This is a genomic window from Bradyrhizobium acaciae, from assembly GCF_020889785.1.
Classification (GTDB): Bacteria; Pseudomonadota; Alphaproteobacteria; order Rhizobiales; family Xanthobacteraceae; genus Bradyrhizobium; species Bradyrhizobium acaciae.
On sequence record NZ_JACMYK010000055.1, the window covers coordinates 1 to 45,487 of the forward strand.

Genomic DNA, 45,487 nt, shown 5'->3' on the forward strand with positions numbered 1-45,487 from the left:
CAGCAGCGCCGGCGGGGTCCGCCGCCCGGCGCGCTGCAGCGCGGCCAGCACCTCGATCACTTCGGAGCGGCGTGAATCGAGCGAGCTGCGGATCTCGCGCTCGCGGCCATCGAGCGGCAGCAAGCGCGCCTCGGCATCCGCGATCCTTGTCTCGACGCCGCGTACCTGGCCGGCAATGTCGATCAGCTGCTGATTGAGCTTGCTGCGGTCCTGGCCCATCGCCGCGATGTCGGCCTTCAGCTTCTCCTGCAGCTCGGTCGCCTTGCGCTGCTGCTCGCGTGCGGCCTCGAGCTCCTGCTCGCGCTGCTTGATGGCGTCGGGCGATGTCTCCGCGGTTGCGGCCTGCAGTGCCGGCGGAGCGGATTGTTGCGTCGATGGTGCCGCTTGCGCATGCGCCGCGGGCTGTGGCTGTGCGGCGAGCATGGCGATCGACAGGGGCAGCGACGCCAGCAGCCCGCGGCGGCGCGCGGTGCCGAAATACGAAGCTGTGTCCCGCTTGTGCTGCATTCGCGTAGGTTCAGCGCTTTCGACTGTCCGTCACCGCGGCTCAAGCGCGATGATAGGGGTGGCCGGCCAAAATGGTTGCGGCCCGATAAATCTGTTCCAGAAGCATGACGCGGACCATTTGGTGCGGCCAGGTCGCGGAGCCGAATGCAATACGCAACGAAGCCTTGCGCTGCAATTCCGGCGAAAGTCCGTCCGCGCCGCCGATCACGAAGGCCGTATGCGCCAAACCCTCGTCGCGCCAGCGGCCGAGCTGCTGCGCGAAGCTCGCGCTGTCGATGCTCTTGCCGCGTTCGTCGAGGGCCACCAGCGCGTATTTGTCGGGCAGCAGCGCGGCGATCGCTGCTGCTTCTTCGGCAATGCGTGCGGCGGTGTCGCGCGCGCGGCTTTCCGCGATCTCGTGGATCTCGAGGCCGCGAAATCCGAGCTTGCGGCCGATATCCTCGAAGCGCTCGCGGTAGCGCTCGGCGAGCTGCCGTTCAGGGCCCTGTTTCAGACGGCCGATGCAGATGACGACAAGGCGCATCAACGCAGACTAGCTGCGCTGCAGCCGATTCGCATCGGCTTCGATACGCCTTAGACCGCCGCGACCGCCGGGTTCTGAGTCCACAATCGCTCGAGATTGTAGAACTCGCGTACCTCAGGCCTGAACACGTGCACGATTACCTCGCCGGAATCGATCAGCACCCAGTCGCAATTGGGCAAGCCCTCGACATGGATGTTCTTGACCCCGTTTTCCTTGAGGCTCTTCGTCACATTTTCCGCGATCGCGCCAACGTGCCGGTTAACCCGGCCGGTGGTGACGATCATGTAGTCGGAATATGCGGATTTGCCGCGAAGGTCGATGGTGACCGTTTCTTCCGCCTTCATGTCATCGAGGCGGGAGAGGATCAGGCTCAGCGTCTTGGTGGCATCCGGTTTGTCGGCGTCCGGTTGCGCCTGCAAGGCCGCAGTTTTCGTCGATGTTTTACGCGCAGTCTTTGGAACCTTGGGTAAAACAGACTTTGACAATACAGATGTGGCCAGGGACCATTCCTTTCACTGTATCGCGGGGGCCGAATCCTCGGCGCCCACGGACCATACTACGCATGTGGGGTTAATGGTTTCAATATTCCAGTAACCCTTTTGCGGCTTCACGCCGTTCTCCAGCTCCCGTCCGGGTTCCGGAGTCCGGTCGAAGACAGATTGGATTTCATTCCTGTCAGGAAGACCCAGGCGGGCGCCTGCTGGTCGGCCAGCCGTGTCGCCTGATTTTCGGGCATGCGATAGCGCGAGAGCGCCTGCGCCGCCGGTGCGGCAAGGGCGCGGAAGCTTTGGGGCGGTCGGTCGATCACGGCAATCGGCACATCGGACGCGATGCGCCGCCAATCTTTCCAGCGATGAAATTGCGCGAGATTGTCAGCGCCCATGATCCAGACGAAGTGCACGCCGGAGACACGGCGGCGCAAGTGGATGATCGTGTCTACTGTATAGCGCGTGCCAATGACAGCTTCGAGACAGCTGATGTCGATGCGCGGATCGTCGGCAACGCGGCGCGCGGCGGCGGCGCGCTCGTTGAGCGCGTGCAGGCCGTCATGGTTCTTCAGCGGATTGCCCGGCGTCAGCAGCCACCACACGCGATCGAGCTGCAATCGCTTGAGCGCGAACTGGCTGATGGCGCGATGCGCGGCGTGCGGCGGATTGAACGAGCCGCCGAGCAGCCCGATACGCATGCCGTTGGTGTAGAACGGCAGGGCCTGGGCTGCGGACAACGACACGCGTGAGGCTTGCTGCAATGGTTTACCGTGCGCGTGCGATCGTGATCACGGCCGTGTCTGCCCGGTGCCGTGGACGCGATACTTGAAGCTCGTCAGCTGCTCGGCGCCGACCGGCCCGCGGGCGTGGAATTTGCCGGTGGCAATTCCGATCTCCGCGCCGAAGCCGAACTCGCCGCCGTCGGCGAACTGGGTCGAGGCGTTGTGCAGCACGATCGCCGAATCGACCTCGTTGAGGAATCTTTGCGCGGCAGTCGTGTCTTCCGTCACGATCGCATCGGTGTGATGCGAGCCGTGATTTTGAATATGCGCAATCGCTTCATCGAGGCCGTCGACGATTTTCGCGGAGATGATCGCGTCCTCGTATTCGGTGTCCCAGTCCTCGTCGGACGCAGGCTTCACCCTGGCATCGGCGCCTTGCACGGTGTCGTCACCGCGCACCTCGCAACCGGCATCGATCAACAACGCGACCAGCGGTTTCAGCTTCGTCGCGGCAGCGTCGCGATCGATCAGCAGGGTCTCGACGGCACCACAGACGCCGGGACGGCGCATCTTGGCGTTGAGCACGACCGACTTCGCCATATCGAGCTTTGCACTGGCATCGACATAGATGTGGTTGACGCCCTCGAGATGCGCGAACACCGGAACGCGTGCCTCCGCCTCGACGCGCGCGACCAGGTTCTTGCCGCCGCGCGGCACGATCACGTCGATGCCGCCGTTCAATCCGGTCAGCATCAGGCCGACGGCCGCGCGATCACGGGTCGGCACCAAAGTGATGGCGGCCTCGGGCAGGCCGGCTTCGCGCAGGCCCTGCACCAGGCATTCATGGATCGCGCGGCAGGAGCGGAAACTATCGGAGCCGCCGCGCAGGATCACCGCGTTGCCGGCCTTCAGGCACAGCACGCCGGCATCGGCCGCGACATTGGGGCGGCTCTCGAAGATCACGCCGATGACGCCGAGCGGCACCCGCACGCGCTCGATGGTCATGCCGTTCGGACGCTGCCAGCTCTCGGTGACGGCGCCGACCGGATCGACAATCTCGCGCACGGTCGCAACACCGTCGGCCATTCCGTCGATGCGTCCCTGCGTCAGTGTCAGGCGGTCAACGAAGGCGGAGGTCATGCCGCCCGCGCGCGCCTCGGCAACGTCCTCGGCATTGGCAGCGAGGATCGCCGGCGCATTGGCGCGGATCGCGCGTTCGATTGCCGCGAGCGCCCGGTTCTTCTGCTCCGGCGGCGCCAGTGCCAGCACGCGCGCGGCGGCGCGCGCCTTGGCGGCGAGGTCGGTCATCAGGGCGGCGAGATCGGCGTTGCCGTCGATCGCCTTCAGAGGGGCACTCATGGAAGTCCCAGTCCTTGTTTGAGCATGATCTCTTCGGAAAACCGGTGTCCACTTTTCCGGATCATGCTCTAAGGCTATGTTCTAGCATAGCAATTGCGGGGTGGCGAGGCGCGGAACCGGCATGGCAGGTGGGCGGCAGGCCGGCTGTCGGCCCGGTGGGCGATTTGGGCTTATTTGGCCGGGATCGCCCCGGCCGGGCCGATCACGAGATCGTCGCGATGGATCATCTCGGACCGGCCGCTGATGCCCAGAATGGTCATCACGTCTGGCGAGGAGCGGCCCTTGATCTTCTCGGCGTTCTCGGCGTCATAGGCCACCAGGCCGCGGCCGATTTCATGGGTGTCGGGGCCGCGCACCACCACGGCGTCGCCGCGGGCGAACTGGCCGTCGACCCGGATCACGCCGGCCGGCAGCAGGCTCTTGCCGGCGCGCAGCGCCGCCACCGCACCGGCGTCGATGGTCAGCGTGCCCTTCGGCTCGAGCGAGCCCGCGATCCAGCGCTTGCGCGCGGTGACAGGATTGGCCGGGGTCAGGAACCAGGTGCAGCGGCCGCCGTCGGCGATCGCCTGCAAGGGATGCTCGATCTTGCCGGAGGCGATCAGCATGTGGGTGCCGGCGGTGGTCGCGATCTTCGCGGCCTCGATCTTGGTGGTCATGCCGCCGCGCGACAGTTCGGAGCCGGCCGAACCTGCCATCCCCTCGATTTCCGAGGTGATGCTTTCGACCACCGGGATCAGCTTGGCGTCGGGATCGACCGCGGGCGGCGCGGTGTACAGGCCGTCGATGTCGGAGAGCAGGATCAGCAGGTCCGCGCTCGCCATGGTGGCGACGCGGGCGGCGAGGCGATCATTGTCGCCGTAGCGGATCTCTGTCGTCGCGACCGTGTCGTTCTCGTTGATCACAGGCACCGCGCCCCATTCGAGCAGCTTTGCGATGGTCGAGCGCGCATTGAGATAGCGGCGGCGCTCCTCGGTGTCCTGCAGCGTCACCAGGATCTGCCCGGCGCCGATGCCGTGATGGCCGAGCACCTCCGACCAGATCCGCGCCAGCGCGATCTGGCCGACGGCTGCGGCAGCCTGGCTCTCCTCGAGCTTCAGCGGACCGCGCGGCAGCTTCAGGCGGCTACGGCCGAGCGCGATCGAGCCCGACGACACCACCATGACCTCGCAGCCTCGCTCGTGGAGCTTCGCGATGTCCTCGACCAATGCGGCCAGCCACGATGCGCGCACCTCGCCGGCCTGCGAGTCGACCAGCAGTGATGAGCCGACCTTGACGACGATGCGGCGAAAGTTCTTGAGCGCGGGGCGTTTCATGGGTTCGGTCTGGCAGGAAGGTGGAAGCAAGTGGCGCCACAATGTGGCTTGGGAAGTCTGGTTGCCGCTCAGCCCTGCGGCAGCGGCGTTGCCCACGGCTCGGCCTGGCCGCCCTTGGCCTTGTTGGACACCGGTGCCTCGCCGATCACCTCGACCAGTGCACGCAGCGCATCCTGCACGCCTTCGCCGGTCGCGCCTGAGAGCAGCAGCGGCGTCTTCTTCGCCGCCCGCTTGAGGCGGTCCTTCTGCTTCTTCAACTCGTCGGGTGCGACGGCGTCGATCTTGTTGAGCGCGACGATCTCGATCTTGTCGGCAAGCTGGCCTTCATAGGCTTCAAGCTCGGTGCGCACGGTCTTGTAGGCCTTGCCGGCATGCTCGCAAGTCGCGTCGACCAGATGCAGCAGCACGCGGCAGCGCTCGACATGGCCGAGGAAGCGGTCGCCGAGGCCTGCGCCTTCATGCGCGCCTTCGATCAGGCCGGGGATGTCGGCGAGCACGAATTCGCGGCCGCCGTAATTCACGACGCCGAGCTGCGGATGCAGCGTGGTGAACGGATAGTCGGCGATCTTCGGCCGCGCCGCGCTGACCACCGAGAGGAAGGTCGATTTGCCGGCATTGGGCAGCCCGACCAGGCCGGCGTCGGCGATCAGCTTCAGCCGCAGCCAGATCCAGCGCTCTTCGCCCGGCGCGCCGGGATTGGCGTTGCGCGGCGCGCGGTTGGTGGAGGATTTGAAATGCGCGTTGCCGAAGCCGCCATTGCCGCCTTCAGCCAGCACGAATTTCTCGCCGAGCTCGGTGAAGTCGTGCAGCAGGGTCTCGCGGTCCTCGTCGAACACCTGAGTGCCGACCGGCACCTTCAGCACGATCGGCTTGCCGTTGGCGCCATGGCGGTCCTTGCCCATGCCATTGGTGCCCTTCTGCGCCTTGAAGTGCTGCTGGTAGCGGTAGTCGATCAGCGTGTTCAGTCCGTCGACGGACTCGATGATGACGTCGCCGCCGCGGCCGCCATTGCCGCCGGAGGGCCCGCCGAACTCGATGAACTTCTCGCGTCGGAACGCGACGCAGCCATTGCCGCCGTCGCCCGAGCGAATATAGACCTTGGCTTCATCGAGGAATTTCATGATTTTCACTAGTTAGGGCAGGGGGGCCGCGGCGGCAACCCGGAAAGGCCCTGACTTCAGCGAAAAGCCTTAATTTTCGGGCCTTTTTACGGCCCAAGCTCCTTGTTTGAGCATGTCTTATCGGAAAACCGCTTCACACTTTTCCGGACCATGGCTCTAAGTGGGTCGCCTCCGGACCAGGAATTTCTGCAACCCCTCCAGCACCAGCTCGCGGCGCTGGTTGTGCACGGTCGAGCGCAAGGTCACGACGCCGGTGGTCTTGCCCGGTGACAGCTCGATCACCTGCAGCGCGGGGTAGATGGTATCGCCGGCATAGACCGGCTTCAGGAACTTGCTCGACTGTTCCAGGAAGCCGACCAGCGACTCCTCGACGACATAGGGAAACAAGCCTGCACCGGGCGCAGTGTGCACCAGGGTCTGGAAGCCGTGCGCGAGCAGGTCGGGCATGCCGCGGGTCCGGCAATATTCGACGTCGTAATGAATCGGATGGGTGTCGCCGCTCGCGGTCTGGAACGCGGCGAACACCGCCGAGGTCTGGGTTCGGCTCGGAATCACGAAGCGCTCGCCGAGCACGAAATCCTCGAACCAGCGCTGCGCCGGGACCATGCGATGCTGGGTGGGGTCGAAGTCGCTCATGCGGCGTTTCCTGCTCCGTTTTTTGAAGTGGCCCAGCCGTAGCGCAGCTGCGGCACTGCGACAATTGGTTCGATATGCCCGCGCCGGGGTTGTCCTGCTCGGCCACCTCGGTAAAACCGGCGTCCGGACCTGCCCGACTCAGAGGCGGCGATAACAAGACAACAATGAGCCTGTTCGCAAAACTGTCCTCCTACGACGATCGATCGGCGCGGCTCGCCGGCATCGGCTTGATGCTGCTGTCGATCTTCATGTTCTCGTTCGGCGACGCGATGGGCAAATTCATCGTCGCCACCTATTCGGTCGGGCAATTGCTGTGGCTGCGCGCCTGCGCGGCGCTGCTCGTGCTGCTGCCGATCGTGTGGAAGCGGCGTGCGGATTTCCTGCATCTGGAGCGTCCGTGGCTGCAATTGCTGCGCGTCACGCTCTCGACGCTGGAGGTTGCGGCCTTCTTCCTCGCGACCGTCTATCTGCCGCTCGCCGACGTCATCACCTACTATCTCGCGGGGCCGATCTTCGTCACCGCGATGTCGGGCCTCGTGCTCGGCGAGCATATCGGCTGGCGGCGCTGGACCGCGATCCTGGTCGGCTTCTGCGGGGTGCTGATCGCGCTCAAGCCATCCGCGCAGACCATCAGCTGGCCGGCGATGATCGCGCTCGGCGGCAGCCTGTCGTTTGCGGTGCTGATGCTGATCACCCGATCGCTGCGCGCGACACCCGATATCGTGCTGGCGACATCGCAATTCGGCGGCACGTTCATCCTCGGCCTCGTGCTCTCGCCGATCGGCTGGGTGACGCCGACCCCCGGCAGTCTCGTACTGTTCTTCACCGCCGGCATCATCTCGGTCGCGGCGCTGCTCTGCGTGAACCGCTCGCTGAAGCTCGCGCCGGCGAGCGTGGTGGTGCCGTATCAATATTCGATGATCGTCTGGGCGGTGATCTTCGGCTTCGTGGTGTTCGGCGACGTGCCGTCCTGGGCCACGATCATCGGCGCCGCGATCATCATCGCGGCCGGCCTCTATATCTTCGTGCGCGAGCAGCAGCTCGGGCGCACGGACTCCGCGGTGAATCCACCGGCGTGACCATCGCTGTCGTCCCGGCGCAGGCCGGGACCGATTACCCCAGCTGGTCGTTGTTCTAGCGAGGTGTCTGCCAGATTGCCTTATTGAGATGCCACGGCGTATGGGTCCCGGCCTTCGCCGGGACGACACCGTTAGACCAGCTAGCTCTCCCGCCGGACCGAGTTATTCCAGCTCTTCAGCGAGGTCCAGACGCTGCGCGACAGCCGGAAGCAGTCGACCGGGCTCGACGAGCCCAGCGCGTCGAAGCGATGCAGCTCGACGCCGCCCCACTGGAAGCCGCACTTCTCCAGGATGTTGCGCGACGACGGATTGACGACCCGGGCGCCCGAGATCAGCTGGTCGAGATCGAATTCCTCGAAGAAATAATCGATCACCGCCCGCGCGGCCTCGGTACCGAAGCCCTGGCCCCAATGGTCGACGCCGAGCCAGTAGCCGAGCTCGGCGCTGTTTTCCTCGCGCCAGTCGATGCCGACCATGCCGATCGGCGTGTGATTGTTCTCGATCAGGAAAACGGTTTCGCGGCCGCCGGCGCCGAGCGCGCGCACGAAGTCGATGGCGTCATCCTGGGTATAGGGATGCGGCAGGCGGCGGGTGTTCTCTGCGATGCGGCGGTCATTGGCGAGGCGTGCGATTGCTTTTACGTCCGCGAGCGTCGGCTTGCGCAATGTCAGCCGTTCGGTCTCGAGGACGCAAGCTCTTGCCTCGCGCAAGGTCGGCGTCGGGATGTCCTGCAACATGTCGAGCTCCTGTGATGCGACAATCGGTACGCAACGCTTGGAACGTCACGCGCGGTCGAACCGGATCGCGCGCAACAAAAAGGGGAGGCCGGTTATCCCGCCTCCCCTTGGAGCCCTTTGCGACTCCGCCGGTTCAACAGGACCCGGCGGACTCATGTGTGTCCACCGTCTATTCGGCCGCCTGCGCCATCGGAATAACCGATACGAATGTGCGGCCATTGGCTTTGGCACGGAACTCGACATGACCCTCGACCTTGGAGAAGAGAGTATGATCGGTGCCCATGCCGACATTAAGGCCAGGATGCCAGGTGGTGCCGCGCTGACGCGCGATGATGTTTCCGGGGATCACGCGCTCGCCACCGAACGCCTTGATGCCAAGGCGCTTGCCCTTGGAATCACGTCCGTTGCGCGATGAACCGCCTGCTTTTTTATGAGCCATAGCTCGTCTCCGACTTCGCTTTGATCTCTAGATCAATTCCTTGACGGAATCATTTCACGTTTTGTCACGCTTCAAATCCGAAAGCGCGACGATCACTTCTTCTTAAGCCTTGGCCGCGGCCTTCTTGGCCGGAGCCTTTTTCGCGGCCGGCGCCTTTGCGGGCGCCTTCTTCTTGGCCGCCTTCGGTGCTGCGTCCTCGCCATCATCGGCGGGCGCTGCGACCTTTTCCTTCTTCGGCCGCGGACCGATGGTCGGCTTGGCGTTATCGGCGAGGATCTCGGTGATGCGAAGCACCGTGAGCTCGTCGCGATAGCCGCGCTTGCGGCGTGAATTCTTGCGGCGACGCTTCTTGAACGCGATCACCTTGGCGCCGCGCTTGTGCTGCAGCACTTCGGCTGCAACGGTCGCGCCTGCGACGGTGGGCGTCCCCAGCACCGGCGTCTCACCGCCAAGCACCAGAACTTCGCCAAGCTGCACGATCGTGCCGACATCGCCGGCGATCTTGCCTATCTCGAGTACATCATTCGGAACGACACGGTATTGCCGGCCGCCGGTTTTGATGACTGCGAACATCGTTTGATTCCTTCGTGTTCGGTTCCGGCCTCGGACCGATGGTCCGGGTCGGCTTTTTGTTCAGTCGCTATGGGTTATGTGTTTCGCGCGAAGGGAATGAATTCCCAAATAGTTCGCACAAAAACAATCGGCGCGAGAAATCCCCGCGCCGGATGGGCGGACTTATAGCCGCAAACGACGGGGAGTCAAGGTAAAGCAGGGCAAAAACCGGCCAAAGATGAAGGGTTTGGCGCGATTTTGGCCCGGATCGGCGGTTCAAGCCGCGGTCTGCGCCGCGGCCCGGGCGTGGCGGCGGATGGCCTGCGGCGGCTGCCCCAGCACCCGCAGGAACGCCCGCCGCATCCGTTCGCGGTCGGCAAAGCCGGTCTCGCCGGCAATTTCGTCCATCGAATGGCGGCCGTCGCCGATCAGTTCGCGGGCGGCCTCGACCCGGAGCTGCTCGATCGCCTTGGCGGGCGACTGGCCGGTGTCGGCGCGGAAGGCGCGGCTGAACTGGCGCGGACTGAGCCGTGCCACCTCGGCCAATTCCTCCACCGACAGCTCGTTGCGCAGATGCGCCTTGGCGTAGTTGAGCGCGTTCTGGACGCGGTCGGATTTCGGGGCGAGTTCGAGCAGCGCGGAAAACTGCGACTGGCCGCCGGTGCGGCGGTGATAGACCACGAGCTTGCGCGCCACCGACCGTGCCACCTCGACGCCGAGATCATGCTCGACCATCGCCAGCGCAAGGTCGATCGTCGCGGTCATGCCGGCCGAGGTCCAGATCGGTCCGTCGATGATGTAGATGCGGTCCTGCTCGACCTTGAGCCCGGGAAATCGGGCCTGCAATTCGGCGGCGAATTGCCAGTGCGTCGACACGCGCCGGCCGTCGAGCAGGCCGGCTTCAGCCAGCGAGAAGGCACCGATGCAGGGCGCGGCGATCCGCTGCGATGCCGTCATGGCGCGGCGGATATAGCCGATCAACTTCGGCGACGCCGGATGCAGTTCGTGGCCGGCGCCGATGAACAGCGTGTCGAAGCTGCGCTCGCCGAAGGCTTCGGTTTCGACATTGAAGCCAGCGGATGACCGCACCGCCCCGCCATTCTCCGACAGCAGCGTGACCTCGTAGAACGGCGTGCCCGCAATCAGATTGGCGACCTCGAAGGCGGTGATGGCGGTGAAGCCCATCACCTGGAAATCCGGGAAAATGACGAAGCCGATTTCCTTCATGGAACCCTCCGGCGGTAATCTGTGTCCTAAAAAGGCGTATATATGACATTTGAGACATGCAAGGGGGCCTGTAGAACCTGACCAGCGGCCAAAACCGGCCGTTCGGGTCAAACAGGAGACCAACATGACCAAGTCAGCCAAAGGAACGGCGCTCGTGACCGGTGCGTCGTCCGGAATCGGTGCCATCTATGCGGACCGGCTCGCGCGGCGTGGCTACGATCTGATCCTCGTCGCACGCAACCGCGAGCGCCTCGATGGGCTCGCCAAGCGTTTGTCGGCGGAGACGGGCCGATCGATCGAGATCGTCGCCGCCGACCTCACCAAGCGCGCCGACGTTTCGCGGATCGAGTCCATTCTGCGCAGCAATACCAATATCAACGTGCTGGTGAACAACGCCGGCGTCGGTGCGACGGCACCGCTGCTCGCATCCGATGTCGACAAGATGAGCGACATGATTGCGCTCAATGTCGACGCGCTGATGCGCCTGACCTATGCGGCGGTGCCGGGATTGGTCGCGCGCGGCGGCGGCACCATCATCAACATCGCCTCGGTCGTCGGCGTCCAGCCAGAGCTGCTCAACGGCGTCTACGGCGGCAGCAAGGCCTTCGTGCTGGCGTTGACCCACTCGCTGCAGCACGAGTTGAAGGACAAGAACATCCGGGTCCAGGCCGTGTTGCCCGGCGCCACCGCCACCGAGTTCTGGGGCATCGCAGGTACGCCGGTCGAGCATCTGCCGGGCGAGATCGTGATGAAGGCCGACGACATGGTCGATGCCGCGCTCGCCGGCTTCGACCAGGGCGAAATCTTCACCGTGCCGTCGCTGCCGGAGGCCGCCGATTGGCAGGCCTATGAGGCGGCCCGCCAGAAGCTGATGCCGAACCTGTCGCGCAGCGCGCCTGCGGCGCGTTACGGGGTGAAGGCCGCCTGACCATTCCGAGGTCTTTGCAAAATTGCGTCCCGCGCCGGCCGAAGGGCCGTAGCGCGGGACGCAACCATTTGAGTTCCGCTTCGTTAATGCTGGGAACCTCAAGCGGGCAGGCACGGGCGAATGGCTGAAGACGCTGCACTGACCACGGGCATCGCGCACCACGGTGCCGCGCGGCTGCCGTCGGTCGATATCGACAGCTTCAACATCGAGCTGAAGGACGACGAGGGCTTTCTCGGCGATCGCGCCTCCAAGGGCGCCTTCCGCAAGATCTTCGACCGCTGGCGCAAGCCGCTGCGCAAATCCGGCGAGGATCCGTTCGGCGACGAGCCGTCCGACAAGATCAGCAAGAAGAAGCTCGATGAGATGCTGATCGGCGACGACACCGAGGCCTCCGCGGTGGTGCACAGCGCGATCGAGGAGTTCGCCCAGGAGCTCGCCTATGTGACGCGGCGCTTCCTCAACACCAAGGCCTGGGCCAAAACCGAGCGCATCGTGGTCGGCGGCGGCTTTCGCGACTCCAGGCTCGGCGAGCTCGCGATCGCGCGCACCGACATCATCCTGAAGTCGGAGGATTTCAAGGTCGACATGGTGCCGATCCGATTTCATCCCGATGATGCCGGGCTGATCGGCACGCTGCATCTGGCGCCGTCGTGGATCTTCGAGGCTCATGACGGCGTGCTGGCGGTCGATATCGGCGGCACCAATATCCGCTGCGGCGTCGTCGAGACGCGCTGGAAGAAGGCGCCCGATCTTTCCAAGGCGACGGTCTGGAAATCGGAGCTGTGGCGCCATGCCGACGACGAGCCGACCCGCGAGGGCGCGGTGAAGCGGCTGGTGAAGATGCTGAAGGATCTGATCGCCGCTGCAGAGGACGAGAATCTCAAGCTTGCGCCGTTCATCGGCATCGCCTGTCCCGGCGTCATCAAGGAGGACGGCGGGATTGAAAAGGGCGCGCAGAACCTGCCCGGCAATTGGGAGAGCAGCAAATTCAACCTGCCGGCGAGCCTGGTCGAGGCGATCCCGCAGATCGGCGATCATGACACCGCGATCGTGATGCACAATGACGGCGTGGCGCAGGGGCTGGCCGAGGTCCCGTTCATGCAGGATGTCGCGCGCTGGGGTGTGCTGACCATCGGAACCGGGCTCGGCAATGCCCGCTACACCAATCGCAAGAAAGACAACGGCAAGGACGAGAAGGCCGAGAAGGCCGAGAAGAAGGACAGGGACGACGACGGCGACAAGAACGGGAAAAAGGCCAGGAAAGCCAGGAAGGCCGACGCCTGAGCGGTCGGGATTCGGCGATCGCGCGGTAAGGTTGACCGGTTAGGTTAAGATCGGCTTCGCGTTGCCGTTTCGGCATCGGCCGCTACCGTGGACCGTGTCGCTCCCGCCGACCGGCGAAGCCGCACTTCCCGGCCAGCAATACTGAAAAGCGGCACGGGACCGCCAGTTTTTGTCGCGTCCTGGCGGTCCCACCACTTTCTACTTCCAATTGATCCGCTCGAAGAAGCCTCTGATCTCAGCGGCTGCACGGTCGGGGTCCTCGCGATGCGGGAAGTGCCCGACATCGGGAAACATCTTCAGATCCAGATTGGAGAAGGTCTCGCCCAGCCGGTCGGTCCATGAGTAAGGAAACAGTGGGTCGTGCTCGGCCCAGCGGATGCAGGCCGACACGGTAATCGGCGGCAGCGCGGGCGCCTCGCCCTGCATCATCTTCACGCGTCCGGCATGTGATGCGCGGTAATGCGCGAAGCCGCCGGCGAGGTTGCCGGGCTTGAAGAAATTGTCGGCGAAATCCTCGATGACGTCGTCGAACGCGGCCTTGCGGTGGGTCCAGTTGTGCAGGAAATGGCCGATGTAGGTGCGGCAGCTGTCCCTGTTGGCGCCGACCAGTGCGGGCGCCATCTCCATCTGGTGGAACGACTGGTACCAGATGTGGTTGAGCCGGTCCGGCGCGGCCATCCGCGCCCCGATGCCGGGATAGACGAAATCGAAGAAAAACAGTCCGGCGATTCGCGCGGGCGCCTTGCGGGCGAGCGGCTGCATCACCGCGCCGCCGACGTCATGGCCGACCACGCCGGCCTTGTCGATGCCGAGTGCGTCCAGTAGCGCCAGCATGTCGTCGGTATGCTGGTCGGGCCCAAATGCGCCTCGCGGCTTGTCGCTGTCGCCGAAGCCGCGCAGGTCGGGCGCGATCAGGGTGTAGCGGTCGGCGAGGCGCGCCATCACCGGCTCCCAGGTCAGCCAGAATTCCGGCCAGCCATGCAACAGCAGCAGCGGCCTGCCGCTCCCGGTCCGGGCGACGTGGAACGCCGCACCGTTGGCTCGAATCGTCACATGCTCCATGGTCCGCTCCTGCTGTCTCTGGATCGCCCGCGCGCCGATCGAACCAGAGCCTTCCCGCTAGCGCTTTGTTTCCGCGCGCTTTCTTGCGCCGTGCCGGTGCTTCGGCGGCGCGCGGCGCCGGTGACGGAAATATTATTGCAGCGCCTTGTCTGGCCCGCCATCCTCGCCTAGAACACGCTCGACCGCGGGTGGTGCAAATCACCTGGGCCGCTGGAGAGGTGGCAGAGTGGTTGATTGTACCGCACTCGAAATGCGGCATAGGTGCAAGCCTATCGGGGGTTCGAATCCCCCCCTCTCCGCCATCCTTCGCGCTGCCGGGCTTCAGGTGGCAGGTCACGCTTTCAAACCAGGGCGAAGGGTGTCTTCCGAAGCTTCGTAGAAGCGTAGGTATGACCGGCACGAAGGACACGGCTACGCCACCGAGGCCGCGCGTGCCTTGCTGGGCCTTCGCGACGCTGAAGCTGCCAACGCTGGTCAGCTACATATCGCCCGACAATGCGATGTCTGCCGCAGTGGCGAGGCGATTGGTGGTGTGCTCGATCCGTCTGCGCTTCGGGAAGATCCCGACGATCTGGTTTATCGCTATCGGCTGCGCTGAGCGAAGATGAGTAAGGCGTTCACGCGGCTCGGGCAGAGTTACGGTGATGCCTGCCTCGTGACAGGTCAGGATCTCCAGGCCTCTGAAGCAGCCGCGATCAGCCGTGGCCTCAGCGTCTCGGTGTTTCGAACAGTCTTGGCGAGAGAACTATTGATCCGAAGCGGCCAGCTGCGCCGTTTGGCGTCCGCCGTTGATCTCTCTCAACTGGTTCACGTATTCCTCGGGCTTCAACAAGTGGAATGGAGCCTTCAGACCCATGAAGTTGGCGATGCGACCGATAAAGGCCGTGCAGTTGGTCGTTTCCGCATTCCAGACAGGCGAGGTCGCCTGGAGGTGCTTGATATATGCGAAAACCTTCTTCGCGTCGGCCTCGCTCAAGTACACGCGATAGCTGGCCGTCAGATACTGCTCGTCAAGGTCGCCGTAGCTCGCTCCGGTCTCGGAGGGCACCCAGGTAAGGTGTCCCAGCACATAGGGCAGGACATCGCCCGCCGGGTGCAGCCCCGCAACTTCGACCTGCTTCTCGCTTGTCTTGCCGTACCAGATAAACGCATGCCCATAAGACGCCGCCGTGCGGGCACGAAAGTCGACGTAGTACGGCCCTTTGACCGAAGACCTTCGAACCGGCTTCGCGGCTGCTTCGGAAGCGGGACCGTTTGGACCAGCCACGGCCGCTGCCACAGCCTGTCTCGTCGACGGTTTGCGCGGTTTGTCCTGCTGCAACGGGGCCTGATCCGTTTGCGCAGCCATTTGCTGCGCATGACCGATCCCGGCTCCCAAAGTCGCGGAAGCCACAACGACACCAATTCTGGCGAGCAGCCGCAGGCCGCTCCGTTTCCGATTGGATTCTGGCACGTTCAAGCCCTCACAAGGGTAGTCAGCCCCAGGCAGCACCCTTCAGCAAAACTGAAGGGTGCGCTGCCTGAGCGATCCGCGAGCTAACCCTTCGTCACGATCGGAGCAGGAGCTTTTCCGACCGGGTACTTGCCGACGGGGTACTTGCCAACCGGATACTTACCGATCGGCATCTTGCCAACCGGAGCCGTAGCAGTAACCGGCTGCGGATGGGGAAGGTCTGCCGCGCTGGCGGCAGCCACAAAACCGAACGTCGCAACTCCAGCAACCAGGAACTTCAACATCGTGATCTCCGAGATGGATAGCGTGAACATGAACAGCCTACCCTCTAACGGCGATGGCGTAATTAACGCTGTAGCGAAACTGGCGGTTGCGCGGTCGTTTCCTTGCCGAGTGTGGCAAAAACGGCACGGGATTATTGCTTTGCGTGAGTGTCCGGACGCGAGCGGAGTCTTGGGGCCGGTAGCCGGTTCAGAACAGCCTCGGTAAAATGCGTCCGGTCCGGGCCATATACTCGCGATATTCGTCGCCGAAGGTTTCCAGCATCATCTGCTCTTCCTTGGCAATCCGCCCGAAAAACAAGGTCCCAAATCCGATCAGGCCAGCGAATCCAGCCACCCAGTTCGGCAGGAGCAATGCCTGAGCAACAGCCCAAAGCCAGAATGCGGTATACATCGGATGACGAACGCTCCGATAAATACCGTCGGTGATCAGACGATGATTTTCCCGCACGTCGAGACTGACGGACCAATTCCGACCAAGCGCTCGATGGGTCAGCCGGAACATGACCAGAGCCGCAACCGCGACGAAACCACCGAGCCAGGCTTGAGCCGGCCGGAAGGCGTATGATGCGAAATGAGGCATGGCCGTTGCGATGTAGATGAGCGGCACAATGCCGAGACCCGTGAGCGATATCAGCAGCAGGGTGTTTTCGCGCGTACCTCGGGCGCTCCTTGCGACCTTTTCACGGCGAGAACGACGCGCGTATCTGTAGCGGATGAGATACCAGCCGACCGCCATCATCACGAACACGATCTTGGCAATACCGGGCGTCATCGTGGACCACGCGCTTGTTTCGCTGGCGCGCCATCTTTGCCGATCATCGAAAGGGTACCATCCTTGGCGAGCGTCTGAGATCCGACAAAAACAGGTCCACAAACCGGCATGAAGTAATCATACAGGGCTTGCGGGTCGTTTCCACCGATTAGTTGGCGGCCCGACAGGTGGATCCACGGCGGATGCGTTGTCGGGTCCGCTCTTTCGAGACGGATAGCACAACGCGGTCGAGCGTTATGATCGCATTCAGCTGTCTCAAATGGCCGCCGTTGAGAAAGGCATCTACGAAGACATTCTTCCGCGTTCCCGTGGTCCAGCCGGCCGACGGGATTGCCAACGCCAGACCGGTCGGCATGGCAAGGCTTTTTCTATCGCGCGCGCGGCGAAGCCGCGGTGGCTCTCCGCTCTATCTCCAACACTCGCGGGAGCAACTGCGAGGCAATGAAAGCATGCCCGGCGTCCGTGAGGTGAATGAGGTCGAAAGCGTAATACTGCGCAGGTATCTCTTCGTCGTACAAAATGACCTTGATGGCGCGCTCACGGAGCCGCCGCTCCATCGCCGCGATGTTGGCCGCCCGCTGCTCCTTCGAGACAAGGAAGCGCCTGTCGTTGCCTCCAGGCTGCAAGATCACGATGTCGGTTCCCTTTGGCACATCGCTGTCGATGCGCTTGAGCATCCCGGCGGTAGTGTCAAAGGGAACTCCGGCATTGGCGACGGTCGCGTTGACGCCCTTGTCTCTCAGCAGGGCTTCCAGCTTGGCCGGGTAGGCGCCTTGCTTCCCGACGTACCAGCCCTGGGTGTTGCTTGCGCCGACTGCCACGATATGAATCGGCTTCGTGAAGGCTGCACACACGGTCGCCACGCAACACATGGCGATGGCGACTGAGAGTTTTCCAAATGGCCTCACCGACTGCCTCTCCCGGCTTGAAGTGCTAGGGAAAACAACACCGACACCGGGCTCCTGCAGGGGGCTGACCTAAAGCCTCACATCTTGCGTCAACACCAACTTCAAACGGTCTTTTGGGCGGTATGCTAGGAGTTGGTCGAAGGTTGGGCTGCGGGTGAAACCAGGTTCGAAGGACCCTGATTTCTTCGTGGGCGCGCGACAGCCGATCCGATTGCCCTGATCTTTCGTATGACCATGCTATGCAACGCCGCGTCTTTATCGATGTTGAAGTGAGTGACGTTTACATCACGAACATAATAGTTCGTCAGCTCGCCGCGGAAGCCGGGTCCGCGACCGATTCGAACGCTTTCACTCTTGTACAGATTCAGAACGCGCCCGACATTGGCCGATGCCAAATGCGACGATGTTCCGTCGAATGGAACAACCAGCGCAACGGGCACGCCCATTTGGCCAAGGTACTCTGCCATCGACATCACGGCATCCGCACCAAGAGAGTGCCCCACCAGAATGATAGGCCCGCGTTGACCTGCCCTATATCTCACGATGATGTCGTCGGCGACGCTTCGCCATTGGGTGTGATTTGCCACAACCGCGGCAACGCCAGCCGCTTGCAGCTGGGCGGCAAGGCTGTCCATGCCCAACGAAAAGACGTTCAACAGTCCGCGGAATAGATAAGCATGTGCCGCAGAAGACTGCAGGCGAGCGGGCGAATTTGTCGATCTAAGCGCCACCGCCGTTCCGGGCTTCGCCTGAGCCCCATTGTTCAAAAGCAAACTGCTTGCAAAAAAAATCGTCAAGCCGGCGCAAATCAGCGCCATGCTGTAACGCAATCTCGTCATCGTTGGAATCCTTCGCCACCTTAAGTCGAGCCGCATTAAATCAGACTTACGAATCGTGACAATCATGAACGGCTTCGAAAACCGCGTTGAGGCGCGCAATTGGCTCACTGTCGCGGATTTGCCACACGAAGAAAGCGATCGTGTCGCGACCGTCAGGGTCCTCCACGGCCAATGACTCCCGGCACCCTGCACTTTTTTGCTCAAAGCCAAACTCAACGAGTGTCACCCCGCGGACGAAGTGGTAATTTTACAGGCCGAGATCCGCATCATCCATGTCAGGCTCACCAGGGACTGCGGTCAACGAGGAGCGCCGCCAAAGTGTCCAAGTATTTCCGTTTTACAGAATGAGTGCCGATCAATATCCTTGCAGAATTCGAGTTGCTGGATGATTCGACGGCGGCACGTTTTCCACATTGGTGGTTACGATCCAATCACCCCCGAAGCGCAGGTCGAACGCTTGCGGCGCTCGCTCTCGAGCTTCCAAAAGGTTTGGGGCGCTTCTTCACGGCTGTCGGAAATAACGAACACGTCTGCAATCAGTGCTTCATACAGCCTGGAAGCATGGGGGCCGAACTGGAAAACTCACGCCACCTTCGAAATGCTCCGCTGGGATGATCTCATCCGGTGCGATTCGAAAGTCGGCTTCGTGCCTCGGCTCGTTCAATCCTTGAAAGCACTGTTCGATTTCATCGTTACGGGAACGATATTCCGATATGCGATCGCAAGCTGGAAGTACGCTCTCTTTTTCATCTTTCCATATTGCTGTTTGCTATTGATCGCATTTTGCAGCGTTGGGCTGTCATACCTGCTGATCAGGCTCATACACGCTCCATTTTGGATGGAATTGCTGCTTGGGCTTTTCTTGTCGCTTGCCATCTTCGTCGGCGCGATGCTCTGGATCGGACCAAAGCGCAGGATAAATCACATTCTCGATGATGCCATTTTCTCCCACCGATTTCTTTACGGGCAGAAAAGCGAACTTGATGAGCGGCTCGACGCTTTTGCGAACCTGATATCAAGAACGGTTCGGGCCGCAGAAGTTGATGAAGTTCTGATTGTTGGCCACTCCCTTGGTGCGGCGCTCACAATTGCGGCGGTGGCGCGCGCGCTGAAATCGGATCCTCCACTCGAAACGAGTGGGCCCAAGCTATGCATTCTCACGGTGGGCGCCACTATTCCTAAATTCTCGTTGCATCCGATGGGCGGCCAAATACGGGAAGCGGCGCAACTCGTGGCCGCAACGCCGGCGATAGATTGGGTCGAATACCAGGCGCGAGATGACGCAATCAGCTTCTATCGCTTCGACCCCGTCACCCTGAAACGTGTCAGTCGAGACCATTCAGGTGACCACCCGAGGATTCAGCGCGTCCAAATACATTCAATGGTAAGTCCAGCCCGCTTCAAACGTCATCGCTTCAACTTCATGCAGATCCATTATCAGTTTCTGATGGGAAACGATCAGCGCTCGGTTTACGACTATTGCATGATTACCTGCGGGCCGTTCGACTTCGACGTCGCGACGTCACCGTCTGGAGCGGTTGGGCTGTTCGAGGCGGACGGTTCGGTGACGACGACCGAAGTTGATGATCGGCTGGATCCGTCATGTCGAGAATAGCGTAGCCGGTAGCCGGTAGCCGGTAGCCGGTTGGCGGTTGCCTCTGCCGGCACCAGGTTGTTGAGCCGGAGCCTGAGCTCCCTGCGAAATGCGGTCTCGCAAGGCGCGCTCAGTTGCGCCATCCCGTCACATCAGGGACGTTGTGCAGCTTGTCGGGATTGCGGGTCACGTAGACTGCGACGACCCGTTCGCTTTCGATATGCAAGGCTGTCGTTTGAACGAGGTCGTCCTCGATCGTGATGAAGCCCGGCAATCCGTTGATGATTGCGTAGCGGATCAAGCGGGAGGGGTGCACGGCGAAGAGGTGGGCGAGTCCCGCGAAGCGCTCCATCGCGGCGTCCAGCCCGATCAGGGGGTGCGTCGGCGCGGGGACCTGGCCACCGCCATCGGCATAGACCACGACATCTTCGGCCAGCATCGCGCGCAACACGGCGAGGTCGCCGGTGCGTGTGGCCGTGAAGAAGGCGTTTGCGAGCCGCAGGCCTTCTTCATTGCCGACGACGAACCGCGGCCTGGCATCGTGGATATGCGCGCGGGCTCGGCTGGCAAGCTTGCGGCAGGTGGCAGCTTCGCGGCCGATCGTCTCGGAGACGGCATCGAAGCCCAGTCCGAACACGTCATGCAGCAGAAAGGCCGCGCGTTCCAACGGCGACAGGCGTTCCAGGTCGGCGTGCCGAAGATCAGGGCTTCCGCACCTATCAGCCGATCCCAGTTCTGGTCCACGCTCTCGACAGGCACCAGCAGCGCCTCCGCGCCATCGACATCCCCAATGCCGGACCTGACGGCCTCAGCCTGACGCCGGGTGTGGCCGTAGGTGCTATGATAGACGATCGCGATCAGGGTGTTAGCGCCGCCGGTTCCGATATTTTGCATGATGTCCTCTGCCGCTGCCATTGCAGAAGCTAAGACAAGGCAGCGCGTCGAAACGTGACATGCGTTCCGATCTTTCGTCGGGGGGATATTGTTCCAATTGGCTGCCACTCAGGCCGGAGCTGCGGCCGCTGGCTCCTTTGCATGGGGTTGTTTTCGATATTTTGGGGGAGCCGCGGCCGCGCCGGTAACCTTAATTTTTCGTTTCGATTGTCGGTAGAATTTTATCGATTATCCTTGTGACCATTGAGCGGCGTGACGAACCGCACGATGAGAGGCAACAGCCGATTGGCTGCACAACCTCTCTGAAATCGAAGGGTGCGCAGAGCGCAGTGCCAGCCACCTTTCGGGCTGTCCGGCGGCGGCCGGCGGGGCAAATCAATTTTGAAATGCATTGGATTGCCAGGTTGCGGCGCATATCGCGTCGCATGATGCTGCTCAATTGGGATGTTCCAAGATGACGTTCGCGTATTTCTTGATCGCGGTCGGCGGCGGCTTTTTGCTGCTGGCAAGCTTCGTCGCATTTGCCCTTTGGCGAAATGCACTCCATTCGACGGCGCGGATTTAGCAACAGGCGTGTTTGAACTCGACGGCTTTGCTCAGGGGGACGAGCGAGGCCGGCGGGGGATGGCCGCACCGCCGCGCGGCCAGACAGCCGGGCACCGCGCCTTACAACCTGCCCCAAGGCGTCGCGTGCTCGGCTGTTCATTCCCCGACCCATCTTCGGCGTTCGAGACGTCGATCGAAGGCAATTCATCCGGCTCTCCGCATCACCTCCACGAACCGAGCTCGAACCTGCGTGTGATCGCAATGGCCTCGAGGAAGATTTCATCGTGGCTGGCGACCAGCAGCGCGCCGTCATAGGCACGCAACCCGGCCTCGACCGCTTCCATCGACTCGATATCCAGATGGTTGGTCGGCTCGTCGAGGATCAGCAGGGGTGGCGGCCTCACGCCACCCAGAACGCAGGCGAGGCCGGCGCGAAGCAACTGGCCGCCGCTGAGGCTCGCGACGGTTTGCAGGGCTGCATCGGCGCGAAACATGAAGCGCGCCAGCGCCGCGCGGCAGGCGTTCTCGCCGGCATCCGGATTGATGCGGCGGAAATTATCCAGGATCGAGGCTGACGCATCGAGCAGGCTGACCGCCTGATCGAACATCGCAAAGCGGGTCATCACCTCGACGCTGCCGCGCGCCGCGGTCAAGCCGCCGCTGACGAGCTTGAGCAGTGTCGTCTTGCCGGCGCCATTGGGGCCCGTGATCGCAACACGCTCCGGGCCCGAAATGGAGAAGGTGAGATCACGCAGGATCGGCGCGTCCGCGGTGTAGCCGACATCGGCGGCCTCGATCCGCAGCACGATCCTGCTCGCCGGCAGATGTATCGCCGGCAATTGCACCGAGAGCGGTTGCAGCACCTCGATGCGCTGGCGCGCAGCGGTGGCCAATTCGAGCGCCTGGGTCCGCCGCCGCTCGGCGAGCCGGGCCTTCTCGCCGCCGGTGTCCTCGCTGCGATCCCTGCGCAGCCCGGCGGCGATGCGCGGCATGTCGCCCTTGGCGCTTTTCTTCGCGCCGGCGCCATCCTTGCGCGCTTGCCGTTCGGTCGTTTGCCTTGCCTTGCGGTCGATCTCGGCGACGCGCTTCTCGGCATCGGCCAGATCGCGGCGTGCCGCCGAAAGCTCGATGGCCTTGCGCGCACGGTAGTGGCTCCAATTGCCGCCGTAGCGCCGGGCTTCCAGCGAGGTCAGTTCGACGATCGCATCCATGGTCTCGAGCAGCTCGCGGTCGTGGCTGACGATGATCGCGCCATGCCGCCAGTCCGCGAGCAATTCGATCACCGCCTTGCGTCCGGCGCGGTCGAGATTGTTGGTGGGCTCGTCCAGCAGCAGAAAATCAGGCTGAGCGAAGGTGAGGGCCGCAAGGCGCGCCCGGGTGGCCTGTCCGCCCGACAGCATCGCCAGCGGCGCCTCGAGCACGTCGTTCAGTCCGACGCGCGCGAGCGCGGACGCGATGCGCGTATCGAGCGTCCAGTCGACATCCGCAAGCTCCGCAGTGGCCGCAAGGCCCTGTTCGGCACGGCGCAACGCGGCCAACGCGTGGCGCGCATCGAACAGGTCGATGACGCATTCGTCCGGCGCCACCTGAACCGTCTGATGCAGCATCCCGATCCGTCCCTGAACCGAGACCGCGCCGGATTGCGGCGTGCGCCGGCCTGCAATCAGGTCGAGCAGCGTCGTCTTGCCGACGCCGTTCCTGCCGACAAGGCCGGTGCGTTCGGGTGCGAAATTGAGGTCGATATTGGAAAGGAGAACCCGACCGTCAGGCGCGGACAGGGTCAGATTGGAGAGCGTGATCGATGCTGGCATGGATATCCCCGTGGGCAAGGCTGATGGGCATTGCTGTCAGGGTGAAATCCACGGTCGTCGGCATCCTCAGGCGTTGATGATTGAATCGATGTAATCGCCTAATGCGCCGGGATCAAGGCGCGAAGCCAAACGTCAGGCCGCTTCGGCGAAGGTCCAGCGGTCGGGATCGGCCGTGTGGCCGATCAGAGCGAGACCGTAGGCGATCGATTCGAACTGATCCGCCGAGGTCAGCCGGCTCTCGCCGAAGCGCTCGGCGAACAGGCGTTGCACCGCCGGCACGAACGAGGTGCCGCCGGTCAAGAACACCTTCTCCACGTCGCTCGCGGTGATGCCGGATTTAGCCAGCGCCTCGTCGACGGTCGCGCCCAGCCGCTCGATGTCGTCGGCGATCCAGGATTCGAAATCGTCGCGCGTCACGGTCGCACCGATATCGATGCCTTGGCGGGCAAAGCGGAACTCGACGCGATCGTTGCTCGACAGTGCGACCTTGGTGTCGGACACGGCGCGGTAGAGCGCGAAGCCGAGATCATGGTCGACGATGGTGATGAAATCGTTCAGCGGTGCCGGGTCAATCGCGGTGCGCGCGAGCTGCTGCAATTCGCGCAGGTCGCCATTGCCCCGCATCATCGCGAGCTGATGCCAGCGGGCAAGGCTCGAATAATAGTGATTGGGGATCGGCAGCACCTTGTCGAACGAGCGGTAATTGGTGCCCTTGCCGAGCCGCGGCGAGACGATGCGGTCGACGATGCGGTAGTCGAAGGTGTCGCCGGCGATGCCGATGCCGGCATGTCCCAGCGGCTCGGCGCGCAGCACACCGCCCTTGCGCGAGAAGCGCATCACGGAGAAGTCGCTGGTACCGCCGCCGAAATCGGCGACCAGCACGGTGGCGTCGTGGTCGAGGCTGCGCGCAAAGGAGAACGCCGCGCCGACCGGCTCATAGACATAGCGCGCATGGCCGGCGCCGAGCCGCTCGAACGCGGCCCGGTAGCGCTGCATCGCGAGCTCGTCATTCGGATTGCCGCCGGCAAACTTCACCGGGCGACCGACCATGATGGTCGGTGCGCCCAAATCGAAGCCTTCGCCGGCATGGCGCGTCAGCGTGCGCAGGAACGCCGCGAGCAGATCCTCGAACTTGTAGCGCTGCCGGAAGATCTGGGTGGTGTTGAAGGCCGAACTCGCTGCAAACGTCTTGAACGACTGGATGAAGCGATGGATCGTCCGCCCTTCGAGGAACTGCTCGATCGCCCACGGACCACCCTCGGCGTGCGGATGCAGGCCGGCGCCGGGCCGCTCCTCCCAGAAGCACAGCGCAGACACATAGACGCTATGCGTGCGGCCGCCATGGTCGAAGCGGATCGCCTCGACGCGGCCGTCGCCGTCGGACAGCGCGACAACGGTGTTGCTGGTGCCAAAATCGACGCCAATCGAGACGGCGGGCGGGGCGCTCGACATGTCATGCTCGGAATATGATGTGAAAGGGGGCGGACCTTTAGCGGCTTTGGCCGGGCTTGCCAACCCTCACCGAGGTCGCGGAACCCATTTCCCGCACGATGTCTCATCACCACCGCGTCATCCGGAATGCGACGCTTGCCGCATTCCGGATCGGCTTAGTCCTTCAATGCGTAGGCGATGACGTAGTCGCCGCGTTTGGTGCCGAACGAGCCGTGGCCGCCGGCCGCGGTGACGACATATTGCTTGCCATCGACCTCGTAGCTCATCGGTGTCGATTGGGCGCCGGCGGGCAGGCGGTCTTCCCAGAGCACCCTGCCGTCGCGCACGTCATAGGCGCGGATCGTGTACTCATAGGTCCCGGTATAGAACGCGACGCCGCCGGCGGTGGTGATCGGCCCGCCCAGCATCGGCACGCCCATCTTGAACGGCAGCGGCAGCGGCGTGGTGTCCCGGATCGTGCCGTTGGGATGCTGCCAGACGATCTTCATCGTCCTGAGATCGATTGCGGCCATCGAGCCCCATGGCGGCCGGTAGCACGGCACGGAGAGCGGCGAGAGGAAGCTCGAAATATCCACGCCGAACGGCGTGCCGTACATCGGCTGCGTCCCGACCTCGCTGCCGACCGGCTTCTCGGCGGTCGGCGCGGGAGGATTCTGCGGGCCGCGCGGAATGAGCCTGGAGGCGAACGGCAGCGACATCGGGTTGGCGATGGCGATCTGCCTGACCGGATCGATGGCGATGCCGCCCCACTCGAACATGCCGAGATTGCCGGGGAAGACCAGCGTGCCCTGCAACGAAGGCGGCGTGAACGTGCCCTCGTAGCGCAGTCGGTGGAACATGATCCGGCACAGCAGTTGGTCGAAGATCGTGCCGCCCCACATGTCGGCGCCGGTCAGCTTCGCCTCGGGCCGGAATGTCAGTTCGGAGAACGGCTGCGTCGGCGCGCTCCGGTCGCCGGGCGCCGGTCCTTGCGGCACCGGACGTTCCGGCGCCGGCACGATCAATTCGCCGGTCCTGCGGTCGAGCACGAAGATGTTGCCGACCTTGGTCGGCTGGATGATCGCTGGAACGATACCCTTGGCCGTCGTGACATCGACCAGGCTCGGCTGCGAGGGAACGTCCATGTCCCAGAGATCATGATGCACGGTCTGGTACGACCAGGCACGCTTGCCGGTGTCGACGTCCAGCGCGACGATCGAGCTGGAATAGCGCTCGACCAGCGCATCGCGATTGCCGCCCCAGATGTCCGGTCCGTTGTTGCCGGTCGGGATGTAGACCAGATTCAATTTCGGATCGAACGAGGCGGTGATCCAGGAGTTCGGCGAGCCGTTGGTGTAGTGCCGTGTCGGTGACGGCAGTGCGTTCTCGTCCGCAGCAGCGGAGTCCCAGGCCCAGATCAGTTTGCCGGTGTAGACATCGAAGCCGCGGATCACGCCGGACGGCACCTCGACCGCATAATTGTCGATCACGGCAGCCGCAACGACCAGGATCTTGTCACTGACGACCGGCGGCGACGTCGGCTCGAAGAAGCCCGCCGTCTTGATGCCCATCCCTTTTTGCAGGTCGAGCACGCCGTGATCGGCAAAGCCTTCGCACGGCTTGCCGCTGTCGGCATCGAGGGCGATCATGCGGCCGTCATTGACCGGCAGGAAGATCCGCCGGGGGCATTCGGCCGGCGCCGGATTGCCGCCAAAGTCGACGGCGCCTGATGTGGTCTCGTGATAGGAGACCCCGCGGCAGGTCATGTGCTGGAACGTCTTGTTGTGCACGAGCTTGGGGTCGTAGCGCCAGCGCTCGGTGCCGGTCTTGGCGTCGAGCGCAAACAGCACCTGATGCTGCGAACATAGATAGAGGGTGTCGCGCACCTTGATCGGGGTAACCTCGAACGTGGTCTCGCCGGAATCCTCCGGTGTCTTCACGTCGCCGGTGCGGAAGGTCCAGGCGACCTTGAGCTTGCCGACATTGTCGGGCGTGATCTGTTTCAGCGGCGAATAGCGCTGTCCGAACTGCGTGCGACCGTACGCGCGCCAATCGCCATCCGGCTGCGGGTCGGCTTCGCTTTGCTGCACGGCCGCGCCGGTGTCGGCAATCGTGCCATTGATGTCGTGATAGCTCGACAGCAGACCGGCCATGAGGACGACTGCAGCCGCCACCACGCCGATCCAAAGCGGCGCCGTCGCGCGCGCGTAGGATACCGGCGCGTCTCGCACCAGGCCGCGAACGATCACCGGCGTCAACAGCCAGAGCGCCATCGGGAAGATGACGTCGCCACGCGCCGCGAGCGGCCACCAGTCGAATTTCACTTCGTAGACGGCCCATGCCAGCGTGCCGACCAGCACGATCGCAAACAGCCAGAGCGCCTGACGGCGCTGCGCCAGCAACAGCGCAGCCGTGGCGAGAATGCCGATGCCGATGACAATGTAGATGATCGATCCACCCAGCGCGGCGAGCCAGATGCCGCCGCCTGCGAGGATCAGGCCGATCAAGGCGTAGACAATACCCGTGACGAAGACGGCGCTGGATCGCTGCATGGCTGCACCAGTGCGGAAGGGGCACCGGGCTTGTCCCGCGCAAGCGCAACAGACCGCGTCCGCTTTCAAGAACTGTGGTTCAATCAACAGTAACTTGCAACCGGGAACTGCGACGTTGATACAACATAGGCGTGTAAAGTTGCGATATTGGTTCCTGCCGAAGCAAGGTCATTCAAGGTGCGCGCACTTTGTTCACAAGGAGCAACGCGGCACTGACGCAAAGGTGACGGGTCTTCATCGCATTTTGAATCGACGCGCTCTTCCAGTTCTGTGCAGGCGCTGCTCTATAGCGTTCGACAGGTCTCATCGGCGGAAGCCGGTTGGCAGGAGCAGCAACCATGACACTGAATCCGACGGCCCGGAATTATAGCGTCGCTGTCGCCGCCTACGAGGCGGGCCGACCCAGCTACCCCGCGGAGATCGTCGCCGCGCTGCCGCTGCAAGCCGCGCGCTGCGTCGTCGATCTCGGGGCGGGAACAGGCAAGTTCACCCGCCTGCTGCTTCAGCATCTCCCCACCACCGCGCGCCTGGTCGCGGTCGAGCCGGTTGCGGAGATGTCGGCCAAGCTGGCCAGGGAAGCGAGGGTGGAGGTGATCAACACGCGCGCCGATGCGATCGAGCTCGAGACCGGCAGCGTCGATCTCATCACCTGCGCCCAGGCGTTCCACTGGTTCGACAATGAGGCGTCGGTCGCTGAGATCGCGCGGCTGCTGCAGCCCGGCGGGACGCTCGCGCTGGTCTGGAACAACAGGGACGACCGCGCGCCGTGGGTCGACGCGTTGTCCGTCATGATCGAAGGCTACGCCGGAGATACGCCCCGGCAACGCTCGGGGCACTGGCGCTGGATCCTGAAGGACCCCCGCTTCGCGCTCGCGCAGGAAATCGTGCAGGATCATCCACACCGGATGGCACGACAGGATGTCTTCGAGCGCGTCGCATCGACGAGCTATGTCGCCAATCTTCCCGATGCGGAGAAGGCGGTCCTTCGCCAGAAGACCGATGACATCCTGCGCGAGGCCGGTCTCGGCGATGCCGACGAGGTGGTGTTTCCCTATGTCACGCAGCTGTTCTTGCTGAAGCGGATCTAGACCAAGCTATTGCGCGATGCGTCCTTGCTCGACGACCTGCTTGAGCCGTGGCAGCGTCATGCGCCAGTAGAACGCGACATGCTTTGCGCCGGAGTCCGCGCCGATCTCCCATCCGTTGCCGCGGCGGATCGGTGACGGCGGCACCTGCTGGGTGACGGTCAGCACCGTCTCGTCGCCGTCGGCCGCGAGCGTCAGCGTGATCGTCGCATAGGACTGCGGAACGTCCGGCAGGCCAGAGACCTGCGACCAATAGGAATATGCAAGCCGCATTGGCGGCTGGACATCGAGGACGCGGCCCTTGTCGCGATAGCGCTTCGCGCCGATCTCCGCCTCGATCTCGATCGCTGCGCCGATCTGCCAGTCGGTCGTGAAATGCGCGTTGCGCCACGTCTCGCCCGCCTTGGGATCCAAGATCGCATTCCACACTTGCGTCGGCTGTGCAGCGATGCGGATCGATTCGGTGACGGCCTGGAATGCCGGGGTTTCGTTCGTCATCGAGGTTTCATCGCATAATCACTTGTCGCCCACGATCTTCCATTTCCCATCCGCGCCACGCCGCAGCGCCGGATCGCCGATGCGGATGTGTTGTGCCAGGAAATCGATGAAGGCGCGCACCCGGGCCGGCAGCGGACCGGCATGGCCGACATAGACCGCGTGGATGTCCTCGCGGTCGCCGGGATTGAGGTTTTGCAGCACCGGCACCAGACGGCCGGCTTCGATGTCGGGACCGATGTGGAACAGCGCCAGCCGGGCCACCCCGATGCTGCCGAGCGTGAGCTGGCGCGCGGTCTCGCCGTCGCTGGCGCGGGCGACCGGCGGCGGCAACGCTTCCTCGATCTTTTCGGCGCGGCGAAACGGCCAGCCGCGGATGCTGCGCGGAAAGGTCCAGCCGATGCCGCGATGGGCGGCGAGGTCGGCCGGCGTCTTCGGCGTGCCGTAGCGGGCGAGGTAGGAGGGCGCGGCGACCACCGCCATGCGGCTGGTGCCGAGCTTGCGCGCGATCAGCCGCGAGGCGCCGAGCGGGCCGGCGCGGATCGCGACGTCGGCGCGCGCCTGCATCAGATCGACCAGCGTGTCGGTCAGCACGATGTCGAGCGTGATGTCGGGGTGCTCGCGCATGAAGCGCGGCAGCAGCGGCATCACATGCAGCATGCCGAACGGGATGTTGCTGTTCACGGTGAGGTGGCCGCGCGGCACGCAGGAGGCGGCCTCGCGTTCGGCCTCGTCGATATCGGCGAGGATGCGCTGTGCGCGCTGATAGAAGGCCTGGCCTTCCTCGGTAAGCTGGAGCTTGCGGGTGGTGCGGTTGACCAGCCGCGTGCCGAGCCGGGTCTCGAGCCGGGAGACCAGCTTGCTGACGCCTGACGGCGTCTGGCGCAGGCTGTTCGCAGCCGCCGTGAAGCCGCCGAGATCGACGACGCGGACGAACACGTCCATCTCGCCGGAGCGGTTGGTGTCTGTGCGGGACATCTTGAATTCAAGTCACAAATGATTGGATTGCGGCCATTCTAATCCTTCCGCGCCCGGACCGCTATCTCGCATTGCGGAAGCCTCACCCTCCGGAGCGACATATGCCTCTCGCAGTCCTTGCCTTGACCGCCGGTGCCTTTGGCATCGGCACCACCGAATTCCTCATCATGGGGCTGTTGCTGCAGGTCGCCGCCGACATGCATGTGTCGGTTTCCGCAGCGGGGCTTTTGATCTCGGGCTACGCGCTCGGCGTGTTCGTCGGTGCGCCGATCCTGACGCTCGGGACGCGGCGGATGCCGCGCAAGGCGGTGCTGCTGGCGCTGATGGCCATTTTCACACTCGGCAACGCCGCCTGCGCGCTGGCGCCGAACTATGAGCTGTTGATGGCGGCGCGCATCCTCACCTCGCTGGCGCACGGCACCTTCTTCGGCGTCGGTTCGGTGGTGGCGACAAGTCTGGTCCCGGAAGACAAGAAGGCATCGGCGATCGCCACGATGTTCATCGGCCTCACGGTCGCGACCCTGCTCGGCGTGCCCTTCGGCGCCTGGTTCGGCCTGATGCTCGGCTGGCGCGCGGCGTTCTGGGCGGTGGCTGCGATCGGCGTGGCCGCGTTCATCGTGCTGGCGGTGCTGGTGCCCGGTCATGTCGGCGCCAACGACAAGCCCGCGCCGCTGCGCGAGGAACTCGCTGTGCTCGGTCGCCCGCAGGTCCTGCTCGGGCTTGCCATGACGGTGTTCGGCTTCGGTGGGCTGTTTGCGGTCTTCACCTATGTGCAGCCGATCCTGACGCGGCTAACCGGATTCTCCGACGCCGCGGTGTCGCCGATCCTGCTGGTATTCGGTGCCGGCCTTGCGATTGGCAATGTTGCCGGCGGACGGCTCGCCGACAAGGGACTCGCGCGGGCATTGCTGGTGTCGCTCGGCGGCCTTGCCGTCGTCCTCGTGGCGCTGGCAGCCGTCGTCTCGATCAAGGCGTTGGCGGTGGCTCTGCTGTTCGTGCTCGGCATCGCGTCGTTTGCAACCGTCGCGCCGCTGCAGCTTCGTGTGCTCGAAGCCGCCGGCGTGGAAGGGCGGACGCTGGCCTCCAGCCTGAACATCGCGGCCTTCAACCTCGGCAACGCGCTCGGCGCCTGGGCCGGCGGCGTCACCATCGATCGCGGCCTTGGCCTTGGCGCGCTGCCGCTGGTGGCCGCAATCATCACCGCGGTCGGGTTGTTGCTCGCGCTGTGGAGCCTGCGCCTCGACCGGCCGGTCGCGCTCGCCACGCAATGCCCGGCCGAGTGAACGACATCAAAAGGAGTTTCGTCATGGAATATCGCAATCTCGGCGCGTCCGGCCTGAAGGTCCCGGTGCTCAGCTTCGGCACCGGCACGTTCGGCGGCCAGGGACCGTTGTTCTCGGCCTGGGGACGCAGCGACGCCGGCGAGGCGCGGCGGTTGCTCGACATCTGCCTCGAGGCCGGCGTCAATCTGTTCGACACGGCCGATGTCTATTCGAACGGCGCGTCCGAAGAGATCCTCGGTGCCGCGATCAAGGGCCGCCGCGACAAGGTCTTGATCTCGACCAAGACCGGTCTGCCGATGGGCGACGGCCCGCTCGACGCCGGCACGTCGCGATACCGCCTCGTCGCCGCGGTCGATGCCGCGCTGCGCCGGCTCGGCACGGACTATATCGACCTGCTGCAGCTCCATGCCTTCGATGCCTTCACACCGGTCGACGAGGTGCTGTCGTCACTCGACACGCTGGTGCGCGCCGGCAAGCTGCGCTACGTCGGCGCCTCGAATTTCTCCGGCTGGCACCTGATGAAATCGCTTGCCATTGCCGAGCGGCATGGCTGGCCGCGCTACGTGGCGCACCAGGTCTATTATTCGCTGGTCGGCCGCGATTATGAATCCGAGCTGATGCCGCTCGCGCTCGATCAGGGCGTCGGCGCGCTGGTCTGGAGCCCGCTCGGCTGGGGGCGGCTTACCGGCAGGATCAGGCGCGGCCAGCCGCTGCCGAAGAACAGCCGCTTGCATGAGACGGCGCAGTTCGGGCCGGCGGTGGACGACGAGAAGCTTTACGCGATCGTCGATGCGCTGGACGTGGTGGCCGCCGAGACCGGCCGCAGCGTGCCGCAGATCGCGATCGCCTGGCTGCTGACGCGTCCGAGCGTCTCATCCGTGATCATCGGCGCGCGCGACGAGGCGCAGCTTCGCGACAATCTCGGCGCTGTCGGCTGGTCGCTCTCGCCGGACCAGATCGGGCGACTCGACAAAGCAAGCGCGGTGCTGCCGGCCTATCCGTACTACCCTTACCGAATCCAGGAAGGCTTTGCGCGGCTCAATCCGCCGCCGGTGTGAGGCGGCCGCGGGCTGTCGTCTCACGCCTGCGCGGAACGTTCACAGACCTGCCGGCGATATTCCGCCGGCGTGACGTTCATGTGCTGCCGGAACACGCGATTGAGATGGCTCTGGTCGGCGAAGCCGGCCAGCAATGCGATCTCCTTCAGCGCCACGCGGTCCCTGCGCAGGTGCCGGCATGCATGCTCGACCTTGCGGCGCAGGACATAGGCATGCGGGCGCATGCCGTAGTGGACGCGGAACTTGCGGGCGAACTGTACCGGCGTGCAATTGCAGATGTTCGCGAGCTCCTCGAGCGTGATGTTGCGGGAGATGTTCTGCTCGACATAGTCCTCGATCAGCCGCGCATGCGCCGGCCTGAATCGCCCCTGCGCGCAAGGCATCTTGAACTCGATCGCGGCGTATTTGCGCAGGATGTGGACGCTCGCCTGCAGTGCCAGCGCGTCGTAGCAGAGGCGTCCGCCGGGGCCGCCCGCGGCGACCTCCTTGATCATCTGATCGTTGATCCAGCTCAGCATCGGGTCCTCGACCTTGAGCAGGTCGTGAAGTTCGACCGCCTCGGCGTCGCGGTCGAAGGCATCGCTCGCGGTCTTCGTCATCAGCGTCGGCGAGATGTAGAAATGGCTGACCTCGATGTCGTTCTTCCAGTGCCAGCTTGACGGCTCTGCGCGCGTCAACAACGACGTGACGCCGCGTCCGACGTGATCCTGCTTCCAGGTGCCGCTGACACGGCGGTTCATCGATGTCGCGCCGTCGCGATAGAGTACGAGGAGAAAGTTCTCCGAAGGCGGGACCCAGATGTCTGACGGCGCATAGCGGAAGATCCGCAGCCGAAAATCGTTGCGGCCGACCGGCGAACTATCCAGCTTCAGCTCGCCGGGAGCGTAGCGCGGCAATTCCTCGACCGTGATCAACTGGCTCATCGCGCGAGCCTCCTCCCTGGAAACCATAGGCGGTTGACCGCTTCTTCTTTGGCTGGACGGCAGAATAAGCCGCTTTCGCCGTTTGCCAAGGAGACCAATGGCCAACCTCTCGATTGCGCTGCCGCGTTCCAGAGATTGTCGGTTTCGTTCAAGTCCCGACCGCCGCAGGCGCCATAGCCTCCTGCGCGTCCCGGCAATCCAGTCCATGCCGCCGGGGCCCGAATTGGCGCAACGCACCGTCATCCGATTTCCAGATGGGAAGGGGCGTGCGTAAGGCCAGACACAGGAGGAAACCATGATTGCGACCGCAACCAGGTCCAATGGAAGCAATGGCGCGCAAGCGACATCCAAATTCGACGCCGTGGTGATCGGCGCCGGCGTCGCCGGCCTCTATCAATTGTTCCGCCTGCGCGAGCAGGGCCTGAACGTCAGGGCTATTGACGCTGGCTCAAGCGTCGGTGGCACCTGGTACTGGAACCGGTATCCCGGCGCCCGCTTCGATTCCGAAGGCCACACCTATCAGTACCTGTTTTCCGAGGAACTTTACAAAGGCTGGAGCTGGAGCGAGCGGTTTCCGGGGCAGCCGGAAATCGAGCGTTGGCTGAATTATGTGGCCGACCGCCTCGACCTCAAGAAGGACATCCAGTTCGAAACCACGGTCAGAAGCGCGCATTTCGATGAAGCGACGCAGCGCTGGCGGGTGACGACGGACAAGGGCGATGTGATCGACACCCAGTTCCTGGTCACCTGTTGCGGCATGCTCTCGGCCCCGCACGTGTCCTTTCCGGGACAGGAGACGTTCAAGGGCAAACTTTTCCATACCGCGCGCTGGCCGAAAGGACCGATCGAGCTCGCCGGCAAGCGCGTCGGCGTGGTCGGCAATGGCGCGACCGGGATTCAGGTGATCCAGTCGATCGCCGGCGAGGTCGGCCATCTCAAGGTGTTCATCCGCACTCCGCAATACATCATCCCGATGAAGAACCCGAAATGGGATGCATCGGATGCGGAGGCCTACAAGTCGAAGTTCAAGTTCCTCACCGAGCGGCTGCCGAAGACCTTCACCGGTTTCGAGTTCGACTTCGAGCACGCCTGGGCCGATCTGTCGCCGCAGCAGCGCCGCCAGGTGGTCGAGGACTGCTGGAACGACGGATCCCTCAAACTATGGGTCTCGTCCTTTGCCGAACTGTTCTTCGACGAAGCCGTCAACGCCGAGATCACTGAATTCGTCCGCGAGAAGATGCGCGAGCGGATCAGGGATCCCAAACTGTGCGAGCAGCTGATCCCATCCGATTACGGCTTCGGCACGCACCGGGTGCCGCTCGAGAGCAATTTCCTCGAAGCCTTCCATCGGCCCAATGTCGAGATCGTCAGCGTCAAGAACAATCCGATCGCCCGCATCACACCGGAGGGCATCCAGACTACCGACGGCACGGTGCACGAGTTCGACGTCATCATCCTGGCGACCGGGTTCGACGCCGGCACCGGCGCCTTGACGCGGATCGACATCCGCGGCCGCGACGGCCGTTCGCTGAAGGAGGACTGGGGCCGGGATATCCGCACCACCATGGGGCTACAGGTTCACGGCTATCCGAACCTATTCACCACGGCGGTGCCGCTCGCGCCCTCGGCTGCGCTTTGCAACATGACCACCTGCCTGCAGCAGCAGGTCGAGTGGATCGACGATTGTATCAAGTACATGCGCGGCAACGACCTGAGCGTCATCGAGCCATCCAGGGATATCGAGGATCAGTGGGTGGCGCACCACGATGAGACCGCCAATGCAACGCTGATCGCGAAGACCAACTCCTGGTATCTCGGCTCGAATGTCGAGGGCAAACCGCGGCGCGTGCTGTCCTATTGCGGTGGTGTCGGCACCTATCGCCAGAAATGCGACGAGGTTTCCGCGAGCGGCTATCGCGGCTTCGCGATGCAGTAGGGCTACGCAGGTCAACAACAAAACACAGGAGGAAGACAATGAGCACGAATTTCAGCGCGACGGCAGATGCGATTCTCGATGGCGTCGTGACCTCGAACCCGCGCGTCCCCGGTGTCGTCGCGATGGTGACCGATCGGCATCGCAACATCTATGAAGGCGCCGCCGGCAAGCGCCGTCTCGACCAGTCCGCCGACATGACGACCGACAGCGTGTTCGCCATCTTCTCGACCACCAAGGCGATCACGGGCACCGCCGTCCTGCAACTCGTCGAGGAAGGCAAGCTCGATCTCGACGCACCCGCCAAGACCTACGCGCCCGACATCGGCAAGCTCCAGGTGATCGAAGGCTTCGACGACAAGGGCGAGCCGCGACTGCGAGCGCCGAAACGCGACATCACGACCCGCATGCTGATGGTCCATAGCGCGGGTCTGAGCTACGACTTCATCAACCACACCTACAATCGGCTCGCGCAGGAGAAGGGCCAGCCAAGCGTCATCACGGCGTCCAAGGCGTCGCTGATGACACCGCTGCTGTTCGATCCCGGCGAGCGCTGGGAGTACGGCACCAACATGGATTGGAGCGGCCAGATCGTCGAGGCGATCACCGGCAGGCGGCTTGGAGAGGTCTTCAAGACGCGCATCTTCGAACCGCTCGGGATCATGGACATGACGTTCGAGCTCACCGATGCGATGCGTCGCAAGCTCGCCGGCATTCACGCCCGCAACGCCGACGGCTCGCTCACGCCGATGGATTTCGAGCTGCCGGCCAATCCGGAAATCCATATGGGCGGCCACGGGCTGTACGGCACGATCGGCGACTACATGCGCTTCATCCGGATGTGGCTCAATGACGGCGCCGGCGAGCATGGACGCGTTCTCAAGGCCGAGACCGTGCGGATGGCCGAGAAGAACCACCTCGGCAGCAACAAGGTCACCGCGATCACCGGCGTGATCACATCGCTCGCCAACGATGCCGAATTCTTCCCCGGTCAGTCGAAGTCCTGGGCGCTGAGCTTCATGATCAACGACGAGCAGGCTCCGACCGGCCGTCCCGCCGGCGCGCTCGGCTGGGCCGGTCTTGCCAATTTGTTCTACTGGATCGACCGGCAGAACGGATTCGGCGGATTCTGGGCGACGCAGATCCTGCCGTTCGGCGATCCGACGTCGTTCATCGGCTACATGAATTTGGAGACCGCGTTCTACGAATCCCTGAAACTGCGCAAGGCGGGTTAAGCCCACCGCGTCATGGCCGGGCTTGTCCCGGCCATCCACGTCTTGCTTGCGTGATCGGAGCAAAGACGTGGATGCCCGGCACAGGGCTAGGCATGACGGCGCCCACGCGTCGCGATACTTCCGGCGTGCTGCTGGACGCGAAGTATGATTACATGGCGCGATGTCGAACGAGCACATGTCCTCGCGCCAACACCCACCAGCCGGGCCGAGCTATCGGCGCGGCTGGGTCGATGAGGCCGTGTCCGCGATCGAGGCAGATCAATGCCGGACCGCGGATACTCACTTGATGCGGCTGGTCGTGCCGGCGCTATCCGGCATCGACATTTACCTGAAGGACGAATCGACGCATCCGACCGGCAGCCTCAAGCATCGCCTTGCAAGGTCCTTGTTCCTTTACGCGCTGTGTAATGGCCATATCCGCGAAAGCACTGCCGTGGTGGAAGCATCCTCCGGGTCGACGGCGGTTTCGGAGGCTTATTTTGCGCAGATGATCGGCGTGCCGTTCTACGCGGTGATGCCGCGAACGACATCGGCCGAGAAAATCGCCGCGATCGAGCATTACGGTGGTAACTGCCACCTGATCGACGACGGTCGTGCGCTCTACACCGAGGCGGCCGCGCTCGCCGCGCGTCTCGGCGGTCACTACATGGATCAGTTCACGTTCGCGGAGCGCGCGACGGACTGGCGCGGCAACAACAATATCGCCGAGTCGATCTTCACCCAGCTCAAGGGCGAGCAGCGTCCGTTGCCCGAATGGATCGTGATGAGCGCGGGCACCGGCGGCACATCCGCAACCATCGGGCGCTATCTGCGCTATCGCCAGTTTCCAACCAGGCTCTGTGTCGCCGACGTCGAGCACTCCGCTTTCTTTGATTGCTTCCGCGCCCAGGACCGCTCCCTGGTCTGCGAACGTCCCTCGCTGATCGAAGGCGTTGGCCGGCCGCGCTGCGAGCCGTCGTTCGTGCCGGGCGTGGTCGACCGCATGATGAAGATTCCAGATTCCGCATCGATCGCCGCGATGAACGTGCTGTCGCGCCTGCTCCGCCGATCGGTCGGCGGCTCAACCGGCACCAACTTCCTGGCGCTTTGCCGTCTTGCGTCGGAGATGCGCCGTGCGGGTGAGAGCGGTGCGCTTGTGACGTTGATCTGCGATTCCGGCGAGCGGTACCGCCAGACCTATTATGAACCCGCGTGGCTGGAGTCTCGCGGGCTCGACCCGGCTCCTTATGAAACGGAGCTGAATGCATTCCTCGGTGGTGCGCATCCACTCGGCTTCACGGTCGAGGATGTCCAAAATCCGCGCGACCACTCGAATGATACCGCATGAGCATAGGTCAACTCGCCAGCCTGATCGCTGCGTCAAAGCCGGTTAACGCGCGGCGATATCCGGTCGATCAGCAGGACGGATCAATTTTCGGGAATACCATGCGCATGCAGGCGCCGCCGGACGGCGCCTGATCGACCTCGATCCGGCCGCCGTGCAGGCGCATGATGGTCTGCACCAGGTCGAGACCGAGGCCGGCGCCGCGGCCGCCCGGATGCAGCCGGCGGAACGGCTCCAGGATCTGCTCGCGCTCGTCGGGTGGAACGCCGTCGCCATCGTCGCAGACCTCGATCCGTCCTGTCGTCGTCACCCGGACCAGGATGGTGCCGCGCCGCTGCCCGTGATCGATGGCGTTCTGCACCAGATTGGTGAGCGCGCGTTCGAGCGCGGTCTGGTCGCCCGTCACCACGATCGTCTCGTCCTGCTGCTCAAAGGACATTTCATATCCCGCCGCGAAAGCCAGCGGCGCGAGATCGAGCACGACCTGCCGCGCGACGCCGACGAGATTGACGGGGCCGAACGTATCGGCGCGTTGATCGAGCCGTTGCAGGTCCAATAGCTGACCGGCCATGACGCTGAGGCGAGTGGCGTCCTCGAGCAGATGGGTCTTCTCCGGTCCCGCCTGCAATGACGCGACCCGTGTCGAGAGAATCGCGATCGGCGTGCGGAGTTCGTGCGCGGCGTCGGCGAGAAAGCGGCGATGGCGCTCGTAGCCCCTGTCGAGCCGGTCGAGCGCGGCATTGATGGCCTTGACCAGCGGGGTGATCTCGATCGGGACCTTGTCGAGCGGCAATTGCACGCCTCGCTGGTCGATGTCGATGCGCTCGGCCTGCTCCGCGACCTGGGCGAGGCCTGTCATGGCCCGGCGCACCACGAAGGGGGTCGCGACCAGCGTCGCCAGCGTCATCAGCACGATGATCGGCAGGATCATGTTGAGGAACAGCAGGGGCGTGCTCTCGAGCGCGCGCCACATCGAGAGCTGGCCGTATGTGCCGGTCAGGATCTGGATGCGCCCTGCCGACGTATCGACCCATTTGACGAGACCCGCGGGGCGCGCGGCTTCCGCGGCGTTCCATTTGAGCCGCGCCTCGCTGACATGATCGAGGGCTGAGGCGATCGGCAGAAACTGCGTGGGCACCACGCCTTCGGAGATCTGATGCCCCTCGCTGTCGCGGATGATGAACCAGAGGTCGGCGTGTTCGCCGCGCAATGCGGCCAGTTCCGGCGATTGGCGCAACGTCAGGCCGCCCGCTTCATCGCGCATGATGGCGTCGCGCAGCGTGTCGAGCGTGCTGCCTTCGTACTCGCCGATCAGCAGCCCCGCCCGCAGCAGCCCAATCGCGGCGGCCCCGATCAGCAGAATCAGCAGGGTCAACGTGACCGCCTGCAGGCCCGCAAGCCGTCCGACCAGGCGCCAGGTGAGAGATCGCGGTCGCAGCACGCTCACGGTGTCTCCCGCAGCACATAGCCGAGGCCACGAACGCCGTTGATCGTGACGCCGGCGTCGGCCTCGGCGAGCCGGCGGCGCAGACGCGACACATGGCTGTCCAGCGCATTGGGCTGCACGTCGTCGTCGAGGCCGTAGACCGCCTCCATCAGCGCGGAGCGCTGCACCATGCGTCCCATCCGATGCAGCAGCGTCTCGAGCACCAGCCGCTCGCGACGCGGCATCTCCAGGGGACGTCCGTCGACGCTGGCCTCGCGATGGGCGAAGTCGAACGACAGGCGGCCGATCCGCGCGGCGTGTTGCTGGACATTGGCGGGCCGGCGCAGCAGCGCCCGCAACCGCGCCAGCAGTTCCTCGAACGCAAACGGCTTGCCGAGATAATCGTCCGCGCCGCTGTCGAGGCCCGAGATCCGGTCCGCGAGCTCGCCGCGGGCCGTCAGCACCAGCACCGGCACGGCGTTGCCGCTCGCGCGCAATTTCGGAATCAGCGTCAGCCCGTCGCCGTCGGGCAATTGCCGGTCGAGCACGATCGCGTCGTAGTTTCCCGCCGCGGCAATCGCCTCGGCTTCCAGAAGGTCCGGCGCATGATCGACCAGCATGTCGTGCCGTGCGAGCGCCGCACGTAGCGCTGTGACCATGTCCGGCTGGTCCTCCACCAACAGCACCCGCATTCGTTGTCTCGATCCCCGCATCGGTTCGTCATTCGATCTGCCGGGTTTATGTCGCATTCATTGCGGCAACCTTGCGGCCTGTCAGCTCAAATGCGCCGCCGGCCAAAATTTCGTCCGCGCGCAGATTCGCGACAGGCTGACGCAAGCTTCGCATGAGACAGACACGTGCTGGGGGCACCTGCAATGCGAAAGACACGTGAATGACCTTGCCAACCAACTTCCGCCGCGACGCCGGCAACGCGCTCATCATGCGGGAGCCCCAGCATGCCGGCCACTGATATCCTGCCGTTCTTCCGCGCCTGGGTGCGCAATCCGCTGCGTGTTGCCGCAGTCGCGCCGTCCGGGCCGGCCGTCGCGTCCCTCATGACGCAGGAGATCACGGCAGACACCGGTCCGGTGATCGAGCTCGGTCCCGGTACGGGCGTCTTTACCGATGCCTTGCTTCGCCGCGGCGTGAGGCAGCGGGATCTGACGCTGGTGGAGTTCGGCTCCGAGTTCATTCCGCTGCTGCAGGGGCGCTTCCCGGGTGCGCGGGTGCTCTGGATGGACGCGGCTTGGCTGAAGAGAGAGAGGCTGTTCGAAGGGGCGCCGGTCGGTGCGGTCGTGAGCGGCCTCGGGCTTCTCATCATGCCACCCGAGAAGGTCACGACGATCCTCGATGGCGCCTTCGGCTATCTCCGCGCCGACGGGGCGTTCTATCAGATCACCTATGGTCCGCGCTGTCCTGTCGCAGACGTGATCCTCGATCGTCTCGATCTGCAGGCGACCTGCATCGGGCAGACATTTCGCAACCTGCCTCCGGCGTCCGTCTATCGGATCAGCCGCCGCCACCCCCACGCTTGATCGAGGTCGCCATGGACACGTCGAGCACGATTGCAATGTTTCTGCATTTCGGCCTGGTGGGAGTTGGCTGCCTCGCCGTCGCCGAGAAGTTCATTCCGCTGTTGCCGTCCTACGTGCTGCTGATGCTGCTCGGGCTGACGGTCTCCGACGGCACCACGCTCGCGATGACCATCCTGGCGACCAGTGCGGGATCGGTCGTCGGCGCGATCGGCTGGTACGGGCTCGGCCGCGCGCTCGGCTCGCGGCGCATCGAAGGGCTGGTGACGCGCTTTGGCAAGTTCGTCTTGCTGCGGCCTTCGCTCTATCGACAGCTCACCGATGCCTATCGCGGCAATCATTTCTGGGTGACGCTGATCGGTCAGACCCTGCCCACCGTGCGGATCTATCTGGCGCTGCCCGCCGGCGTGCTGCGGCTGGAGCCCCGCGCCTTCGTGACGGCGACGACCATCGGCACGCTGATCTGGAACATGCCGTTCCTCAGTCTGGGCTATGCGCTGCGCGGCAGCGGCCACGATCCCGTCAGCCTCGGCTTCTGGGTAGTGGTGGTCCTGATCGCGGTGGAGATCGCGCTCTTCCTCGGATTTCGGTTCTACAAGCGCTCGCTCGCGCCGCCGCGTCTCGCGGAGCCGCGCGCGCTTGCCTCACGCTTTCCGGTGGAGGAGGGCGCATGAAAATCCCTCTGTCACGTCTGTGGCCGAGTTCGGACGCCCTCGAACGGGCGGCCGCGGCATTGCTGGTCCTTGCCGCAAGCTATCAATTCGGTGTTGCCGCTTCGACCGGACGATATCGCGCGGCCGAGTGCGCGCTGCTGGTCCTTGCCGGAGGCATCTATTGGCATCGTTCGATCTTCCGGCGATGTGCCAGCCGCGATGTCACGAAGGTCCTCGCGGGATTGGCCGAGGCCATGGCGCTGGCGTTTCGACGGGACGTCCAAGCTCCGGTGTGTGGTGAACGCGCGAGCGTGGCGCGGATCTCGGCGCCTCTACCCGTCAAGGTCAGGAGCCTCTTCATCTCCGATGTCCATCTCGGAACCAGGGGATGTCAGGCGGAGCGGTTGATCGACTTCCTTCGTTACTATGACGCCGAAACCCTGTTCCTGGTCGGCGACATCGTCGACGGCTGGCGCCTGCGGTCGAGCTGGTATTGGCCCACGGCGCACAACGCGGTGGTGCGGGAGCTGATCGCTTTCGCGCAAAGGGGCCGTCGCCTGGTCTACATTCCCGGCAATCACGACGAATGCCTGCGTGACTACGCCGGTGCTGCGTTCGGCGCCGTCGAAATCGTCGACCGGGCGATCCATCGCGGCCTCGACGGCCGCGACTATCTCGTCGTTCACGGGGACCATTTCGATGTCGTGGTACGGCACGCGCGCTGGCTCGCTCTGCTCGGCGATTTCGGCTACCGGGCCGCGCTGGCCTCCAATGTCTGGCTCAACTGGATCCGGCGCCGGTTCGGGTTCGGCTATTGGTCGTTCTCGTCCTGGGCCAAGTTGCGGGTCAAGAATGCGGTCAACCACATCGGCCGGTTCGAGGAGGTCCTGTCATCCGAGGCGAGGCGTCGCAACGTTCAGGGCGTGATCTGCGGTCACATCCACCACGCGGCGATGCACGACGATTTCGGTGTCCGCTACATCAATACCGGGGATTGGGTGGAGTCCTGCACCGGCGTGATCGAGCGCTACGACGGGCAGTTCGAAATCGTCCGATGGACCGATGCGCAGGTGGAGTTGGACGCGGCGGGCTTCGCGCCGCTCGCGGAGGCCGTCGCCTGATGCGTGTGCTGGTGGCAACGGATGCCTGGCGTCCGCAGATCAACGGCGTGGTCCGCTCGCTCGAATACCTCGCCAGCGAGGCGCCGTCGCTCGGCGCGGAGATCACGTTCCTGACACCGGCCGATTTCCGCACCGTGCCGTTGCCCGGCTATCCGGAGATCCGGCTGGCGCTGCCGTCGGTCGGGCGGATCGAGCGCGCGATCGCGGCGGCACGCCCGGACTCGGTCCACATCGCGACCGAAGGCCCGATCGGCTGGATCAGCCGACATGTCTGCCAGACGCGGGGCTATCCGTTCACCACCAGCTATCACACGCGCTTTCCCGAATATCTCGCCGCGCGGCTGCCGGTCCCGCTGCGGTGGAGTTACGCGGCGCTGCGCCGCTTCCACAATGGCGGCGACGGCATCATGGTCGGCTCGCCGTCGCTCGAGCAGGCGCTGAAAGCCCACGGCTTCCGCAAGTTGATGCCATGGTCGCGCGGCGTCGATGCCGAGCTGTTTTGCCCCCGCGTGGAGCGGCCGCTGGCTTTCCCCGCGCCGGTGTTCCTCTATGTCGGCCGCGTCGCGGTCGAGAAGAACCTCGATGCCTTTCTCGGTCTCGACCTGCCGGGCTCGAAAGTCGTGGTCGGGGATGGGCCGCTGCGCAGCAGCCTGCAGGCCCGATTTCCGCAAACGCACTTCCTCGGCACGCGGACCGGCCGGGCGCTGGCCGATGTCTATGCATCGGCCGACGTCATGGTGTTTCCAAGCCTGACCGATACGTTCGGGATGGTGATCCTCGAAGCGCTGGCCAGCGGCCTGCCGGTTGCGGCCTATCCGGTGATGGGACCGCTCGACGTCATCGGCAAGTCCGGCTGTGGTTGTCTCGATTACGACCTGCGCCGCGCAGCGCTCGGCGCGCTGCATGTGCCGCGCGAGAAATGCCGCGCCCATGCCCTGACCTTCACCTGGCGGGAAAGCGTGCGGCAGTTCCTCGACAATATCGGACGGGCGCACGCCACGCCGGCGCGCACAGCCGTCGCGGGAGGATGACGCCGCGCTCGATTGCAGATCGGCTAGCTGCCCAGCAACTCGGTGATCAGCCCCGCGGCCTTGATCCCGGTGCCGCTGATGATGACGACGGTGCGTTCCGCCGGCCGGATCGCGCCGCGCTGCTTCAGGACGTCGAGTGCGGCGGCGGCCGAGGCCGAGGTCGGCTCGACGAACAGGCCGGTCAAGGCCAGCCGCTTCAAGGCGGCGACGATGCCGTCTTCGGGTATAGCGACGGTGCCGCCGCCACTCTCCTTCAGCGCGGCGATCATCTGCTTCAGCCGCAGCGGATGCTTGATCGCGGTGCCCTCGGCGATGGTCTTGCGGACGGCGCGATCGACCGGCGTGTCGACGCCGGCGGCAAAGCTGGCATCGACCGGCGAACAGTTGAGCGGCTGCGCCCCGAACAGGCGTGGCAATTTCTTGATCTGACCGGCCGCGAGCAGCTCCTTGAAGCCGATGTAGCAGCCGAGCAGGCTGCTGCCGGCGCCGACCGGCATGATGACATTGTCCGGCGCGGTGAAGCCGAAATCTTCCCAGATCTCGTAGGCCAGCGACTTGGTGCCTTGCAGGAAGAACGGTTGCCAGTTGTGGCTGGAGTAGAAGATCTGCTTCGACTGGCGGATCGCTTCCGCCTCGGATTCCTCGCGCGGGCCTTCGACCAGCTGCACCTCGGCGCCGAAGGCGTGCATCTGCGCCACCTTCATCGGCGACGTGGTGGCCGGCGCAAGGATCCTGACCCGCATGCCACCCGCCGCGCCATAGGCCGAGACCGACGCGCCGCCATTGCCGGAAGAGTCCTCCAGCACCGCGTCGACGCCGAGCTGGCGCAGGAACGACAGCATAACCGTGGTGCCGCGATCCTTGAAGCTTGCCGTCGGATTGAACCACTCGAGCTTGAAATGCGGCCGCAGATCGTTCCATTCCTTCTCGACCGCAGGCGTGCAGCCTTCGCCCATCGTGATCGGTTGCCTGATCTCGACCGGCAGCGCCGCCCGATAGCGCCACAGCGAGCGGGTGCCACGATCGATCTCGTCGCGGGAGATGCCGGGCAGTGGTGTGACGAGCAGCGGCTTGCCTTCATCCGAGCACCAGCGCGGGACATCCAGCGGGTAGAGCTTGCCGTTGAGCGGGTCGATGTAGCTGGATGATGGCATCTTAATCATTCCTCAGGAGGCCGGTCCGGCGCCGTCGCGACCGAGCACGAAAGCCGGCAAGGTCGCAAGGTCGTCGCGAACCACGATCGGGGCGGGCGCCCCTTCCGGCAGGTTCATTGCGGCCCGATTATGCCACCAAGTCGGCAGGTGCACACGTGCCGTGCCGAACAAATCATAGGCCGATCCCGCGACGAACAGGCATCGAGTGGCCGGGACCGGCAGTTCGTCGAGCGCGAGCTGATAGGGTTGCGGCTGCGGCTTGTAATAGCCGGCGCGCTCGGCCGTCACGAGCACCGTGAAGGGAACGCCGATACGGTCGGCCGCGATGCGGCCGAGCCGCTCCGAACAGTTCGTCACGACGCCGAGCGCGACGCCGGCCGCGTGCAGCGTTTGCAGAACTTCGCGAACCTCGGGCCAGGGATCGAGCTCCGCATAGCGTTCGCCAAGCTCTGCAGCCCGTTCGAACGGTAATCCGACATTGCGCGCGGCCTCGCCGACCAGATCCTCATAGGGCCGATAGCGTCCAGTGGCGTAGGTGTTCTTGAGATACTCGGCCCGCCAGCGAAGCCCGGCTTCGTCGGAGCCCGCGACCTTGTTCCAAAGCGTCCAGCTATCAAGCAGCGCCGTCAGCAGATCGAACAAAACGGCGTCATAGGCTCGGGTCATGGGCTGCGCTCCGTCCGCTACCATCCACGAAACCGCTCCCATTGCCTGACCGAATCGGAGTCGGCTGCGACGACATGATAGCGGTCGTGCTGGGCTCCGGTCGCGCAGGCGTGGTTCGGCAGGATCCGCACCTTCGTGCCGACCGGCAAACTCACCTGCGGCCCGGTGCTGCCGGGACGGGTGGCGATGACGCCGTGCTCCTGATTGGTTTCGGTCACGATCAAATCGGGATAGGGCCGGCCGTCGATGTCGCACACGATGCCATAGCCCTGGTCGACCGGTTGCTTTGCGGTGCCGCGATCGCGCGACAGCGCCATCCAGCCTGCGTCGATGAAGGTCCAGCCGCGATCGGCGCGATGGCCGATCACCGTCGCGAGCACCGACAGCGCAATGTTCTCGACCGCGCAGACCCTGATCCCGGCCATCACCAGGTCGAACATCACGAAGACGCCGGCGCGCACCTCGGTGACGCCGTCGAGCCGGCGCGCGAAATGCGCTGTGGGCGTCGAGCCGACGCTGACCACGGGGC

At 64.2% G+C, this 45,487-nt stretch carries 42 protein-coding genes, 1 tRNA gene and 4 pseudogenes; 16 read left to right on the top strand and 31 right to left on the bottom strand.

Features of this window, described 5'->3' with window-relative positions; translation table 11 throughout:
- The 8 genes and pseudogenes from H8A92_RS21035 to H8A92_RS21070 all read right to left on the bottom strand — a co-directional run.
- Positions 1-507: pseudogene (locus H8A92_RS21035) on the bottom strand (hypothetical protein); the annotation flags it as partial.
- A gap of 40 nt (positions 508-547) precedes the next feature.
- Entirely contained in the window at positions 548-1,030 is a 483-nt protein-coding gene (gene rlmH, locus H8A92_RS21040; protein ID WP_229197515.1) for a 23S rRNA (pseudouridine(1915)-N(3))-methyltransferase RlmH, read from the bottom strand.
- Between the two features lie 50 nt (positions 1,031-1,080).
- Positions 1,081-1,449: a ribosome silencing factor gene (gene rsfS, locus H8A92_RS21045; RefSeq protein ID WP_229197516.1), complete on the bottom strand. Its 369-nt coding sequence runs from the start codon at positions 1,447-1,449 to the stop codon at positions 1,081-1,083.
- A gap of 188 nt (positions 1,450-1,637) precedes the next feature.
- Complete coding sequence (locus tag H8A92_RS21050; protein ID WP_338026579.1) at positions 1,638-2,261, bottom strand: nicotinate-nucleotide adenylyltransferase; 624 nt, start codon at positions 2,259-2,261, stop codon at positions 1,638-1,640.
- A 45-nt stretch (positions 2,262-2,306) separates the two neighbouring features.
- Entirely contained in the window at positions 2,307-3,599 is a 1,293-nt protein-coding gene (locus tag H8A92_RS21055) for a glutamate-5-semialdehyde dehydrogenase (protein WP_229197517.1), read from the bottom strand.
- 170 nt (positions 3,600-3,769) lie between these two features.
- Positions 3,770-4,912, bottom strand: a complete 1,143-nt coding sequence (gene proB, locus H8A92_RS21060; protein ID WP_229197518.1) for a glutamate 5-kinase — start codon at positions 4,910-4,912, stop codon at positions 3,770-3,772.
- A 68-nt stretch (positions 4,913-4,980) separates the two neighbouring features.
- A complete protein-coding gene (gene obgE, locus H8A92_RS21065; RefSeq protein ID WP_163150741.1) occupies positions 4,981-6,033 on the bottom strand; it encodes a GTPase ObgE in 1,053 nt (350 codons plus the stop codon).
- A 156-nt stretch (positions 6,034-6,189) separates the two neighbouring features.
- Positions 6,190-6,669, bottom strand: coding sequence for a MaoC family dehydratase (locus H8A92_RS21070; RefSeq protein ID WP_229197519.1), 480 nt, complete (start codon positions 6,667-6,669; stop codon positions 6,190-6,192).
- Positions 6,670-6,833: 164 nt separating this feature from the next.
- On the opposite strand from H8A92_RS21070, the gene H8A92_RS21075 reads away from it, so the two are divergent.
- Positions 6,834-7,748: a DMT family transporter gene (locus tag H8A92_RS21075; RefSeq protein ID WP_229197520.1), complete on the top strand. Its 915-nt coding sequence runs from the start codon at positions 6,834-6,836 to the stop codon at positions 7,746-7,748.
- A 140-nt stretch (positions 7,749-7,888) separates the two neighbouring features.
- Here H8A92_RS21075 and H8A92_RS21080 read toward each other — a convergent pair whose 3' ends face one another.
- The 4 genes from H8A92_RS21080 to H8A92_RS21095 all read right to left on the bottom strand — a co-directional run bounded on the left by H8A92_RS21080 (position 7,889) and on the right by H8A92_RS21095 (position 10,703).
- Positions 7,889-8,485 carry a GNAT family N-acetyltransferase gene (locus tag H8A92_RS21080; protein WP_229197521.1) on the bottom strand — a complete coding sequence of 199 codons (597 nt, stop codon included), beginning with the start codon at positions 8,483-8,485 and terminating at the stop codon, positions 7,889-7,891.
- A gap of 169 nt (positions 8,486-8,654) precedes the next feature.
- Positions 8,655-8,924 (bottom strand): 50S ribosomal protein L27, encoded by a 270-nt coding sequence (gene rpmA, locus H8A92_RS21085; RefSeq protein WP_229197522.1) that lies wholly within the window; start codon positions 8,922-8,924, stop codon positions 8,655-8,657.
- A gap of 102 nt (positions 8,925-9,026) precedes the next feature.
- Positions 9,027-9,497: a 50S ribosomal protein L21 gene (rplU, locus tag H8A92_RS21090; protein WP_229197523.1), complete on the bottom strand. Its 471-nt coding sequence runs from the start codon at positions 9,495-9,497 to the stop codon at positions 9,027-9,029.
- A 255-nt stretch (positions 9,498-9,752) separates the two neighbouring features.
- Entirely contained in the window at positions 9,753-10,703 is a 951-nt protein-coding gene (locus tag H8A92_RS21095) for a GlxA family transcriptional regulator (RefSeq protein WP_229197524.1), read from the bottom strand.
- Between the two features lie 124 nt (positions 10,704-10,827).
- On the opposite strand from H8A92_RS21095, the gene H8A92_RS21100 reads away from it, so the two are divergent.
- Positions 10,828-11,631, top strand: coding sequence for an SDR family NAD(P)-dependent oxidoreductase (locus tag H8A92_RS21100; protein ID WP_229197525.1), 804 nt, complete (start codon positions 10,828-10,830; stop codon positions 11,629-11,631).
- A 120-nt stretch (positions 11,632-11,751) separates the two neighbouring features.
- On the top strand, positions 11,752-12,915 hold the full coding sequence (locus H8A92_RS21105) for an ROK family protein (protein WP_229197526.1): 1,164 nt from the start codon (positions 11,752-11,754) through the stop codon (positions 12,913-12,915).
- A gap of 198 nt (positions 12,916-13,113) precedes the next feature.
- On the opposite strand, the gene H8A92_RS21110 is transcribed toward H8A92_RS21105, so the two are convergent.
- Complete coding sequence (locus H8A92_RS21110) at positions 13,114-13,977, bottom strand: alpha/beta fold hydrolase (RefSeq protein WP_229197527.1); 864 nt, start codon at positions 13,975-13,977, stop codon at positions 13,114-13,116.
- 212 nt (positions 13,978-14,189) lie between these two features.
- Here H8A92_RS21110 and H8A92_RS21115 point away from each other — a divergent pair.
- Positions 14,190-14,279 (top strand) — tRNA-Ser (locus tag H8A92_RS21115).
- Positions 14,280-14,365: 86 nt separating this feature from the next.
- Positions 14,366-14,575: pseudogene (locus tag H8A92_RS21120) on the top strand (GNAT family N-acetyltransferase); the annotation flags it as partial.
- 147 nt (positions 14,576-14,722) lie between these two features.
- On the opposite strand, the gene H8A92_RS21125 reads toward H8A92_RS21120, so the two are convergent.
- From H8A92_RS21125 to H8A92_RS21145, 5 genes are all read right to left on the bottom strand, one after another.
- On the bottom strand, positions 14,723-15,430 hold the full coding sequence (locus H8A92_RS21125) for a hypothetical protein (protein WP_229197528.1): 708 nt from the start codon (positions 15,428-15,430) through the stop codon (positions 14,723-14,725).
- Between the two features lie 83 nt (positions 15,431-15,513).
- Positions 15,514-15,744 (bottom strand): hypothetical protein, encoded by a 231-nt coding sequence (locus H8A92_RS21130; RefSeq protein WP_420831348.1) that lies wholly within the window; start codon positions 15,742-15,744, stop codon positions 15,514-15,516.
- A gap of 157 nt (positions 15,745-15,901) precedes the next feature.
- Entirely contained in the window at positions 15,902-16,486 is a 585-nt protein-coding gene (locus H8A92_RS21135; RefSeq protein ID WP_229197529.1) for a protein-S-isoprenylcysteine O-methyltransferase, read from the bottom strand.
- A 368-nt stretch (positions 16,487-16,854) separates the two neighbouring features.
- Positions 16,855-17,394, bottom strand: a complete 540-nt coding sequence (locus H8A92_RS21140; protein WP_229197530.1) for an SGNH/GDSL hydrolase family protein — start codon at positions 17,392-17,394, stop codon at positions 16,855-16,857.
- 125 nt (positions 17,395-17,519) lie between these two features.
- Positions 17,520-18,233 (bottom strand): alpha/beta hydrolase, encoded by a 714-nt coding sequence (locus H8A92_RS21145; protein ID WP_229197531.1) that lies wholly within the window; start codon positions 18,231-18,233, stop codon positions 17,520-17,522.
- Between the two features lie 385 nt (positions 18,234-18,618).
- On the opposite strand from H8A92_RS21145, the gene H8A92_RS21150 reads away from it, so the two are divergent.
- Positions 18,619-19,848, top strand: coding sequence for an alpha/beta hydrolase (locus tag H8A92_RS21150; protein ID WP_229197532.1), 1,230 nt, complete (start codon positions 18,619-18,621; stop codon positions 19,846-19,848).
- A 109-nt stretch (positions 19,849-19,957) separates the two neighbouring features.
- On the opposite strand, the pseudogene H8A92_RS21155 reads toward H8A92_RS21150, so the two are convergent.
- The 5 genes and pseudogenes from H8A92_RS21155 to H8A92_RS21170 form a co-directional block, all read right to left on the bottom strand.
- A pseudogene (locus tag H8A92_RS21155) lies at positions 19,958-20,512 on the bottom strand (sigma factor-like helix-turn-helix DNA-binding protein); the annotation flags it as partial.
- Positions 20,513-20,565: 53 nt separating this feature from the next.
- Positions 20,566-20,742 (bottom strand): annotated as a pseudogene (locus tag H8A92_RS41045) (hypothetical protein); the annotation flags it as partial.
- A gap of 746 nt (positions 20,743-21,488) precedes the next feature.
- A complete protein-coding gene (locus tag H8A92_RS21160; protein ID WP_229197533.1) occupies positions 21,489-23,078 on the bottom strand; it encodes an ABC-F family ATP-binding cassette domain-containing protein in 1,590 nt (529 codons plus the stop codon).
- A 132-nt stretch (positions 23,079-23,210) separates the two neighbouring features.
- Positions 23,211-24,530, bottom strand: a complete 1,320-nt coding sequence (locus H8A92_RS21165) for an Hsp70 family protein (RefSeq protein WP_229197534.1) — start codon at positions 24,528-24,530, stop codon at positions 23,211-23,213.
- A gap of 155 nt (positions 24,531-24,685) precedes the next feature.
- Positions 24,686-27,061, bottom strand: a complete 2,376-nt coding sequence (locus tag H8A92_RS21170) for a glucose/quinate/shikimate family membrane-bound PQQ-dependent dehydrogenase (protein ID WP_229197535.1) — start codon at positions 27,059-27,061, stop codon at positions 24,686-24,688.
- A gap of 338 nt (positions 27,062-27,399) precedes the next feature.
- On the opposite strand from H8A92_RS21170, the gene H8A92_RS21175 reads away from it, so the two are divergent.
- Positions 27,400-28,149, top strand: a complete 750-nt coding sequence (locus H8A92_RS21175) for a class I SAM-dependent methyltransferase (RefSeq protein ID WP_229197536.1) — start codon at positions 27,400-27,402, stop codon at positions 28,147-28,149.
- A 6-nt stretch (positions 28,150-28,155) separates the two neighbouring features.
- On the opposite strand, the gene H8A92_RS21180 is transcribed toward H8A92_RS21175, so the two are convergent.
- Positions 28,156-28,644 (bottom strand): SRPBCC domain-containing protein, encoded by a 489-nt coding sequence (locus H8A92_RS21180; protein ID WP_229197537.1) that lies wholly within the window; start codon positions 28,642-28,644, stop codon positions 28,156-28,158.
- A gap of 18 nt (positions 28,645-28,662) precedes the next feature.
- On the bottom strand, positions 28,663-29,619 hold the full coding sequence (locus H8A92_RS21185; RefSeq protein ID WP_229197538.1) for a LysR family transcriptional regulator: 957 nt from the start codon (positions 29,617-29,619) through the stop codon (positions 28,663-28,665).
- A 101-nt stretch (positions 29,620-29,720) separates the two neighbouring features.
- Here H8A92_RS21185 and H8A92_RS21190 point away from each other — a divergent pair, with 101 nt between their 5' ends.
- On the top strand, positions 29,721-30,902 hold the full coding sequence (locus H8A92_RS21190; RefSeq protein ID WP_229197539.1) for an MFS transporter: 1,182 nt from the start codon (positions 29,721-29,723) through the stop codon (positions 30,900-30,902).
- 23 nt (positions 30,903-30,925) lie between these two features.
- Positions 30,926-31,960, top strand: coding sequence for an aldo/keto reductase (locus H8A92_RS21195; RefSeq protein WP_229197540.1), 1,035 nt, complete (start codon positions 30,926-30,928; stop codon positions 31,958-31,960).
- A 20-nt stretch (positions 31,961-31,980) separates the two neighbouring features.
- On the opposite strand, the gene H8A92_RS21200 is transcribed toward H8A92_RS21195, so the two are convergent.
- On the bottom strand, positions 31,981-32,883 hold the full coding sequence (locus H8A92_RS21200; RefSeq protein WP_229197541.1) for a helix-turn-helix domain-containing protein: 903 nt from the start codon (positions 32,881-32,883) through the stop codon (positions 31,981-31,983).
- A gap of 295 nt (positions 32,884-33,178) precedes the next feature.
- Here H8A92_RS21200 and H8A92_RS21205 point away from each other — a divergent pair, with 295 nt between their 5' ends.
- The 3 genes from H8A92_RS21205 (at position 33,179) to H8A92_RS21215 (ending at position 37,378) form a co-directional block, all read left to right on the top strand.
- Positions 33,179-34,819 carry a flavin-containing monooxygenase gene (locus H8A92_RS21205; protein ID WP_229197542.1) on the top strand — a complete coding sequence of 547 codons (1,641 nt, stop codon included), beginning with the start codon at positions 33,179-33,181 and terminating at the stop codon, positions 34,817-34,819.
- A 38-nt stretch (positions 34,820-34,857) separates the two neighbouring features.
- Positions 34,858-36,051: a methyl acetate hydrolase AcmB gene (gene acmB, locus H8A92_RS21210; protein WP_229197543.1), complete on the top strand. Its 1,194-nt coding sequence runs from the start codon at positions 34,858-34,860 to the stop codon at positions 36,049-36,051.
- A 175-nt stretch (positions 36,052-36,226) separates the two neighbouring features.
- On the top strand, positions 36,227-37,378 hold the full coding sequence (locus H8A92_RS21215) for a PLP-dependent cysteine synthase family protein (protein WP_229197544.1): 1,152 nt from the start codon (positions 36,227-36,229) through the stop codon (positions 37,376-37,378).
- 67 nt (positions 37,379-37,445) lie between these two features.
- Here the strand turns inward: H8A92_RS21215 and H8A92_RS21220 are convergent, their stop codons facing one another.
- Positions 37,446-38,813 carry a sensor histidine kinase gene (locus H8A92_RS21220; protein WP_229197551.1) on the bottom strand — a complete coding sequence of 456 codons (1,368 nt, stop codon included), beginning with the start codon at positions 38,811-38,813 and terminating at the stop codon, positions 37,446-37,448.
- A gap of 5 nt (positions 38,814-38,818) precedes the next feature.
- Positions 38,819-39,493 carry a response regulator transcription factor gene (locus tag H8A92_RS21225; RefSeq protein ID WP_229197545.1) on the bottom strand — a complete coding sequence of 225 codons (675 nt, stop codon included), beginning with the start codon at positions 39,491-39,493 and terminating at the stop codon, positions 38,819-38,821.
- Between the two features lie 264 nt (positions 39,494-39,757).
- Here H8A92_RS21225 and H8A92_RS21230 point away from each other — a divergent pair, with 264 nt between their 5' ends.
- The 4 genes from H8A92_RS21230 to H8A92_RS21245 all read left to right on the top strand — a co-directional run bounded on the left by H8A92_RS21230 (position 39,758) and on the right by H8A92_RS21245 (position 43,138).
- Positions 39,758-40,336 carry a class I SAM-dependent methyltransferase gene (locus H8A92_RS21230; RefSeq protein ID WP_229197546.1) on the top strand — a complete coding sequence of 193 codons (579 nt, stop codon included), beginning with the start codon at positions 39,758-39,760 and terminating at the stop codon, positions 40,334-40,336.
- 11 nt (positions 40,337-40,347) lie between these two features.
- Entirely contained in the window at positions 40,348-41,007 is a 660-nt protein-coding gene (locus H8A92_RS21235; protein WP_229197547.1) for a DedA family protein, read from the top strand.
- A gap of 233 nt (positions 41,008-41,240) precedes the next feature.
- A complete protein-coding gene (locus tag H8A92_RS21240) occupies positions 41,241-42,107 on the top strand; it encodes a UDP-2,3-diacylglucosamine diphosphatase (protein WP_420831349.1) in 867 nt (288 codons plus the stop codon).
- Positions 42,107-43,138 carry a glycosyltransferase family 4 protein gene (locus H8A92_RS21245; protein ID WP_274613430.1) on the top strand — a complete coding sequence of 344 codons (1,032 nt, stop codon included), beginning with the start codon at positions 42,107-42,109 and terminating at the stop codon, positions 43,136-43,138. Before H8A92_RS21240 ends, H8A92_RS21245 begins: the two co-directional genes overlap by 1 nt.
- Positions 43,139-43,161: 23 nt before the next feature.
- Here H8A92_RS21245 and H8A92_RS21250 read toward each other — a convergent pair whose 3' ends face one another.
- The 3 genes from H8A92_RS21250 to H8A92_RS21260 form a co-directional block, all read right to left on the bottom strand.
- Positions 43,162-44,292 (bottom strand): threonine synthase, encoded by a 1,131-nt coding sequence (locus H8A92_RS21250; protein WP_229197548.1) that lies wholly within the window; start codon positions 44,290-44,292, stop codon positions 43,162-43,164.
- Between the two features lie 12 nt (positions 44,293-44,304).
- Entirely contained in the window at positions 44,305-44,958 is a 654-nt protein-coding gene (locus H8A92_RS21255) for an HAD-IA family hydrolase (RefSeq protein WP_229197549.1), read from the bottom strand.
- A 17-nt stretch (positions 44,959-44,975) separates the two neighbouring features.
- Positions 44,976-45,487, bottom strand: a 512-nt coding sequence (locus tag H8A92_RS21260) for a type III PLP-dependent enzyme domain-containing protein (RefSeq protein ID WP_476695696.1), incomplete at its 5' end; no start/stop codon positions are given.

Bases quoted from the DNA above. Each gene is read 5' to 3' on its own strand.
- rlmH (WP_229197515.1), bottom strand. From the start codon at position 1,030: ATGCGCCTTGTCGTCATCTGCATCGGCCGTCTGAAACAGGGCCCTGAA.
- H8A92_RS21055 (WP_229197517.1), bottom strand. From the start codon at position 3,599: ATGAGTGCCCCTCTGAAGGCGATCGACGGCAACGCCGATCTCGCCGCC.
- proB (WP_229197518.1), bottom strand. From the start codon at position 4,912: ATGAAACGCCCCGCGCTCAAGAACTTTCGCCGCATCGTCGTCAAGGTC.
- obgE (WP_163150741.1), bottom strand. From the start codon at position 6,033: ATGAAATTCCTCGATGAAGCCAAGGTCTATATTCGCTCGGGCGACGGC.
- H8A92_RS21070 (WP_229197519.1), bottom strand. From the start codon at position 6,669: ATGAGCGACTTCGACCCCACCCAGCATCGCATGGTCCCGGCGCAGCGC.
- H8A92_RS21075 (WP_229197520.1), top strand. From the start codon at position 6,834: ATGAGCCTGTTCGCAAAACTGTCCTCCTACGACGATCGATCGGCGCGG.
- H8A92_RS21080 (WP_229197521.1), bottom strand. From the start codon at position 8,485: ATGTTGCAGGACATCCCGACGCCGACCTTGCGCGAGGCAAGAGCTTGC.
- rpmA (WP_229197522.1), bottom strand. From the start codon at position 8,924: ATGGCTCATAAAAAAGCAGGCGGTTCATCGCGCAACGGACGTGATTCC.
- rplU (WP_229197523.1), bottom strand. From the start codon at position 9,497: ATGTTCGCAGTCATCAAAACCGGCGGCCGGCAATACCGTGTCGTTCCG.
- H8A92_RS21095 (WP_229197524.1), bottom strand. From the start codon at position 10,703: ATGAAGGAAATCGGCTTCGTCATTTTCCCGGATTTCCAGGTGATGGGC.
- H8A92_RS21100 (WP_229197525.1), top strand. From the start codon at position 10,828: ATGACCAAGTCAGCCAAAGGAACGGCGCTCGTGACCGGTGCGTCGTCC.
- H8A92_RS21105 (WP_229197526.1), top strand. From the start codon at position 11,752: ATGGCTGAAGACGCTGCACTGACCACGGGCATCGCGCACCACGGTGCC.
- H8A92_RS21110 (WP_229197527.1), bottom strand. From the start codon at position 13,977: ATGGAGCATGTGACGATTCGAGCCAACGGTGCGGCGTTCCACGTCGCC.
- H8A92_RS21130 (WP_420831348.1), bottom strand. From the start codon at position 15,744: ATGTTCACGCTATCCATCTCGGAGATCACGATGTTGAAGTTCCTGGTT.
- H8A92_RS21135 (WP_229197529.1), bottom strand. From the start codon at position 16,486: ATGACGCCCGGTATTGCCAAGATCGTGTTCGTGATGATGGCGGTCGGC.
- H8A92_RS21145 (WP_229197531.1), bottom strand. From the start codon at position 18,233: ATGACGAGATTGCGTTACAGCATGGCGCTGATTTGCGCCGGCTTGACG.
- H8A92_RS21150 (WP_229197532.1), top strand. From the start codon at position 18,619: ATGATTCGACGGCGGCACGTTTTCCACATTGGTGGTTACGATCCAATC.
- H8A92_RS21160 (WP_229197533.1), bottom strand. From the start codon at position 23,078: ATGCCAGCATCGATCACGCTCTCCAATCTGACCCTGTCCGCGCCTGAC.
- H8A92_RS21165 (WP_229197534.1), bottom strand. From the start codon at position 24,530: ATGTCGAGCGCCCCGCCCGCCGTCTCGATTGGCGTCGATTTTGGCACC.
- H8A92_RS21170 (WP_229197535.1), bottom strand. From the start codon at position 27,061: ATGCAGCGATCCAGCGCCGTCTTCGTCACGGGTATTGTCTACGCCTTG.
- H8A92_RS21175 (WP_229197536.1), top strand. From the start codon at position 27,400: ATGACACTGAATCCGACGGCCCGGAATTATAGCGTCGCTGTCGCCGCC.
- H8A92_RS21180 (WP_229197537.1), bottom strand. From the start codon at position 28,644: ATGACGAACGAAACCCCGGCATTCCAGGCCGTCACCGAATCGATCCGC.
- H8A92_RS21185 (WP_229197538.1), bottom strand. From the start codon at position 29,619: ATGTCCCGCACAGACACCAACCGCTCCGGCGAGATGGACGTGTTCGTC.
- H8A92_RS21190 (WP_229197539.1), top strand. From the start codon at position 29,721: ATGCCTCTCGCAGTCCTTGCCTTGACCGCCGGTGCCTTTGGCATCGGC.
- H8A92_RS21195 (WP_229197540.1), top strand. From the start codon at position 30,926: ATGGAATATCGCAATCTCGGCGCGTCCGGCCTGAAGGTCCCGGTGCTC.
- H8A92_RS21200 (WP_229197541.1), bottom strand. From the start codon at position 32,883: ATGAGCCAGTTGATCACGGTCGAGGAATTGCCGCGCTACGCTCCCGGC.
- H8A92_RS21205 (WP_229197542.1), top strand. From the start codon at position 33,179: ATGATTGCGACCGCAACCAGGTCCAATGGAAGCAATGGCGCGCAAGCG.
- acmB (WP_229197543.1), top strand. From the start codon at position 34,858: ATGAGCACGAATTTCAGCGCGACGGCAGATGCGATTCTCGATGGCGTC.
- H8A92_RS21215 (WP_229197544.1), top strand. From the start codon at position 36,227: ATGTCCTCGCGCCAACACCCACCAGCCGGGCCGAGCTATCGGCGCGGC.
- H8A92_RS21225 (WP_229197545.1), bottom strand. From the start codon at position 39,493: ATGCGGGTGCTGTTGGTGGAGGACCAGCCGGACATGGTCACAGCGCTA.
- H8A92_RS21230 (WP_229197546.1), top strand. From the start codon at position 39,758: ATGCCGGCCACTGATATCCTGCCGTTCTTCCGCGCCTGGGTGCGCAAT.
- H8A92_RS21235 (WP_229197547.1), top strand. From the start codon at position 40,348: ATGGACACGTCGAGCACGATTGCAATGTTTCTGCATTTCGGCCTGGTG.
- H8A92_RS21240 (WP_420831349.1), top strand. From the start codon at position 41,241: ATGGCGCTGGCGTTTCGACGGGACGTCCAAGCTCCGGTGTGTGGTGAA.
- H8A92_RS21245 (WP_274613430.1), top strand. From the start codon at position 42,107: ATGCGTGTGCTGGTGGCAACGGATGCCTGGCGTCCGCAGATCAACGGC.
- H8A92_RS21250 (WP_229197548.1), bottom strand. From the start codon at position 44,292: ATGCCATCATCCAGCTACATCGACCCGCTCAACGGCAAGCTCTACCCG.
- H8A92_RS21255 (WP_229197549.1), bottom strand. From the start codon at position 44,958: ATGACCCGAGCCTATGACGCCGTTTTGTTCGATCTGCTGACGGCGCTG.